This window comes from Streptomyces sp. NPDC057002 (genome assembly GCF_042673825.1).
GTDB lineage: Bacteria > Actinomycetota > Actinomycetes > Streptomycetales > Streptomycetaceae > Streptomyces.
In genome coordinates, this window is sequence record NZ_JBHURZ010000015.1 from 1 (window position 1) to 54,998 (window position 54,998).

At 71.4% G+C, this 54,998-nt stretch carries 57 protein-coding genes and 1 pseudogene (1 of these 58 running past the window's edge); 28 read left to right on the plus strand and 30 right to left on the minus strand.

Translation table 11 applies throughout. The features are described 5' to 3' along the window. Positions 1-90 precede the first annotated feature (90 nt). Entirely contained in the window at positions 91-1,932 is a 1,842-nt protein-coding gene (locus ACFT32_RS42960; protein WP_382500085.1) for a ricin-type beta-trefoil lectin domain protein, read from the minus strand. Positions 1,933-2,283: 351 nt separating this feature from the next. On the opposite strand from ACFT32_RS42960, the gene galU reads away from it, so the two are divergent. Continuing rightward, positions 2,284-3,249 (plus strand): UTP--glucose-1-phosphate uridylyltransferase GalU, encoded by a 966-nt coding sequence (gene galU / locus ACFT32_RS42965; RefSeq protein ID WP_382500087.1) that lies wholly within the window; start codon positions 2,284-2,286, stop codon positions 3,247-3,249. 66 nt (positions 3,250-3,315) lie between these two features. On the opposite strand, the gene ACFT32_RS42970 is transcribed toward galU, so the two are convergent. Further along, a complete protein-coding gene (locus ACFT32_RS42970; RefSeq protein WP_189724504.1) occupies positions 3,316-3,768 on the minus strand; it encodes a DUF4442 domain-containing protein in 453 nt (150 codons plus the stop codon). 173 nt (positions 3,769-3,941) lie between these two features. Between ACFT32_RS42970 and ACFT32_RS42975 the strand changes: the two genes are divergently transcribed. Further along, positions 3,942-4,949 (plus strand): hypothetical protein, encoded by a 1,008-nt coding sequence (locus tag ACFT32_RS42975; protein WP_382500090.1) that lies wholly within the window; start codon positions 3,942-3,944, stop codon positions 4,947-4,949. Positions 4,950-5,009: 60 nt separating this feature from the next. Then, the gene (locus ACFT32_RS42980) at positions 5,010-6,296 is read left to right on the plus strand and encodes an MFS transporter (protein ID WP_382500092.1); all 1,287 of its coding nucleotides are present in this window, start codon (positions 5,010-5,012) and stop codon (positions 6,294-6,296) included. Here ACFT32_RS42980 and ACFT32_RS42985 read toward each other — a convergent pair. Together ACFT32_RS42985 and tuf are read right to left on the minus strand one after the other, a co-directional pair. Further along, positions 6,258-7,103, minus strand: a complete 846-nt coding sequence (locus tag ACFT32_RS42985; protein WP_382500094.1) for a spermidine synthase — start codon at positions 7,101-7,103, stop codon at positions 6,258-6,260. The two genes, ACFT32_RS42980 and ACFT32_RS42985, sit on opposite strands and share 39 nt — an antisense overlap. A gap of 89 nt (positions 7,104-7,192) precedes the next feature. Further along, positions 7,193-8,362, minus strand: a complete 1,170-nt coding sequence (tuf, locus tag ACFT32_RS42990; RefSeq protein WP_382500097.1) for an elongation factor Tu — start codon at positions 8,360-8,362, stop codon at positions 7,193-7,195. Between the two features lie 334 nt (positions 8,363-8,696). Here tuf and ACFT32_RS42995 point away from each other — a divergent pair, with 334 nt between their 5' ends. Then, on the plus strand, positions 8,697-9,488 hold the full coding sequence (locus tag ACFT32_RS42995; protein ID WP_382500099.1) for a TVP38/TMEM64 family protein: 792 nt from the start codon (positions 8,697-8,699) through the stop codon (positions 9,486-9,488). 39 nt (positions 9,489-9,527) lie between these two features. Here ACFT32_RS42995 and ACFT32_RS43000 read toward each other — a convergent pair whose 3' ends face one another. Continuing rightward, positions 9,528-10,697, minus strand: a complete 1,170-nt coding sequence (locus ACFT32_RS43000) for a thiolase family protein (RefSeq protein ID WP_382500101.1) — start codon at positions 10,695-10,697, stop codon at positions 9,528-9,530. Positions 10,698-10,811: 114 nt separating this feature from the next. Between ACFT32_RS43000 and ACFT32_RS43005 the strand changes: the two genes are divergently transcribed. The 5 genes from ACFT32_RS43005 to lnt all read left to right on the plus strand — a co-directional run bounded on the left by ACFT32_RS43005 (position 10,812) and on the right by lnt (position 14,796). After that, a complete protein-coding gene (locus ACFT32_RS43005; protein ID WP_382500104.1) occupies positions 10,812-11,282 on the plus strand; it encodes a winged helix-turn-helix transcriptional regulator in 471 nt (156 codons plus the stop codon). Between the two features lie 160 nt (positions 11,283-11,442). Continuing rightward, on the plus strand, positions 11,443-12,318 hold the full coding sequence (locus ACFT32_RS43010) for an undecaprenyl-diphosphate phosphatase (RefSeq protein ID WP_382500106.1): 876 nt from the start codon (positions 11,443-11,445) through the stop codon (positions 12,316-12,318). A gap of 97 nt (positions 12,319-12,415) precedes the next feature. Beyond that, positions 12,416-12,595, plus strand: coding sequence for a hypothetical protein (locus ACFT32_RS43015; RefSeq protein WP_184599516.1), 180 nt, complete (start codon positions 12,416-12,418; stop codon positions 12,593-12,595). An 86-nt stretch (positions 12,596-12,681) separates the two neighbouring features. Beyond that, entirely contained in the window at positions 12,682-13,152 is a 471-nt protein-coding gene (locus ACFT32_RS43020; RefSeq protein ID WP_382500108.1) for a nuclear transport factor 2 family protein, read from the plus strand. A gap of 69 nt (positions 13,153-13,221) precedes the next feature. Continuing rightward, entirely contained in the window at positions 13,222-14,796 is a 1,575-nt protein-coding gene (gene lnt, locus ACFT32_RS43025; protein WP_382500110.1) for an apolipoprotein N-acyltransferase, read from the plus strand. On the opposite strand, the gene ACFT32_RS43030 is transcribed toward lnt, so the two are convergent. Continuing rightward, entirely contained in the window at positions 14,720-15,625 is a 906-nt protein-coding gene (locus tag ACFT32_RS43030; protein ID WP_382500112.1) for a Gfo/Idh/MocA family protein, read from the minus strand. The genes lnt and ACFT32_RS43030 overlap by 77 nt on opposite strands. After that, positions 15,622-16,821: an FAD-dependent monooxygenase gene (locus tag ACFT32_RS43035; RefSeq protein WP_382500114.1), complete on the minus strand. Its 1,200-nt coding sequence runs from the start codon at positions 16,819-16,821 to the stop codon at positions 15,622-15,624. Before ACFT32_RS43035 ends, ACFT32_RS43030 begins: the two co-directional genes overlap by 4 nt. A gap of 86 nt (positions 16,822-16,907) precedes the next feature. Between ACFT32_RS43035 and ACFT32_RS43040 the strand changes: the two genes are divergently transcribed. From ACFT32_RS43040 to ACFT32_RS43050, 3 genes are all read left to right on the plus strand, one after another. Further along, positions 16,908-17,498, plus strand: a complete 591-nt coding sequence (locus ACFT32_RS43040) for a TetR/AcrR family transcriptional regulator (RefSeq protein ID WP_382500116.1) — start codon at positions 16,908-16,910, stop codon at positions 17,496-17,498. Positions 17,499-17,540: 42 nt separating this feature from the next. Then, positions 17,541-18,053 (plus strand): DinB family protein, encoded by a 513-nt coding sequence (locus ACFT32_RS43045; RefSeq protein ID WP_382500117.1) that lies wholly within the window; start codon positions 17,541-17,543, stop codon positions 18,051-18,053. 112 nt (positions 18,054-18,165) lie between these two features. After that, on the plus strand, positions 18,166-18,669 hold the full coding sequence (locus ACFT32_RS43050; RefSeq protein WP_382500120.1) for a hypothetical protein: 504 nt from the start codon (positions 18,166-18,168) through the stop codon (positions 18,667-18,669). 10 nt (positions 18,670-18,679) lie between these two features. On the opposite strand, the gene ACFT32_RS43055 is transcribed toward ACFT32_RS43050, so the two are convergent. The 5 genes from ACFT32_RS43055 to fabG form a co-directional block, all read right to left on the minus strand. Further along, positions 18,680-19,180 carry a hypothetical protein gene (locus ACFT32_RS43055; protein ID WP_382500123.1) on the minus strand — a complete coding sequence of 167 codons (501 nt, stop codon included), beginning with the start codon at positions 19,178-19,180 and terminating at the stop codon, positions 18,680-18,682. Between the two features lie 128 nt (positions 19,181-19,308). Next, entirely contained in the window at positions 19,309-19,992 is a 684-nt protein-coding gene (locus tag ACFT32_RS43060) for a uracil-DNA glycosylase (RefSeq protein ID WP_382500124.1), read from the minus strand. A 93-nt stretch (positions 19,993-20,085) separates the two neighbouring features. After that, positions 20,086-21,672, minus strand: a complete 1,587-nt coding sequence (locus tag ACFT32_RS43065; protein WP_382500126.1) for an ABC transporter substrate-binding protein — start codon at positions 21,670-21,672, stop codon at positions 20,086-20,088. Positions 21,673-21,862: 190 nt separating this feature from the next. Further along, entirely contained in the window at positions 21,863-22,621 is a 759-nt protein-coding gene (locus ACFT32_RS43070) for an SDR family oxidoreductase (protein ID WP_382500128.1), read from the minus strand. Positions 22,622-22,633: 12 nt separating this feature from the next. Beyond that, positions 22,634-23,395, minus strand: a complete 762-nt coding sequence (gene fabG, locus ACFT32_RS43075; RefSeq protein WP_382500130.1) for a 3-oxoacyl-ACP reductase FabG — start codon at positions 23,393-23,395, stop codon at positions 22,634-22,636. Between the two features lie 230 nt (positions 23,396-23,625). On the opposite strand from fabG, the gene ACFT32_RS43080 reads away from it, so the two are divergent. Beyond that, a complete protein-coding gene (locus ACFT32_RS43080; RefSeq protein ID WP_382500132.1) occupies positions 23,626-24,048 on the plus strand; it encodes an excalibur calcium-binding protein in 423 nt (140 codons plus the stop codon). Positions 24,049-24,072: 24 nt separating this feature from the next. Here ACFT32_RS43080 and ACFT32_RS43085 read toward each other — a convergent pair whose 3' ends face one another. Together ACFT32_RS43085 and ACFT32_RS43090 are read right to left on the minus strand one after the other, a co-directional pair. Further along, on the minus strand, positions 24,073-24,486 hold the full coding sequence (locus ACFT32_RS43085) for a DUF3037 domain-containing protein (protein ID WP_382500135.1): 414 nt from the start codon (positions 24,484-24,486) through the stop codon (positions 24,073-24,075). After that, positions 24,483-25,238, minus strand: a complete 756-nt coding sequence (locus ACFT32_RS43090; protein WP_382500137.1) for a HipA family kinase — start codon at positions 25,236-25,238, stop codon at positions 24,483-24,485. Before ACFT32_RS43090 ends, ACFT32_RS43085 begins: the two co-directional genes overlap by 4 nt. Before the next feature lie 196 nt (positions 25,239-25,434). Here ACFT32_RS43090 and ACFT32_RS43095 point away from each other — a divergent pair, with 196 nt between their 5' ends. Next, positions 25,435-25,923, plus strand: coding sequence for a Rieske (2Fe-2S) protein (locus ACFT32_RS43095; RefSeq protein ID WP_382500139.1), 489 nt, complete (start codon positions 25,435-25,437; stop codon positions 25,921-25,923). On the opposite strand, the gene ACFT32_RS43100 is transcribed toward ACFT32_RS43095, so the two are convergent. Next, positions 25,910-26,560, minus strand: coding sequence for a cysteine hydrolase family protein (locus ACFT32_RS43100; RefSeq protein ID WP_382500141.1), 651 nt, complete (start codon positions 26,558-26,560; stop codon positions 25,910-25,912). The genes ACFT32_RS43095 and ACFT32_RS43100 overlap by 14 nt on opposite strands. Before the next feature lie 137 nt (positions 26,561-26,697). Here ACFT32_RS43100 and ACFT32_RS43105 point away from each other — a divergent pair, with 137 nt between their 5' ends. Next, positions 26,698-27,168, plus strand: a complete 471-nt coding sequence (locus ACFT32_RS43105) for a pyridoxamine 5'-phosphate oxidase family protein (protein WP_382500143.1) — start codon at positions 26,698-26,700, stop codon at positions 27,166-27,168. 26 nt (positions 27,169-27,194) lie between these two features. Here ACFT32_RS43105 and ACFT32_RS43110 read toward each other — a convergent pair whose 3' ends face one another. Further along, entirely contained in the window at positions 27,195-28,097 is a 903-nt protein-coding gene (locus tag ACFT32_RS43110; protein WP_382500145.1) for a LysR family transcriptional regulator, read from the minus strand. A 75-nt stretch (positions 28,098-28,172) separates the two neighbouring features. Here ACFT32_RS43110 and ACFT32_RS43115 point away from each other — a divergent pair, with 75 nt between their 5' ends. Further along, positions 28,173-29,132, plus strand: coding sequence for a DMT family transporter (locus ACFT32_RS43115; protein WP_382500147.1), 960 nt, complete (start codon positions 28,173-28,175; stop codon positions 29,130-29,132). Here the strand turns inward: ACFT32_RS43115 and ACFT32_RS43120 are convergent. Continuing rightward, a complete protein-coding gene (locus ACFT32_RS43120) occupies positions 29,123-30,478 on the minus strand; it encodes an aminotransferase class I/II-fold pyridoxal phosphate-dependent enzyme (protein WP_382500149.1) in 1,356 nt (451 codons plus the stop codon). The two genes, ACFT32_RS43115 and ACFT32_RS43120, sit on opposite strands and share 10 nt — an antisense overlap. Positions 30,479-30,514: 36 nt before the next feature. Here ACFT32_RS43120 and ACFT32_RS43125 point away from each other — a divergent pair, with 36 nt between their 5' ends. After that, entirely contained in the window at positions 30,515-31,201 is a 687-nt protein-coding gene (locus ACFT32_RS43125; protein WP_382500151.1) for a pyridoxamine 5'-phosphate oxidase family protein, read from the plus strand. A gap of 87 nt (positions 31,202-31,288) precedes the next feature. On the opposite strand, the gene ACFT32_RS43130 is transcribed toward ACFT32_RS43125, so the two are convergent. The 3 genes from ACFT32_RS43130 to ACFT32_RS43140 all read right to left on the minus strand — a co-directional run bounded on the left by ACFT32_RS43130 (position 31,289) and on the right by ACFT32_RS43140 (position 34,137). Continuing rightward, on the minus strand, positions 31,289-32,230 hold the full coding sequence (locus tag ACFT32_RS43130) for a DMT family transporter (RefSeq protein ID WP_382500154.1): 942 nt from the start codon (positions 32,228-32,230) through the stop codon (positions 31,289-31,291). 216 nt (positions 32,231-32,446) lie between these two features. Further along, positions 32,447-33,451, minus strand: a complete 1,005-nt coding sequence (locus ACFT32_RS43135; protein WP_382500156.1) for a DMT family transporter — start codon at positions 33,449-33,451, stop codon at positions 32,447-32,449. An 86-nt stretch (positions 33,452-33,537) separates the two neighbouring features. Next, on the minus strand, positions 33,538-34,137 hold the full coding sequence (locus ACFT32_RS43140) for a Clp protease N-terminal domain-containing protein (protein WP_382500158.1): 600 nt from the start codon (positions 34,135-34,137) through the stop codon (positions 33,538-33,540). Between the two features lie 217 nt (positions 34,138-34,354). Between ACFT32_RS43140 and ACFT32_RS43145 the strand changes: the two genes are divergently transcribed. Further along, complete coding sequence (locus ACFT32_RS43145) at positions 34,355-34,783, plus strand: SRPBCC family protein (RefSeq protein ID WP_382500160.1); 429 nt, start codon at positions 34,355-34,357, stop codon at positions 34,781-34,783. A gap of 67 nt (positions 34,784-34,850) precedes the next feature. On the opposite strand, the gene ACFT32_RS43150 is transcribed toward ACFT32_RS43145, so the two are convergent. The 3 genes from ACFT32_RS43150 to ACFT32_RS43160 all read right to left on the minus strand — a co-directional run bounded on the left by ACFT32_RS43150 (position 34,851) and on the right by ACFT32_RS43160 (position 37,260). Beyond that, positions 34,851-35,486: a PadR family transcriptional regulator gene (locus ACFT32_RS43150; RefSeq protein ID WP_382500162.1), complete on the minus strand. Its 636-nt coding sequence runs from the start codon at positions 35,484-35,486 to the stop codon at positions 34,851-34,853. Between the two features lie 94 nt (positions 35,487-35,580). Beyond that, positions 35,581-36,585: a MerR family transcriptional regulator gene (locus ACFT32_RS43155; protein WP_382500165.1), complete on the minus strand. Its 1,005-nt coding sequence runs from the start codon at positions 36,583-36,585 to the stop codon at positions 35,581-35,583. A 6-nt stretch (positions 36,586-36,591) separates the two neighbouring features. After that, complete coding sequence (locus tag ACFT32_RS43160) at positions 36,592-37,260, minus strand: HEAT repeat domain-containing protein (protein ID WP_382500167.1); 669 nt, start codon at positions 37,258-37,260, stop codon at positions 36,592-36,594. Positions 37,261-37,419: 159 nt separating this feature from the next. Here ACFT32_RS43160 and ACFT32_RS43165 point away from each other — a divergent pair, with 159 nt between their 5' ends. Beyond that, positions 37,420-38,238, plus strand: coding sequence for a PhzF family phenazine biosynthesis protein (locus ACFT32_RS43165; protein WP_382500169.1), 819 nt, complete (start codon positions 37,420-37,422; stop codon positions 38,236-38,238). A 17-nt stretch (positions 38,239-38,255) separates the two neighbouring features. Here the strand turns inward: ACFT32_RS43165 and ACFT32_RS43170 are convergent, their stop codons facing one another. Together ACFT32_RS43170 and ACFT32_RS43175 are read right to left on the minus strand one after the other, a co-directional pair. Beyond that, a complete protein-coding gene (locus ACFT32_RS43170; RefSeq protein ID WP_382500171.1) occupies positions 38,256-39,059 on the minus strand; it encodes a CPBP family intramembrane glutamic endopeptidase in 804 nt (267 codons plus the stop codon). A 137-nt stretch (positions 39,060-39,196) separates the two neighbouring features. Further along, a complete protein-coding gene (locus tag ACFT32_RS43175) occupies positions 39,197-40,714 on the minus strand; it encodes a glutamate-cysteine ligase family protein (RefSeq protein WP_382500173.1) in 1,518 nt (505 codons plus the stop codon). A 563-nt stretch (positions 40,715-41,277) separates the two neighbouring features. On the opposite strand from ACFT32_RS43175, the gene ACFT32_RS43180 reads away from it, so the two are divergent. The 3 genes from ACFT32_RS43180 to ACFT32_RS43190 all read left to right on the plus strand — a co-directional run bounded on the left by ACFT32_RS43180 (position 41,278) and on the right by ACFT32_RS43190 (position 43,731). Next, on the plus strand, positions 41,278-41,862 hold the full coding sequence (locus ACFT32_RS43180) for a hypothetical protein (RefSeq protein ID WP_382500175.1): 585 nt from the start codon (positions 41,278-41,280) through the stop codon (positions 41,860-41,862). A gap of 416 nt (positions 41,863-42,278) precedes the next feature. Further along, positions 42,279-42,485 carry a DUF5999 family protein gene (locus ACFT32_RS43185; RefSeq protein WP_382500177.1) on the plus strand — a complete coding sequence of 69 codons (207 nt, stop codon included), beginning with the start codon at positions 42,279-42,281 and terminating at the stop codon, positions 42,483-42,485. A 211-nt stretch (positions 42,486-42,696) separates the two neighbouring features. Beyond that, the gene (locus ACFT32_RS43190) at positions 42,697-43,731 is read left to right on the plus strand and encodes a LacI family DNA-binding transcriptional regulator (protein ID WP_382500179.1); all 1,035 of its coding nucleotides are present in this window, start codon (positions 42,697-42,699) and stop codon (positions 43,729-43,731) included. 272 nt (positions 43,732-44,003) lie between these two features. On the opposite strand, the gene ACFT32_RS43195 is transcribed toward ACFT32_RS43190, so the two are convergent. The 4 genes from ACFT32_RS43195 to ACFT32_RS43210 form a co-directional block, all read right to left on the minus strand. Beyond that, a complete protein-coding gene (locus ACFT32_RS43195; protein ID WP_382500180.1) occupies positions 44,004-45,044 on the minus strand; it encodes an endo-1,4-beta-xylanase in 1,041 nt (346 codons plus the stop codon). Positions 45,045-45,099: 55 nt separating this feature from the next. Next, positions 45,100-45,864: a carbohydrate ABC transporter permease gene (locus tag ACFT32_RS43200; RefSeq protein ID WP_382500217.1), complete on the minus strand. Its 765-nt coding sequence runs from the start codon at positions 45,862-45,864 to the stop codon at positions 45,100-45,102. Between the two features lie 71 nt (positions 45,865-45,935). Beyond that, on the minus strand, positions 45,936-46,937 hold the full coding sequence (locus tag ACFT32_RS43205) for a carbohydrate ABC transporter permease (protein WP_382500182.1): 1,002 nt from the start codon (positions 46,935-46,937) through the stop codon (positions 45,936-45,938). Positions 46,938-46,943: 6 nt separating this feature from the next. Beyond that, positions 46,944-48,236, minus strand: a complete 1,293-nt coding sequence (locus ACFT32_RS43210) for an extracellular solute-binding protein (protein ID WP_382500184.1) — start codon at positions 48,234-48,236, stop codon at positions 46,944-46,946. 446 nt (positions 48,237-48,682) lie between these two features. On the opposite strand from ACFT32_RS43210, the gene ACFT32_RS43215 reads away from it, so the two are divergent. Further along, a complete protein-coding gene (locus ACFT32_RS43215) occupies positions 48,683-50,662 on the plus strand; it encodes an amino acid transporter (RefSeq protein WP_382500186.1) in 1,980 nt (659 codons plus the stop codon). Positions 50,663-51,135: 473 nt separating this feature from the next. Here ACFT32_RS43215 and ACFT32_RS43220 read toward each other — a convergent pair. After that, positions 51,136-51,309: pseudogene (locus ACFT32_RS43220) on the minus strand (DUF1707 domain-containing protein); the annotation flags it as partial. A gap of 82 nt (positions 51,310-51,391) precedes the next feature. On the opposite strand from ACFT32_RS43220, the gene ACFT32_RS43225 reads away from it, so the two are divergent. The 5 genes from ACFT32_RS43225 to ACFT32_RS43245 form a co-directional block, all read left to right on the plus strand. Beyond that, positions 51,392-51,787: a molybdopterin-binding protein gene (locus ACFT32_RS43225; protein ID WP_382500187.1), complete on the plus strand. Its 396-nt coding sequence runs from the start codon at positions 51,392-51,394 to the stop codon at positions 51,785-51,787. 160 nt (positions 51,788-51,947) lie between these two features. After that, positions 51,948-52,763, plus strand: a complete 816-nt coding sequence (gene modA, locus ACFT32_RS43230; protein WP_382500189.1) for a molybdate ABC transporter substrate-binding protein — start codon at positions 51,948-51,950, stop codon at positions 52,761-52,763. Next, positions 52,760-53,596: a molybdate ABC transporter permease subunit gene (gene modB / locus ACFT32_RS43235; protein ID WP_382500192.1), complete on the plus strand. Its 837-nt coding sequence runs from the start codon at positions 52,760-52,762 to the stop codon at positions 53,594-53,596. The genes modA and modB overlap by 4 nt, the downstream gene beginning before the upstream one ends. 19 nt (positions 53,597-53,615) lie before the next feature. Continuing rightward, entirely contained in the window at positions 53,616-54,719 is a 1,104-nt protein-coding gene (locus ACFT32_RS43240) for an ABC transporter ATP-binding protein (RefSeq protein ID WP_382500194.1), read from the plus strand. 26 nt (positions 54,720-54,745) lie between these two features. After that, positions 54,746-54,998 carry the 5' portion of a molybdopterin-binding protein gene (locus ACFT32_RS43245; RefSeq protein ID WP_382500196.1) on the plus strand. It continues 167 nt past the right edge of the window, so the window shows 253 of its 420 coding nt (coding positions 1-253); the start codon lies at positions 54,746-54,748; its stop codon lies beyond the right edge, outside the window.

Consider the following 54,998-nt stretch of genomic DNA (forward strand, 5'->3'; position numbering starts at 1 on the left):
ACCCGCTACGACAAACGCGCCCGCCACTATGAAGCCATGGTCACCCTCGCCTGCCTACGACTCTGGCTCCCCTGACTTTGCGGACACGACCTAGGGAAGCGTCGCGGCGTGCAGGGTCAGCGCGGTCCTTGCCACGCCGTCGGCCGCCCGCCGCAGGACGTCGGGGCCGGGCGCGGCCGTGTCGTCGGGGGCGGGGTCCGGGCCGGGTTCGTCGCAGCAGGCCACCTGGGCGATCCGTGTCTCGTACCGGTCCGGCGGGGGCTCCTGCTCGGACTTGGCTCGCGGGGACTGGGGCGGGTGCGCCGAGGGGGCATCGGCGTACGGCTCCTCCTTCTCCCGGCCGTCCTCCCGCGGCACGGCCTGGGGGTCCCGGGTCCGCTTCTTACGGGACTCCCCCGCCTCCTCGCGGGCGACCGCCGGTTCCAGCGCCCAGCGTTGCTCCCCGGATCCGTCCCGCCCGGTGACGATCACGTGCCGGCCCTTTCCGGGGGCGACGGCCAGTCCCTTGCCGCCGCGCGGCAGGAGTTCGCCGCGCACGGTCAGGTCGTAGCGCACGACCCCGGCGTGCACGAGACACCCGGCCAGGCCGACCGACCCCCCGGTCGTGTCGGAGCCGAGGCAGAGCGTCGGGTCGGCGGCGCTGCGCAGCAGACCGTCGTCCTGGTACGACCACTGCGGGGACCCGGCGGAGCAGGCGGCCAGCACGATACGGGCGTCGGCCCGGACCCGGCCGCCCCGGACGTCGAGGCACAGTCCGGCGTCGAGGTTGCGCAGCCGCCCACGGGCCACTTCGGCGGGGTTGCCCGCGGAGGCGGCCGACGGGGCGCCGGCCGGGGACGACTCCGTGGTCGGGGATCCCGCGCCGCCCGGGTCGACGGAGTGGCCGCTGACCGCTCCCCAGGTGGCCTGAGGACCGGCGGTACCGCTCTCCTCCGACCAGCCCCGGGCGGCGAGCAGGGTCGCGAGCAGCACGAGGGAGGTCAGCCCGACCGCGGCGGCCAGCGCTTTCGTGTGCCTCCTCGGAGGCCCGAGCCGGCCGCCCGCCGGCAGGGCGTGGGCCCGCAGGCGGTGGCGGCCACCGGCCGGGTGTGCGGGAAGGACGTTCGGGCCCCCGTCGCGGCCCGGCCGCGATTCGAGGTAGCGGCGGGCGCCCCAGCCGAGAACGGTCTCGACGAGCAGGTCGTCCAGACCGCCCTCGAAATGGCTGAGTTGCTCGGCGGCGTGACGGCAGTAGCGGCAGACCATGAGATGCCGTTGCACATCCGGCAGCAGAGCCCCGCCGCGGCGCATCGGAACGTCCAGCAAGCGGTTGTAGTACCGGCATTCCGGCGTCGGCGCGAGTTCCCGGTGCGCCCGTACGCACCCCGCCCGGAATTGCTCGCGCGCCTGCTCCAGAGCGGCCGACGCGGTACGGGGGTCCACGCCCAGCAGACCGGCCGGTACGGATATGGGCTCGGCCTCGACCTCCGTGTGCCAGAGCAGGCATTGGGAAGCCCCGGGAAGGGTCCGGAACGCGCGTTCCGCGAGGCGCCGTCTTTCGGAGGTCATGGACCGGGCGGCGCGCAGCCCGCGGGCACCGACGGGTTTGCGGAGTTCCGGCAGCACGACGGAAATGCCGTCGTCGGCGGCCCATTCCCCGACCGTGTCCCGCACGGCCGCGAGCAGGCGCGGACGCAGGGCACCGCCGCCCGGCCCGGCGAGTTCCCGGCGGAAAGCGGCCGCGGCCGCCATGGACGCCGAATCCGCCGAGGACGCCAGACAGATCACGGCGTACTCGTAGACGGCCCGCCAGTGCCGCGAGAGCAACAGCGCGACGGCGCGCGGGCCTTCACCGGGTTCGCCGACCCGGGCGAGCAGATTGCGGTCGGACTCCGCGGGCCCCGCTCCGGGTCGTGGCGGGTACGGCGGGCGTGGGGGGTACGGGGATTGCACTGAACCATTTCCTTCCAGCCGCAGGACGGCATGCGAATTGCGCGTCCGTCGGAAAGCAGGTGCGTGATTGGTGCATACCTATGCCGCGTCAGCCGCGGACTTGGGTGTGAGGCGGCTCACTTTCGCACATGCGACTCACAGGTAACAAGGAGTTCGGATGACCCGAGTTCAAAACGCCGGCAATTCAGATATGTTACCGGCGGTATCCGCACCGGTATTCGAAAACCGCGCTGTGGAGAGTCTCAAGTTGTGTGCACGCAAAGGCGGTTGGTACACGAAATCTCCAACTCCACAGCGCACTCCCATGTGACTCTCGGCGCGCTCTCAGCTCGGCGGGTCAGCATGGGCCGCATGATCGCCCCCCACCCTTCCGCCCCGGTCACCCCCGCCCGTACCACCCGCACCGTCCGCAAGGCGGTCGTGCCGGCCGCCGGCCTCGGCACCCGCTTCCTGCCCGCCACGAAGGCGACGCCCAAGGAGATGCTGCCGGTCGTCGACAAGCCGGCCATCCAGTACGTCGTCGAGGAGGCGGCAGCGGCGGGACTCGACGACGTCCTGATGGTCACCGGCCGGCACAAGCGGGCCATCGAGGACCACTTCGACCACGCCTTCGAACTGGAGCAGGCCCTCGCCGCCAAGGGCGACACCGTACGGCTCGACGCGGTGCGCGACCCGGGCCGGCTGGCGAGCATCCACCACATCCGGCAGGGCGACCCGCTCGGCCTCGGCCACGCCGTCCTGTGCGCCCGCCGGCACGTCGGCGACCAGCCCTTCGCGGTCCTCCTCGGCGACGACCTGATCGACCCGCGCGAGACGCTGCTCAGCCGGATGCTCGACGTCCGCGACCACCGGCTCGGCAGCGTGGTCGCCCTGCTGGAGGTCCCTCCGGAGCAGATCCACCTCTACGGCTGCGCCGCCGTCGAACCGACCGGCGAGGAGGACGTCGTCCGTGTCACCGGCCTGGTCGAGAAGCCGGCCCGGCAGGACGCGCCGAGCCGTTACGCCGTCATCGGGCGCTACGTCCTCGACCCGGCCGTCTTCGGCGTCCTGGAGCGCACCCCGCCGGGCCGGGGCGGGGAGATCCAGCTGACCGACGCCCTCCAGGAGCTGGCCGCGGGCGGCACGGTGCACGGGGTCGTCTTCAAGGGCCTGCGCTACGACACCGGCGACAGGGCGGACTACCTGCGCACGGTGGTCCGGCTGGCCTGCGACCGGCCCGACCTGGGACCGGAGTTCGTGGCATGGCTCAAGGGGTTCGTCGCGGAGCTGGACGGCGCACACCCGGCGTCCCCCGCGCGGCGGCACATCGCGGCCTGAGTCAACGCGAGGGCCCCGGCGCGGGGTTCACCCCTCGGCCGGAGCCTCAGCCGTGCGACAGCGCGCTCAGCCGTTGGGACGCAGCGTCCAGACGACCGTCATCTCGCCCGTCACGGCACCGTCGGCACGCTGGATGGCGATGGCCACCGGAAACTCGGGGCGCCCGCCGGCGTCCAGTTCGGCGACGACCTCGGCGGCCGGGCGGCCGAGGGTCGCGGTCGCCGTGACCGCGCCCATCGCCAGCTTCTTGTAGGCGATCTCGGCGCTGACGGCGAGCGGCACGGCACGCGAGAGCTGGTCGCCGAACGCGGCCAGCACGATCGCCCCGCTCGCGGACTCGCCGAGCGTGAACATCGCGCCGGCGTGCGGCCCGCCCACGTGGTTGTGGTAGTCGCTCTGGTCCGGCAGGGACACCACCGCCCGCTCCGGCGTGGTCTCGAGGAACTCGAGGTTCAGGGTCCGGGCCATGGGCACCGTGGCGGCGAGCATCTCGCCGATGGACATCTGGTCTGCGCTCATGCCCGCATGTTACTCACGAGTAGAGACGCCTGGCCAGGCCTTGGCCAGGCCGTGTGACGACCGCCGCATCGGTCCGCTGCACGGCGATTCGCGCCGCATCGTCCCCGCGTTGCTACGTCTCCGTCCACAGGCGGTGACCGAATCGTGTCGGGGCGCGGCTAGGGTGACTGCCCATGTGGCCAGGACAGCAGCCGCCCGGGGGCGAGCAGAACCCGCAAGCGAACAACCCGTACCAGCAGCCGGGGTACCAGCAGCCGAATCCGTACCAGCAGCCGGGCTATCAGCAACAGCCGGCCTACGGGCAGCAGCCGCAGTGGGGCGCCCCGGCGCCGGCCGGCGCGCCCCAGCCGCCGCAGGGCGGTGGCGGCGGCAACCGGACGAAGCTGGTCGCGATCATCGCGGCCACGGCGGTGGTCGTAGCGGCCGGCGTCACCGGCTTCCTGGTGCTGGGCGGCGACAAGGACGACACCGCTGACGGGAAGAACAAGAAGCCGGCCAAGGCCGCTTCCAAGGAGGCCTCCACGGAGCCGAGCGCCTCCGCTTCCGAGGGCAACCCGCGCGGCGGTGCGGAGGAGAAGGCGACCATCCCCGGCTGGAAGGTCGTCGTCAACACGCGCTTCGGCACCCAGTTCGACGTCCCCGCCGACTGGGAGATCGAGACTCCCGGTACGAGCGTGGGCTTCGAGTGGGAGAAGAAGGACGGTGAGATGGATCGCACCAGCGTCACCGCTCCCGCCTATCTGAAGTCCAAGTGGTGCACGAGCGACGACGACAAGGACGGCCGCGAGGACGACACCGCCCTGGCCACCGTCGGCACCCGCGGTGAGGACGGCGCGAAGACCACGGACGAGGCGGCCGAGACCCGCGTGCCGTGGTGGATCTTCGGCGGCTACACCCAGCCGGACAAGAAAAGCGTGAAGTTCACCAAGCCCAAGCCGTACACCACCAAGTCGGGCATCAAGGGCAGCGTCGCCACGGCGCACTCGGAGAACACCCCGCAGAACGGCAAGTGCGACAGCGACGGCAAGGCGATCACCTTCGCCTTCAAGAACGGCGCGGGCGACTTCGTCACCTGGAACCTGTACGGCGCCAAGGGCGTCAAGGGCGAGCTGTCCGAGGCGACCGTCCAGAAGATCCTCGGCACCGTGCGGCTCACCGAGGACGGGCCACAGGGAGCGTGACCGGCCTGGGCCGCGACAAAATCGTTTGGCAAGGGGCCGGGCCCCCGCGATAGTCACGGGGTGCCGACCACCAAGCGTCGCCCCGCCTGGGCGGGCCGCAACTACTCCCTGCTGACCGCCGCCGCGGTCGTCACCAATCTGGGCAGCCACGGCGCCCTGGTCGCGGCGGCGTTCGCCGTTCTCGGAGCGGGCGGTGACAGCGGTGACGTCGGCCTGGTGGCGGCGGCACGGACGCTCCCGCTGGTGCTCTTCCTGCTGATCGGCGGCGCCGTCGCGGACCGGCTGCCGCGGCACCATGTGATGGTCGCGGCCAACGCCCTGAACTGCCTTTCGCAGGCCGCCTTCGCCGCCCTCGTGCTGGCCGGGGAGCCCCTGCTGTGGCAGATGATGCTGCTCGCCGCCCTGGGCGGGACCGGCCAGGCCTTCTTCGGCCCGGCCGCCGAGGGCATGCTGATGTCCTCGGTCGACGGTGAGCAGGCGGGCCGCGCGTTCGCGGTGTTCCGTATGGCGATGCAGGGCGCGGCCCTGGGCGGTGCCGCGCTCGGCGGGGCCATGGTCGCCGCGATCGGGCCCGGCTGGGTGCTCGCGGCGGACGCCGCGGCCTTCGCGCTCGCCGGGGCGCTCCGTGCCTTCCTCGACGTCGGACACATCGCGCCGCGCGCACCGGGCGGCGGGATGATCGCCGATCTGCGGGAGGGCTGGCGGGAGTTCGCCGGCCGGCCCTGGCTCTGGGCGATCGTCCTTCAGTTCTCGATCGCCAACGCCGTGGTCGCCACCGCCGAAGCGGTGTACGGCCCGCTCGTCGCCCGCGACCACCTCGGGGGCGCGGGCCCCTGGGGCCTCTCCCTGGCGGCGTTCGGGGCCGGCACGGTCGCCGGCGCCCTGCTGATGACCCGCTGGAAACCCCGCCGTCTGCTCCTCGCGGGCACCCTGTGCGTGTTCCCCCTGGCCCTGCCCGCGGCCGCACTCGCCGTCCCGGTCCCCATCGGGGTCCTGTTCGTGGTGATGTTCGTCGCGGGCGCGACCGTGGAGGTGTTCGGCGTCTCCTGGATGACGGCCCTGCACCAGGAGATCCCCGAGGACAAGCTCTCCCGCGTCTCGGCGTACGACTGGTTCGGCTCCGTCGCGCTGTCTCCGCTCGCCACGGCCGGGGCGGGCCCGGCGGAGGAGGCGTTCGGCCGTACGACGGCACTGTGGGGCTGCGCGGGCCTGGTCGTCCTGGTCACGGCGGGCGCGCTGTGCGTACCGGACGTACGTAACCTACGACGCAGGACCACCCCGGTGGCCCAGGGCGGCGTCGAGCGCGCTTCAGCCGATACCGAACGCCCCGTCGGGGGGCTCGGGTGACGGCACGGCGTCCTCGTCCCGCACCGCCGGCGCGCCCCCGATGAACTGCCGCAGAGAAGAGCCGTGTTCGACCCGGGCCGGAAAGGCGTCGGCGGCCGTGCGCCGTGCCAGAGCGGTCAGGTCGATCTCGTGGTGTCCCGCCACGAGCACCGCGTTGCCGAACCGCCGCCCCCGCAGCACCCCCGGCTCGGCGATCAGCACGAGTTCCTCGAACGCCGTCGCCAGAGTGGCTAGCTGGGACCGCAGAAAGGCGAACGGCGCCGCGTCGGGGAGATTGGCGAGATAGATCCCGCCGTCCCGCAGCACCCGCGCGGCCTCGCGGACATAGGGAACGGAGGTGAGGTGCGCCGGCACCCGCGAACCGCCGAACACATCGGCGACGATCACATCGGCCGAGTCCGCCGCGGCCTTCTCCAGCCAGTCCCGCGCGTCCGCCGCGTGCAGCGCGACCCGGGCGCCCTCCGGCAACGGCAGATGCTCGGCCACCAGCTCCAGCAGCCCCCGGTCCGCCTCGACGACGTCCTGCCGTGATCCCGGCCGGGTGGCGGCCACATACCGGGGCAGCGTGAGCGCCCCGCCCCCGAGATGCACCACGTCCAGCACCCGCCCCGGCTCCGCCACGACATCCAGCACATGTCCGAGCCGCCGCGTGTACTCGAACTCCAGATGCGCCGGATCGTCCAGATCGACATACGACTGAGGCGCCCCGTCGACGGTCAGCAGCCAGGCCCTTTCCCGATCGACGTCGGGCATGAGCTTGGCGGTGCCGTGATCGACATCGAGGGTTACCGGGATGGACTCGTTCACGATCTCATTGTGCCTAAGTCGCGGCGCCCCTTCAGGGGCGCGGGGAACTGCGCGACCAGCCACAACCGGTCCCGCAGTCCCCCACCACCTCAACCCACCACGGTCACGGTCCCCGCCCCCACAGTCCGCCCACCCTCACGAATGGCAAACCCGAGCCCCGCCTCCAACGGCACCTCCCGCCCCAACTCCACGGTCATGACCACCGTGTCACCGGGCCGAGCGACGGCGACCCCGCCGAGGTCGACGTCCCCCACGACATCCGCCGTACGGATATAGAACTGCGGCCGATACCCACTGGAGACCGGAGTCGTACGCCCGCCCTCCCGAGCCGACAGCACATACACCTGCGCGGTGAACCGACGACTGGGCACGACACTCCCCGGCGCGGCGACCACATGCCCCCGCCGGACGACATCCCGCGCCACACCCCGCAGCAGCAACGCCACGCTGTCCCCGGCCTGCGCCTCCTCCATCGGCCTGCCGAAGGTCTCAAGACCCGTGACCACCGTCTCGACGGAGGCCCCGAGCACCTCGACCCGGTCCCCGACCCGCACCGTGCCCCGCTCCACCGCACCGGTCACCACGGTCCCCCGCCCGGTGATGGTCAGCACGTTCTCCACGGACAGCAGGAACGGCGCGTCCAGATACCGCTCCGGCATCGGCACATAGGTGTCGACCGCGTCGAGCAGCGCCTCGACGGACGCCGTCCAGCGCGGGTCCCCCGCCAGCGCCTTCAGACCCGAGACGCGTACGACGGGTACGGAGTCACCGCCGTAGCCGTGCGCGGTGAGCAGGTCGCGTACCTCCAGCTCGACCAGGTCGGTCAGCTCCTCGTCACCCGCGTCGGCCTTGTTGAGGGCGACGACGATGTGGTCGACACCCACCTGCCGGGCGAGCAGCACGTGTTCGGCGGTCTGCGGCATGATCCCGTCGAGCGCGGAGACGACGAGGATCGCCCCGTCGAGCTGCGCGGCGCCGGTGACCATGTTCTTGACGTAGTCGGCATGGCCCGGCATGTCGACGTGCGCGTAGTGCCGTGTGTCGGTCTCGTACTCCACGTGCGCGATGTTGATGGTGATGCCGCGCGCCGCCTCCTCGGGCGCCCGGTCGATCCGGTCGAACGGCACGAACGCGCCGTTGCCGCGGTCGGCGAGGACCTTGGTGATGGCGGCGGTCAGGGTGGTCTTGCCGTGGTCGACATGACCCATCGTGCCGATGTTGAGATGCGGTTTCGTACGGACATAGGCCGTCTTGGACATGGCTGTACCTCGAAGCGTCTAGTCATGAAGTGGGACCCCGAGGACCTGCCCGACCCTCCCCTTGCGGGGTCCGACCGGACGAACCGGAGAGGGTCAGCTTCGGGCGCCGTCTGCAACGGCTGTGGGAGCTACGACGGCAGCCTTCGGGGCATCCGTGACCACGGATGCTGCGAGGGTGAAGGCCTGCCGGAACATGACGTCGATCCTTGCCGACGCTTTACCGCACGTCGAATGGTTTTCGGGGGGCCGTACGCAAGGAAGCGTTCAACTGCCTGTGACGCTGGTGAGACGAACCATACGGCGATCACACATATTTGTCGGTTAGTGTCGCCGGATGCTCGATGCCACCACCCGCTCTGGGGGCACCGCCACGGCCTCTCCCCGGGCCAGCACCGCGGAGCTCGCCGTCGCCGCTTCCCCGGCAACGACCGCCTCGCCCGCCGTACCGACCCATTTCGCCGCTCGCTGCACGAGAGTGCTGCTCTCCCCGTGGACGCGGCTGTCCCTGCTCGTCGCCCTGCTCGCCGGGGGCGCCTGCGCCGTGCTGCTCTTCGAGCCGCAGCGGCTGCTGACCGAGGGCTGGCCGCCGCAGCTCGGCGGAGCCGCGGCGGCGGTGGTGTTCGCTGTGGCGTACGGCGTGTGCACCGTGGCGTTCGTGCCGAGGCCGCTGCTGAACCTCGCCGCGGGTGCGCTGTTCGGTTCCCAGCTCGGCACCGGCACGGCTCTGGCGGGCACGGTGCTGGGTGCCGGCATCGCCTTCTGCCTGGGCCGGGCGCTGGGCCAGGACGCCCTGCGGCCGTTGCTGCGCGGGCGCTGGCTGAAGGCGGTGGACGGCCAGCTCAGCCGGCACGGCTTCCGCTCGATGCTGGCGGTGCGGCTGTTCCCCGGCGTGCCGTTCTGGGCCGCGAACTACTGCGCCTCCTTCTCCCGTATGGGCCTGCTGCCGTTCCTGCTGGCGACGGGCCTCGGCTCCATCCCGAACACCGCCGCCTACGTGGTCGCCGGAGCCCGCGCCTCCACGCCGACGTCCCCCGCCTTCCTGATCGCCCTGGCGTGCATCGCCGTGCCCGCGCTGGTGGGCGTGGTGCTGGCGTGGCGCAAGCGGCACCAGCTGCGCCGCCTCTGACGAACCGTTACGCCGAACCGAACCGGGGCCCGGCCCCGGTCACACCCGTTCGAGGACGAGGGCGTTGGCGAGCCCGCCCGCCTCGCACATCGTCTGGAGCCCGTACCGAGCGCCCCGTTCCCGCATCGCGTGCACGAGCGTCGTCGTCAGACGGGTCCCGCTCGCGCCGAGGGGATGACCGAGAGCGATGGCGCCGCCGTGCACATTGACCCGGGCGAGATCGGCGCCGGTCTCCTGCTGCCAGGCCAGTACGACACTGGAGAACGCCTCGTTGACCTCGAACAGGTCGATGTCGTCGAGGGACAGCGACGCCCTGCGCAGCACCTTCTCGGTCGCCGGGACGACGCCGGTCAGCATCAGCAGCGGGTCGGATCCGGTGACGGCGAAGCTGTGCAGCCGGGCCAGCGGGCGCAGACCGAGCCGGGCGGCCGTCTCGCTCGACGTGATGAGCACCGCCGAGGCGCCGTCGTTGACCGGGCTTGCGTTGCCCGCCGTGACGTTCCACTCGATCTGCGGGAAGCGTTCGGCGAAACCGGGGTCGTAGTAGGCGGGCTTGAGCCCGGCGAGGATCTCGGTGGTGCTGCCGGGCCGTACGCACTCGTCGCGTGTGACGCCCTCCAGCGGCGCGGTCTCGGCGTCGAAGAGGCCGTTCTCCCAGGCCGCGGCGGCCTTCTCATGAGAGGAGACCGCGAAGGCGTCCATCCGCTCGCGGCCGATCGACCACTTGGCGGCGATCAGCTCGGCGCTGACGCCCTGCGGGACGAGCCCCTCGGGGTACCGCTCGGCCACGCCCGGGCCGAAGGGATCCTTGCCGGCGGGCACGTTCGACCACATCGGCACCCGGCTCATCGACTCGACCCCGCAGGCCACGACGAGGTCGTAGGCGCCCGAGAGCACGCCCTGCGCCGCGAAGTGCACGGCCTGCTGCGAGGAGCCGCACTGGCGGTCCACGGTGGTCGCGGGCACCGACTCCGGGAAGCCCGCCGAGAGGACGGCGTAGCGGGTGGTGTTCATGGCCTGCTCGCCGACCTGGTCGACGGTGCCGCCGATGACGTCGTCGATCAGTGCCGGGTCGACACCGGACCGTTCGACGAGGGTGCGCAGGGTGTGGGCGAGCAGCTCCACGGGGTGGACGTGCGCGAGGGCGCCGTTCTCCTTGCCCTTGCCGATCGGGGTGCGTACGGCTTCGACGATGACTGCGTCACGCATGGTGCGGGCCTCCATGACTACCAGGGACTACCAGGGACTACCAGTGAGTAGGAAATCCGAACTCACCGTAGCCTGGTGAGTTGGAAAATCCAACCCTCTCCTAGACTGAGCGGCATGGCCGCCAGCAAAGACCCACGCCCCTGCTCCATCGCCGACACCCTCGCGCTCGTGGGCGAGAAGTACTCCCTGCTCGTACTGCGGGAGGTGTGCCTCGGCAACGGCCGTTTCGATCAGCTGGTGCGCAACATCGGCGCCCCGCGCGACATCCTCGCCACGCGGCTGCGCCGGCTCGTCGACGCCGGGATCCTGGCCAAGCGGCCCTACAGCGAGCGCCCGCAGCGCTTCGAGTACCGGCCCACGCAGGCCGGACTGGAGCTGGAGCCCGTGCTGATGACCCTCATGGCGTGGGGCGACCGCCATCTGCGGACGGGGGGCGAGCGCCCGATGGTCCTCGAGCACTCCTGCGGCCGGGCACTCGCCCCGGCCGTCACGTGCCGGGCCTGCGGAGACGAGGTCCGCCACGAGGACCTCACGGCCCGCCCCCAGGCGCCCGGCTGGACGGTGACCGGCCCGACGGCGGCCTGATCCGGCCACCCCACGGGCCGCCTTCCAAACCCCTGTGTCCCAGGGGTCATCCGGGGACGCTACGCTTCCCCCTCGGCACACCTGATCCCACGGTCATCTCATATGGCGGCCCGGTGTGCCCGTCGTCCGTCCCACATCGGCACTTGGACTCCGCTACCTCATGTCTTGGTTCGAATCACTCATCCTCGGACTCGTCCAGGGGCTGACCGAGTTCCTCCCCGTCTCCTCCAGCGCGCATCTGCGGCTGACGGCGGCCTTCTCGGGCTGGGAGGACCCGGGCGCGGCCTTCACGGCGATCACCCAGATCGGCACGGAAGCCGCCGTGCTGATCTACTTCCGCAAGGACATCGGGCGGATCCTGTCCGCGTGGACGCGCTCGCTGACCGACAAGACGCTGCGCAGTGACCCCGACGCCCGGATGGGCTGGCTCGTCATCGTCGGCTCGATCCCGATCGGCGTGCTCGGCGTGACGCTGAAGGACCAGATCGAGGGCCCGTTCCGCGATCTGCGCCTCACCGCCACGATGCTGATCGGCATGGGCATCGTCCTGGGCGTCGCCGACCGCCTCGCCGCCCGGGACGAGAAGAGCGGCCGCCACCGCGCGCCCAAGCAGCGCAAGGCCCTGGAGGACCTGGGCGTCCGGGACGGACTGATCTACGGCGCCTGCCAGGCCATGGCCCTGATCCCGGGTGTCTCCCGCTCCGGCGCCACCATCAGCGGCGGCCTGTTCATGGGCTACACGCGCGAGGCCGCGGCCCGCTACTCCTTCCTGCTGGCCATCCCGGCGGTGCTTGCCTCCGGGCTGTTCGAGCTCAAGGACGCGACGGAGGGCGGCCATGTCTCGTGGGGCCCGACGATCTTCGCGACGATCATCGCCTTCGCGGTCGGATACGCGGTGATCGCGTGGTTCATGAAGTTCATCACCACCAAGAGCTTCATGCCGTTCGTCTACTACCGCATCGCCCTCGGCATCCTCATCATCGTCCTGGTGTCGATGGGTGAGCTGAGCCCGCACGCGGCCGAGTCGGCGGGCTGACCCGGCGGCCTGTGAGCCGCGTCTCGTGACCAACCGCATAGGGATCCCGTAGCCGTCCGGTAGCGGGCTGTCAGTGGGTGCCCCTAGGCTTGCCCGCATGTCCCCCGATTTCTCGACCCCTGGTTCCGTGCGGTCCGCCGCCGAGGTCAACGAGGAGATCCGTGCGCTCTGGCGGCGCACGGGCGGCAAGCTGTCCGCCGAGGAGCGCGCGGAGTACGAGTTCCTGGTCGTCGAGTGGGCGGCCGCGATCCGTGGCGAGGTCGTCGAAGCGGCCTGACCGCCCCCACCTCCGTCTCTCCTCCTCAACCACCCCTTTGCGTCACACCTCTTGGCTCCGCACCCTCCATGCCCAACACTGAGCCGATGACGCAGCGCGTGGAGCTCGCTACCGTGAGGGACCGACTGGCCGTCGACGGGCTGATCACCGACTACGCGGTGGCGGTCGACGACGGCGACTGGGAGGCGTACCGGGGCCTGTTCGCCCCGGAGGGGCGGGCGGACTACCGCTCGGCCGGCGGCATCGAGGGGGAGGCCACGGCGGTCGCCGCCTGGCTCGCCGAGAGCATGCGGCTGTTCACCATGCGGCAGCACCTGATCGTCAACCGGCGGATGCGCTTCGGCATCTGGGAACAGGACACCGGCGACACCGCCCAGGTCCAGGCCGACTACGTCAACCCCATGGCCACCGCGGGCCCCGCGCCCGACTTCGTGTGCGGCGGCCGGTACGCCTTCGCCCTGCTGCGCACGGCCGACGGCTGGCGGCTGAGCGCGGTCGTCGTCCAGGAGAAGTGGCGGCGCCTTCCCGAGCGGCAGAAGGCACCTGTGGTCCACTGACCCGGCGTCCTCTGTCCTAGATCGTCCGCAGGGCGCACACTGGAGGCACCCGCGGGGTAGGAGGCGCCTATGAAGACGCTCGGCCACTGGCTCGCCTCCCCGTGGCGGCGCTCGGCCGCCGCCGCGATCGCGGGCGCCCTTCCCGTACTCGCCTACCCCGCCCCGTCCCTGTGGTGGTGCGCCTACGTCGCGCTGGTCCCCTGGCTCCTGCTGCTGCGCACCGCGCCGACCGGGAAGCGCGCGGCGTACGACGGCTGGTGGGGCGGCTTCGGCTTCATGCTGGCGATGCACCACTGGCTGCTGCCCTTCCTGCACGTCTTCACGTTCGTCCTCGCCGCGCTGCTCGGCGCCCTGTGGGCCCTGTGGGGCCGGCTCGCGCACCGGCTGCTGGCAGGCGCCCCCTCCCGGCGGCGGATCGCGGCCGCCCTCCTCGTCCTGCCGTCCGGCTGGCTGGCCGTCGAGCTGATCCGCTCCTGGCAGGGCCTCGGCGGCCCCTGGGGCATGCTCGGCTCCAGCCAGTGGCAGGTGGAACCGGCACTGCGGCTCGCCTCGGTCGGCGGCGTCTGGCTGCTGAGCTTCCTGGTCGTCGCGGTCAACGTCGCCGTCGTCGTCCTGGTGGCGGTCCAACGGGCCCGTGTGCCCGCCCTGGCCGGTCTCGTCGCCACGGCCGCCGCCACCTCGGCGGCCTGGGCCTTCTCGCCCCGCCCGGACGTCGACGGCGAGGTCAGGGTCGCCGTGGTCCAGCCGGGCGTCATCGACGGCGGCAAGAGCGCGGACCGCCGCTTCGAGCGGGAGGAACAGCTCACCCGACGGCTCGCCGGGCAGGACGTCGACCTGATCGTCTGGGGCGAGAGCAGTGTCGGCTTCGATCTCGGGGACCGGCCCGACCTCGCCCGGCGGCTCGCGGCACTGTCCCGCGCGACGGACGCCGGCGTCCTGGTCAACGTGGACGCCCGGCGCTCCGACAAGCCCGGCATCTACAAGAGCTCGATCCTGGTCGGCCCGGACGGCCTGACCGGCGAGCGCTACGACAAGATGCGGCTCGTGCCGTTCGGCGAGTACGTCCCGGCCCGCTCCCTGCTCGGCTGGGCCACCTCCGTCGGCAAGGCGGCGGGCGAGGACCGCAGGCGCGGCTCCCAGCCGGTCGTGATGAACGTGGGGAACGGACTGCGCGTCGGCCCGATGGTGTGCTTCGAGACCGCCTTCCCCGACATGACCCGCCACCTCGCCCGGGAAGGCGCGGATGTGCTGGTCGGCCAGTCGTCGACGTCCACCTTCCAGCAGAGCTGGGCGCCCGAGCAGCACGCGTCGCTGGCCGCGCTGCGTGCCGCCGAGACCGGCCGTCCGATGGTCCACGCGACGCTGACCGGTGTCTCGGCCGTCTACGGCCCGAGCGGACAGCGGATCGGACCGTGGCTCGGGACGGACGCGTCCGCCGCGCAGGTCTACGAGGTCCCCCTCGCCCACGGCACGACGCCGTACGTCCGCCTCGGCGACTGGACGGCGCACGCGGCACTGCTGATCCTCGCCGCCTGGGCCGCCGGCGAGGGCGTACGGACCCTGCGGCTCAGGCGGTCCGCTCCTGAACCGCGCGTACGACCCGCTCGCACAGTTCATGGGTCTCCAGCGCGTCCTGGGCGCTGAGCACCTTCCCCGCACGGACCGCGTCCAGGAACGCCAGCACCGCCTGCTCGATCCCGCGCTGCCGGGCCACCGGCACCCAGTCCCCGCGCCGCCTGACGGTCGGCTGCCCCTTGTGGTCGACCACCTCGGCGAGGTTGATCACCTGTCGCTTGGTGTCCTGTCCGGACACCTCGAGGATCTCCTCGGCCGAACCGCTGAGCCGGTTCATCACACCCAGCGCGGTGAAGCCGTCCCCGGCGAGCTGGAGCACCAGGTGGTGCAGCAGACCGTCCCGGACGCGGGCGCGCACGGTCACGTCGTCGACCTCGCCGGGCGCCAGGAACCGCAGGGTGTCGACGACGTGGATGAAGTCGTCGAGGATCATCGTGCGCGGCTCCTCCGGCAGCCCGATGCGGTTCTTCTGCATCAGGATCAGCTCGCGCGGATGGTCGGCGCACTGCGCGTAGCCGGGGGCGTAGCGCCGGTTGAACCCGACGGCGAGGCTCACGTCCCGCTCCTCGGCGAGCGCCACCAGCCGCGCGGAGTCGTCGAGTTCGTAGGCCAGCGGCTTGTCGACGTACGTCGGTACGCCCGCTTCCAGCAGTCGCGTCACGATCTCCGGGTGCACGAGCGTCGGCGCGTGCACGAAGGCCGCGTCGAGGCCTTGGTCCAGGAGGGAGTCGAGGGTGGTGTGCCGCCGCTCGCGCGGGACGTGGAGGCCGTCGGCGACGCGGTCGAGCGTGGCGGGTGTACGGGTCTGCAGGTGCAGTTCGACCCCGGGCCGGAAGGCGAGGACCGGGAGGTAGGCCTTCTGCGCGATGTCGCCGAGTCCGATGCAGCCGACCTTCACGGGATGCTCCTCCAACGGTTGCCTTCCGGGGTCTGCTCGGAAGCATACGGCCGCTGCGGGGGCCGCCAGTCGGCGATGCCGTCGAAGCCGCGCAGGAACAGGGCGGGCCCGGCCTTCGACAGTGCGGCGACGGCCGTGTCGCGTGCGGCGATCCCGGCGCGGCTGGTCATGAGGTTGAGACGGGCGACCTGGTTGGCCTTCCGTGCGACGGCGGTCGTACGGGGCAGCCGGGCGGCGGTGTAGGCGGGGAGGTCGTCGCAGTGGTGGGCGAGGACGATCGCGTCCTCGATGGCCTGATTGCCGCCCTGACCGAGGGTCGGGGGCATGGCGTGCGCGGCGTCGCCGACGAGGGCGACCCGGCCTCGGTGGTAGGCGGGCAGGGGCTCGGCGATGTGGTGGACGTCGTGACGCAGGACGTCGTCGGGACGGGCGGCGGCGAGCACGGCGGGGATCGGGTCGTGCCAGTCGCCGAAGCGGCGGAGCAGCTCGGCCTTCTCGTCGTCGGGCGCGTGTCCGCCGACGGGTGTCACGGCGGCGGCGTAGGCGTAGACGCGGCCGTCCTTGAGCGGGTGCGTGCCCCAGATGCGACCCCTCCCCCAGGTCTCGTGCGAGGCGAACTCGGCACCGGGGACGGGGATCACGACCCGCCAGGTGGTGAATCCCGAGTACACCGTCCCGGAGTGTCCGGGAAAGAGCGCCCGGCGTACGGCGGACCGGACTCCGTCGGCACCCACCACCAGGTCGGCCTCCAGCTCTCCGTCCGCGGTGACGACCCGGGCGGGCCGGCCGGTGTCACCGCTGTCGGCCAGGGTCGCTGAGGCGGCCGTACGGACGGCGTCGGGCGGGAGCTGTGCCGCCAGGTGCTCGACGAGGGTGGCGCGGTGCAGCAGCACGAGCGGGCCGCCGAAGCGCTCGGTGGCGGCGTCGGCGGAGGAGCGCGAGAGCCACCGCCCGGACGGTGTGCGCAGCCCGCCGTCACCCGCCCAGGCGGCGAGGCCGCGGATCTTGTCGCCGAGGCCGATGACGTCCAGCGCGCGCAGGGAGTTGGGAGCGAGGGAGATCGCGGCGCCGACCGGCTCCAGCGAGCGGGCGCGCTCCAGCACCGTGACACGCCAGCCGCGCAGGTGCAGCGCGGCCGCCGCGGTGAGACCTCCGATACCGCCGCCGATCACGACGGCCCGCCTCGTCCGCGCCATGGCTCCTCCTCGAAACAGCGTCGACTACATCTGTAGTGCGTTGTCGACCTTACTACAGCTGTAGTGAGAGGGGTAGCGTGAGCCCCATGTCCGTACGCACCCCCGGCCCTTCCCGCGCCGACCTCGTCGCCGACACCGCCCTCGCCCTGCTGGCCGAGCGCGGGATGCGGGGCCTCACGCACCGGGCGGTCGACGAGACGGCCGGACTCCCCCAGGGCTCGACGTCGAACCTCGCGCGGACCCGGCAGGCCCTGCTGGAACTGGCGGTGCGGCGTCTGGCCGACCGCGAGGCCCGGGTGCTGGCGCTGCACGAGATGCCGGACCCGCGGTCCGGGGCCGACTCCCTCGCGGACGCGCTGGCCCTGGCGACCCACCGCGCCCTGACGGGCAACCGCGCCCTCACGCTCGCCCGCTACGAACTGGCCCTGGAGGCGACCCGGCGCGCCGAACTGCGGGCCTACTTCGACGCGACGGGCGCCCGCTTCCGTGACCAGCTCACCGCCCTGGTCACGGGGATGGGCTCGACGGACCCGGCCCGGCACACGCTGTCGCTGATCGCCTGGGCGGACGGGCTGATGTTCAGCTGCGTCGCGGGATCGTTCGGGCCCGGGGCACCGAGCCTGGAGGAAATTCGGGCCGGGCTGCGCGAGCTGCTCGCGGGGATGCTCGGCGACTGAAAACCCCTGGGCAGTCCGGGCGAGTTGGGAAAGGATGCGGGCATGACCATCGAGCGCACCGAACCCGCCACCGACGCCGCCGAACGCGCCATGCTGGAAGGCTGGCTGGACTACCACCGGCAGACCCTCGCCATGAAGTGCGAGGGCCTGAGCGACGAGCAGCTCAGGACGGCCTCCGTAGAGCCCTCCGTACTGTCCCTGATGGGGCTGGTGCGGCACATGGCGGATGTGGAGCGGGGCTGGTTCCGCAAGGTACTGACGAACGAGGACGCGCCGCCGATGTACTACAGCGACGAGAACCGGGACGGCGAGTTCCATCTGACCGAGGCGGACACCTATCAGGAGGCGTATGCCACCTGGCAGGCCCAGATCGACACCGCCCGGCGCAACGCCGCCCGCTTCGCCCTGGACGACATCTCCGAGGGCAAGCACCACCGCACCGGCGAGCGGTTCAACCTGCGGTGGATCTACACCCACATGATCGAGGAGTACGCGCGGCACAACGGCCACGCCGACCTGATCCGCGAGCGCCTCGACGGCTCGACCGGCGACTGACGTCACCCACGGCCCACCGAGGGCCTCCGTACGGGGCGGGACATCACCCGTGCGGGGCATCCTCCGCCTGTCCGCTGTCCCACCAGGGACCGGACGCACCAGAGTTGCGCGGGTGCATCGAACGACGACCACAGCGACGCTCCTGGTGACCGTGGCGGTCTCGGCCCTCTCCGGCTGTGTGACGGTCCAGGATCCCCCCGTTCCCGGACCGCCGGCGGCGCCGTCCCGGCCGCCGGCACCCCGGCCGCAGGAGCAGGTCGTGCAGGCACCGGCCCGGGAGGCCCTGGAACTCATCGAGGGGTCCCGTCGCCCGCAGCCGACCGCGTCCGCGTCCCGACCGGCCACGCCCCCGGCGGCCTCACCGGAGCAGGGGCGGCCACCGTCCGGCACCCGGGAGGCCCACCCCCGCCCCGCCCGCCCGGAACACCGGGCACCGGCCCCGCGCAGCCCACAGCGGCCACCCGCTGGCCTTCCGGACGTCTCGGAGTCGGTACGGCAGGACGTCCACCAGAACGTCCCGAAGAACGCGGACGTGTGCGCGCTCGGCAGGCGCTACGGGGGGTGGCGGCCGGACAGCCCCGAGGCGACGATCTGCCGCGACACGTACCGGCGTTGACCGACCCCCCTCAGGGCCGTTGCCGCGGCGGTGCCCACGTCCCGCCGCCGCCTTCTCCCAGCCGGGACTCCAGCCGTTCGATGGCGGCCCGTACGCCCTCGCCGTACCTGTCGTCGGCGAGGGTGGCGGCGGTTCCCCTGGCCCGTCGCAGATGGATGCGGGCCGCGTCGCACTGGCCGAGCTTGAGGTAGTCGTCGGCCAGATTCAGGTGGAGGGAGGGGTAGAACGCCCGCACCGCCTCTCCCGAGGGGAGCCCGCCCTCGGAGATCTCCTCCGCCGCCGTCAACGCGCGCAGGTCCCAGGCCAGTTCGTCCCCGGGGTCGTCCTGTGTGTCGGCCAGGTAGTGCGCGAGGGTGCAGCGGTGCAGGGGGTCCCCGTGCTCCCCGATCTCCGCCCACAGGTCCAGGAACCGGTGCCGGGCCTCCTCCCGGTCCCCCGCGTGGTGCAGCATGACGACCTGCCCGATCCGCGTCAGCACGGTGTCCGGCGCCGTCTGCTCCTGTCGCTCCATCGCCACGCCCTCCGCGCACTCGCCGGCTGATCTTCCGACGCTAACCGGAGAGGGCGGCGATCCGGCTCAGGCCGGTCCGTACGCACGGGGCCTTCCGGGACGAAGACCCCGCCGTGCGCCGCCCGTCCTCAGCCCAGGTTCGGAATCGTCCAGTCGATCGGCTCGTGCCCCTGCGCCGCCACCGCCGCGTCGATCTGCGTGAACGGACGCGAGCCGAAGAACTTCTTCGCCGACAGCGGCGACGGATGCGCGCCCTTGACCACCACATGCCGCGACTCGTCGATCAGCGGGAGCTTCTTCTGCGCGTAGTTCCCCCACAGTACGAACACCGCCGGGTCGGGCCGCCCGGCGACCGCGCGGATCACGGCGTCGGTGAACCTCTCCCAGCCCCGGCCCTTGTGCGAGTTGGCCTCGCCGCCCCGGACCGTGAGCACCGCGTTGAGCAGCAGGACGCCCTGCTCGGCCCACGGCATCAGATAGCCGTTGTCCGGGATCGGCGCGCCCAGCTCCTCGTGCATCTCCTTGTAGATGTTCCGCAGGGACGGCGGGGTCCGCACACCGGGCCGGACCGAGAAGCACAGCCCGTGCCCCTGGCCCTCGCCGTGGTAAGGGTCCTGACCGAGGATCAGGACCTTCACCTTCTCGTACGGCGTGGCGTCCAGCGCGGCGAAGACCTCCTCGCGCGCCGGATACACGGGACCCTTCGCCCGCTCCTCCTCGACGAACTCCGTCAGCTCCTTGAAATAGGGCTGCTGCAGTTCGTCGCCCAGAACCCCGCGCCAGGACTCGGGCAGCATGGCGGTGTCGGTCACGTCAACGTCCTCACGATGTGCGGTCACTTCCAGGCCTCAGAACCTACAGGCGACCACTGACAACGTGCCCGGGAAAGCCCGGTGCCGACCCGCCTACCAGGCGGTCTTGCGGTGCAGCTCCCACAGCATCATGATCGTCGACGGGTCCAGGGCGCGCTCGGCGCCCGAGACGTCCCGGCTCGCGGCCACGTACTGCCTGCCCTGCCACAGCGGCAGCAGTCGCGCGTCGTCCACCAGGATCCGCTGGGCCTCCTCGAACTCCTTCTCCACATTCGCGCGGTCGCTCTCCCGGCGCGACCGGGGCAGCAGGTCGCCGGTGATCTCGGGGGCCGGGTAGGGCGTCCCGAGGGCGTTCTGCTCGCCGACGAACGGCGCGATGAAGTTCTCGGCGTCCGGGAAGTCGGGGAACCAGCCACGCCCGAACACCGGGTACTCGCCCTTCTGGTAGCCCTCGACGTAGGTCTTCCAGGGGCGGCTCTTCAGGCTGATCGAGAAGAGGCCGGAGTCCTCGAGCTGGCGCTTCAGCTCCTTGAACTCCTCGGCGGTCTCGGAGCCGTAGCGGTCGCTCGTGTACCAGAAGGTGAGCGGGACCCGCTGGTTGATGCCGGCGCCGTTGAGGATCTCGCGGGCCTTGTCGACGTCGGGGTCGCCGTAGTCGTCGAAGAAGCCCGTGGTGTGGCCCGTGAGGCCCTTGGGGACCATGGAGTACAGCGGGTCGACGGTGTCCTTGTAGACCTTGTGGGCGATCGCCGCCCGGTCGATGACCTGCGCGATGGCCTGGCGCACGGGCTTGCGCTTGGCCCAGGAGTCCTTCGGGTTGAACACCAGGTAGTTGATGTCCGTGCCGGTGCCGTCGACGAGCTGGATCTCCTCCTCGTTTGAGGTCTTGCTCTGGAGGTCGACGACGTCGCCGGCGGCCAGACCCCGGTAGGTCACGTCGATCTGCTCGTTGCGCAGGGCCTTGACCATGGTGCCGGAGTCCTGGAAGTAGCGGATGGTCACCGCGTCGTTCCGGCGCTCCGCGTAGCCCTTGTAGCCGTCGTTGCGGACGAGGACGGCCTCCTTGCCGTCCGCGTACGAGTCGAGCGTGTAGGGCCCGGAGCCGACGACGTCGCTGCCCTTGCGCAGGGAGTTCTCCGGATAGGCCTGCGGGGAGACGATCGACATGGCGGGGGTGGCGAGCACGAACGGGAAGGTGGCGTCGGGCTTGTTGAGGTGGAAGACCACCTCACGCTCGTTCGGCGCCTGGACCCGCTCGAGGCTGCCCAGCAGACCGGCGGGGCCGCCGTTGACGTTGATCTTGCGGATCCGGTCGAAGGAGTACTTGACCGCCTGGGCGTCCAGCGCGTCGCCGTTGGAGAACTTCAGGCCCTCGCGCAGTTCGCAGCGGTAGACCTGGTTCGAGGAGTCGCTGAAGCCGCACTGCTCGGCGGCGTCCGGCTGGGGCTCGCTCGCACCCGTCGGATAGCTCAGCAGCGTCTGGTAGACGTTGCGGAACAGCTCCCAGGAGCTGTCCCACGACGCCGCGGGATCGAGCGTGCTGGGCGAACTGGTGGTGCCCACGACGATCGGCCCCTCGTCCTCCGGGGTGTCGGACGACAACACGCCACACCCGGCGAGAAGGGACGATATGGACGCGACGGCCGCCACCTGCCGCAGGCGTCGGTTCCGGTTGAACACGCGCACGCTCCTCGATCTGCCATACCAAGGGTCGGCAGACCATACCGCAGTGCCCGGCCCGCCGGCCCTCCCCGGTGCATGACTCCTTGATCGATAAACCTTTGACGACGTTGTCATCGCCCTTTGCGAGGGTTTTACGTCGGCACGGGCGCCGCTCGCGTCCACGGGCGCCCGTGCCGAGCCGCGTGCGTCAGCCCGTGCCGGCGTTGAGGAAGATGCCGCCGTCCACGACGAGCGTCTGGCCGGTGACCCAGTCGGACTGGCCGGAGGTGAGGAACGCGGCCGCGCCGCCGATGTCGGAGGGCACGCCGAGCCGGCCGAGCGGGTAGGCCGCTGCGGCCTCCTCCTCCCGGCCCTCGTACAGGGCCTTCGCGAACTTGGTCTTCACGACGGCCGGGGCGATCGCGTTGACCCGTACCTTGGGTGCGTACTCGTGCGCGAGCTGCACCGTCAGGTTGATCATCGCCGCCTTGCTGATGCCGTAGGCGCCGATGAACGGCGAGGGCGAGAGGCCGGCGACCGAGGCGATGTTGACGATGGCGCCGCCGTTGTCCTTCTGCCAGGCGTGCCAGGTCTTCTGGGCGAAGCCGAGCGCGGAGACCACATTGGTCTCGAAGACCTTGCGCGCGACGTCCAGGTCGAGGTCGGCGATCGGCCCGAACACCGGGTTGGTGCCGGCGTTGTTGACCAGGAAGTCGACGCGGCCGAAGGCCTCCATCGTGCGCTCGACGGTGACGGCCTGGTGGGCCTCGTCGTGCGCCTTGCCCGCGACGTAGATCGCGCGGTCGGCGCCGAGCTGCTCGACGGCCTCCTTGAGCGAGTCCTCGTTACGGCCGGTGAGGCACACGCGGTCGCCGCGCGCGACGAGCGCCTCGGCGACGCCGTAGCCGATGCCGCGGCTGCCGCCCGTGACGAGGGCGACCTTGCCGGAGAGTTCCACGGAAGTCATGTCTGTCGTCCTCTAGTCGAGCGGTCCGCCGGCCACGTACAGCACCTGGCCGGAGACGAATCCGGCCGCCTCGCCCGTGAAGAAGGCGATGGCGTTGGCGATGTCGTCCGGCTCGCCGACCCGGGCGACCGGGATCTGGGTGGCGGCGGCGGCCTTGAAGTCCTCGAAGCCCATGCCGACGCGGTCGGCGGTGGCCTTGGTCATCTCGGTGGCGATGAAGCCGGGGGCGACGGCGTTGGCGGTCACGCCGAACTTGCCGAGTTCCTTGGCGAGGGTCTTGGTGAAGCCCTGCAGACCGGCCTTGGCCGCGGAGTAGTTCACCTGGCCGCGGTTGCCGAGCGCGGAGGACGAGGACAGGTTGACGATCCTGCCGAAGCCCGCGTCCACCATGTGCTTCTGACAGGCCTTGGACATCAGGAAGGCGCCGCGCAGGTGCACGTTCATGACGGTGTCCCAGTCGGAGACGCTCATCTTGAACAGCAGGTTGTCGCGCAGCACGCCCGCGTTGTTGACCAGGATCGTCGGCGCGCCGAGCTCCGCGGCGACACGGGCGATGGCGGCCTCGACCTGGGCCTCGTCGGAGACGTCGGCGCCGACCGCGATGGCCTTGCCGCCCGCCGCGGTGATCTTCTCGACGGTGTCCTTGCAGGCGGCCTCGTCGAGGTCGATCACGGCGACCGCGCGGCCCTCGGCGGCCAGTCGTACGGCGGTGGCGGCACCGATACCGCGCGCGGCACCGGTGACTACGGCGACCCGCTGCTCAGTGGTGGACATGGCTGCTTCTCCTCAGGTGAGCGACCGCTTAGTACCTTCAGTGGGTGTGACGCTAGAAGCCCTGGCACGCGGTGTCAACGGCCGACGGGGTGCGTGTGATCCATTACCCGAGCCACCCGGCCCGGCGGCACACCCCCGGACACCCGATCGGCCTACGGCTGCGCGCCGCCGCGGTCCTCGGACCCTAACGTCGAAGCGCGAGCCACTCGTGGCCGGAAGGGAGGCGCTCCATGCGCCGTCGCACCGGTGCCATAGGCACGCTGTTCGCGATCGCCGCGATCGTGCCATTGGCCGACCCCGCTCACGCCCGACAGGACCTGGACTGCGGCAACTTCTCCTTCCAGGAGGACGCGCAAGCCGTCTTCGACTCGGATCCGAGCGATCCCAACAGACTCGACGAGGACCAGGGCCCGGACGACGGCATCGCGTGTGAGGCCTTGCCCCGCCGTGGAGTCATCTCCCCGACCACCTCCGCCGACCCGTCCGCTCCGGTCACCACCACGCCCACCACCGCCCCGTCCCAAGGTGTACGCGGCGGACTCGGGGGCGCGGTGGCCACAGGGCCGAGCGACTGGGATCTCGGCATCGGTCTCACCTTTACGACGGGCGCCGCGCTCTCGGCCGGTTACCTGGTGAAACGCCGCCGGTACTGACAACCCGGCGGGGCATGTGATCCATTACCTGACCAGCAAGTCCAGCAAACGCTCCGTCTCCGCCGCCGGATCCGTGGTCAGCCCCGTGTGTACGGGGCCGGGCCGGACGATCGTCGAGCGGGGGGCGATGAGCCAGCGGAATCGGCGGCCCGGGTCGTCGGTCGCGGCCTGGCCGGCCGCGGGGCCGCCGGCGCAGATGCCCTCCACGGCGCGCAGCGCGGCCCGGACGCCGGCCACGTCCGCCCGGGGGTCGAGTGCAAGCAGCCGCGCCTCGTCGAGGTGGGTACGCGCGCCGACGTAGGACTCGGCACGGCAGTAGACGAGGACTCCCGCGTTGATGCGCTCGCCGCGCTCGACGCGCGGGACGACGCGCAGGACGGCGTACTCGTAGATCTGGCGGTCCCGCGTCCCGCCCCTGATGATGTGCCGGTCGCTCACTTGGTCCCCTGGATGCGGTCGTGGATGACGGCGGCCCGCGCGAGCAGCGGCCGTGCGTAGGCCTGCCTCAGGTCGTCCGGCGTGTCGAAGCCGGGCTCGCCGGCCAGCCAGGTGTCCGGGATCCGCGCGGTGACCTCGGCGAGCAGGTCCTCGGTGACCAGGGGCGCCAACTCGGCCGCGGCGGCGGCGACATCGGGCGCGAAGGGCGCCAGAGCGTGCTCGGAGGCGTCGTAGGGGCGGGCCGCCGAGGCCTGCGCGCCGGGCCAGTTGTGGTGCCAGATCATGGTCGCGCCGTGATCGACGAGCCACACCTCGCCCCGCCACATCAGCAGGTTGGGGTTGCGCCAGGACCGGTCGACGTTGTTGACCAGCGCGTCGAACCAGACGATCCGCCCGGCCTCCTCGGAGCTCACCCGGAACGCGAGCGGGTCGAACCCGAGCGCGCCGGAGAGGAAGTCCATGCCGAGGTTGGTGCCGCCGCTGGACCTGAGCAGGTTCTGCACCTCCTGGTCGGGCTCGCCCAGCCCCAGCTCCGGATCGAGCTCGACCGTGACCAGGCGCGGCACCCGCAGCCCCAGCCGGCGGGCGAGCTCCCCGCAGACCACCTCGGCGACGAGCGTCTTGCGGCCCTGCCCGGCGCCGCTGAACTTCAGGACGTACATCCCGTGGTCGTCGGCCTCGACGAGTCCCGGCAGCGAACCGCCCTCGCGCAGCGGCGCGATGAAACGGGTCGCGATCACTTCCTTGAGCATCGCCCCAGGTTACTGACGCGGACGGCGGTACGGACGACGGCCTCGCGGCGGCGGGCCGGAACCCGACAGCGAACCGACAGCTCCGCTTTACCCACGTGCTTCCGCGAACGAGTCAGGATCTCGGCATTGTCTGAACAGCCGGTCCTCAAGGGCCGTACCTCTCCGCAGATCACGAATCCCCGGAAGGAACGTCAGCATGACCAGCGAATCAGTTCAGCCGATGTCCGGACCGAGCCGCCGCGCTGTGGTGGCGGCAGCTGGCGCGGCGGGGCTCACCGTCGCGCTGACGGCGTGCGGATCGGACGACAAGGCGTCCGACCCGTCCACCGAACAGGGTGCCGGCGGTGGCGGCGCGACGAACGAGGGCGGCGGCTCGTCCCCCGAGGCGGGGGCCGGTGGCGCGGCACTCGCGAAGACCGCCGACATCCCCGAGGGAAGCGGCAAGATCTTCAAGGACGAGAAGGTCGTGGTCTCCCAGCCGGCCGCGGGCGACTACAAGGCCTTCTCGACGATCTGTACCCACCAGAACTGTCCGATGGTGGACCTCAAGGACGACATCATCTCCTGCACCTGCCACGGCAGTCAGTTCTCCGTCCTCGACGGCAGTGTGAAGAAGGGACCCGCCGTCAAGCCGCTGGAGGCGAAGCAGGTGACCGTGAACGGCGACTCCATCACGCTCGCCTGACCTCACGCGCACGCTTCAGACACGTCAGCACCTCGTCCGTGGTCGCGACCGTGGCGACCAACGCGAGGGTGTGGCGGATCATCGCGGGGGTGTAGTCGGACGGCACTCCCGCGATGGCGTCCGTCGGGACCACGGCGGTGTAGCCGCGGTTCACGGCGTCGAACACGGCGTTGGGCACGGCCACGTTGGCCGATACGCCGGTGACGATCAGGGTGCGGCAGCCGAGGTTGCGCAGCAGCGGGTCGACATCGGTGCCCTGGAGGGGCGACAGCCCGTGCAGGCGTCGTACGACGAGGTCCTCATCGGCGACCTCGATCGGGGCGGCCACCCGCACCGCCGGCGTGCCGGACAGCTGCTGGACGGGCAGGCGTGCGGCAGCCCGGAAGAGGCGGGCATTGTGGTTGGCGCCGCGTCCGTCGGGGCGGCGCTCGGCGACGGCGTGGACGACCTGGACGCCGCCTTCGTGGGCGGCGGCCACCAGACGGGCGACATTGGCGAGCACACCGCCTGAGCGGGCCTCGGCGGCGAGTTCGGGCAGTGCGCTGTCCGTTCCGACGACGCCCTCCTGGCATTCGACGGTGAGCAGCACGGTGGTCCGCGGATCGAGGAGTTCGCTGAGCTCTTCGTACGAGGGCACGGTTCCCCCTGGGCGCCGGCGGCGGGTCGGGCGAGCGTAGCCACCGTTGCTAACGGACGGAAGAGCACTCATTCTTTTCTGACGTGATGTCAGAGGATCTCCTCTGACACGACGTGAGAAGAAGAAAGAGGGGGAGCATGACCGTCACGCAGCAGCGCAGGGGCCGGAAGATCATGATGACGCCCGGCGAGCTGGACGATTTCCTCACCACGCAGCGCACCTGCCGGGTCGCCACGATCTCGGCCGAGGGCGCTCCGCACGTGAGCACGCTGTGGTTCGCCTGGGACGGCGCCTCGATGTGGCTGTACTCGGTCGTACGCAGCAAGCGGTGGACCGACCTGAGGCGCGACCCCCGGGTGGCGATCGTGGTGGACACCGGCGAGGAGTACGACGAGCTGCGGGGGGCCGAGCTGTCGGGCGTCGTCGAGTTCGTGGGAGAGATCCCGCGCACCGGGGAGCTGCGTGCCGAACTCGACGTCCCGGAGACGCTGTTCGCCCGGAAGAACTTCGGCCTGGAGGAGATGCCGCACGACGGCCGGCACGCCTGGATACGCCTGACACCGCAGAAGATCGTCTCCTGGGACTTCCGCAAGCTCGGGCCCGCCTGAGGAGCGCGGTAACCCGCGCGGAGCGCTCAGGCGACGTTCTCCCCCGCTGCCCGCAGGGCCTTGACCGCGGCCCTGATCGAAGGGCGGCGGTCGGCGTCCGCACGCCAGACGACGTACACATGCCGCCGGACCCGCTGCCTGACCGGGACGGTCACGACCCCGTCGGGCACCGGGTGGCGGCCGAGCAGCGGGGCGATGCACACCCCGAGGCCCGCGGCGACCAGCCCGAGCTGGGTATGGGTCTCGGCGGCGCGATGGCCGACGATCGGCTCGATGCCCTTCGAGCGGAGCGTGAACATCAGCCACTCGTGGCAGAACTCGCCCTCGCCCCAGGTGATCCACTCGTCTTCGGCGAACTCGGCGAGGTCCACCTCGTCCCGCCCGGCGAGCCGGTGGGCCACCGGCATGGCGACATCGGCGGGGTCGTCCAGGATCGGCGCCTTGACCAGGCCGTCGGGCAGCGCCATCGGCTTGTTGTACCAGTCGAGCACCACGGCGAGGTCGAGGTCGCCGCGGACGACTCCGGCGATGCCGCGCTCCGGTTCCAGCTCGCAGGAGCGCAGCCGGAGCGCTGGATGCCGCTCGCGCAGCGCGGACAGGGCCTGGGGGAACAGGCCACGGGCGGCCGTCGGGAACGCCGACAGTCTGAGCTCGCCGACGACCTCCCCGCGCTGCGCCTCCAGGTCGGACCTGGCGAGTTCGACCTGGGACAGGATGCGCGCGGCGTGCTCGGCGAGCAGCCGGCCCGCGTCGGTGAGCCGCACGCCCCGGCCGTTCTTGGCGAGGAGCTGCCGGCCGACCTCCCGCTCCAGCTTGGACATCTGCTGGGAGACGGCCGAGGTCGTGATGTGCAGGCCCGCGGCCGCGCCGCTGACCGAGCCGTGCCGCGCGAGGGCGTCGAGGGTGCGCAGGCGCTCCAGGTTCAACATATAAGCGATGCTACGCAATATCGCGTGCGAAATCTCGATTGTGCTACGAGGTTCCGCTCCAGCATCGTGGCTGCCATGACCACCGTCACCACCACACCCGGCCGGCTCACCAAGGCCTCGCCCGGCCGGCCGCGGCGCCGTCTCGACTGGCGTCTCCGCTTCGCCGCGCTGTCCTTGATCTGGGGCTTCAGCTTCCTGCTCATCAAGGTCGGCACCCAGGGCTACGCGCCGTTCCAGGTCACGCTGGGCCGGCTGGTGTTCGGTACGGCGGTGCTGGCCGCCGCGATGGCGGTGCGCCGCGAGCGACTGCCGCGAGGGGCGCGCACCTGGGGGCATCTGACGGTCGCCGCGTTCCTGCTCAACGCCCTGCCGTTCTCGCTCTTCGCGTACGCCGAGCTGACCATCCCGTCCACCCTGGCGGGCATCTGCAACGCGACCTCGCCGCTGTGGGGCATGGCGCTGTCCCTGGTCGCCCTCTCGGAGGACCGCCCGACCCGGGTGCGGGTAGCGGGCCTCGGGCTCGGCTTCCTGGGGGTGCTCACGGTGCTGGGCGCCTGGCAGGGCTTCCACGGCCTGGACACCACCGGTACGGCACTGGCCCTGCTGGCCTCCCTCAGCTACCCGATCGGCTGGATCTACGTCCGCCGCACCCTGGCCGGCGCGAGCCACTCACACCTGTCGATGACCGGTGCGCAGCTGCTGCTCGCGACGGTCCAACTGGCCGTTGTCACCCCGCTGTTCACCACCCTGCCCAGCGCTCTGCCGATCGTGCCGCTGCTGGCGATCGCCGCCCTGGGCGCCCTGGGCACGGGCCTCGCCGTGCTCCTCCAGTACGGCCTGGTCGCCGAGGTCGGCCCGACGACGGCCCAGATGGTCACCTACTTCATCCCGGTCATCGCCACGGCCGCCGGCGTCGCGCTCCTCGGCGAGTCGCTCGCCTGGTCGACACCGGTCGGCGCGGTGATCGTCCTGACCGGCGCGGCCCTCACGCAGGTCCGGCCGAAGCCCCGGACGCGGCCGGGGCCTCAGACGTAACCGCGCGCCGGAGCCGGTCCGAGGGCCGAGGCGATCGCGTCGGCCAGCATCTCGATCTCGCTCCCGCCCTCGCTGCCGTTCTCGTGCTCGGCGAGCGTCGAGACGGTGACCCGGATGCCGGGCGGTGCGCTCAACCGGAAGCGGGCTCCCGGGGCGACCGCCCAGCCGGCGTGCTGCAGCCGGGCGACCGCTCCGGTCTCGTCCGGCACGGGCACCCACACATTCATCCCGCTGCGCCCGTGTGCCGCGACCCCACGTCGGACGAGCGCTTCGATCAGTGCCTCCCGGCGCCGCCCGTACGACGCCGCCACCGCGTGCGTGTCCACCGCCCCGTCGGCCCACAGCCGCACCAGGGCCCGCTGCATCAGCCGGCTCACCCAGCCCGGCCCGAGGCGATGCCGCCCACGGACCCGGTCGACGGTGACGGCGTCCCCGGTGAGCAGGGCGAGGCGCAGATCGGGGCCGTAGGCCTTGGCGGCCGAGCGAACGAAGGCCCAGTGCCGGGTGACGCCGGCCAGGGGGCGGAGGGGAAGGTCGACGATGCCGTGGCCGTGGTCGTCCTCGATCAGCAGGGTCTCCCGGTACTCCCGGAGCACGGACCGCAGGGCACGCGCGCGTGCGGCACTCACCGCGGCGCCGGTCGGGTTCTGCGCCCGGTCCGTGACGATCAGGGCCCGCGCCCCGGCCTCCAGCGCCCGGCGTACGTCCTCGGCGTACGGTCCGTCGTCGTCGACGCCGACGGGGACGGTCCTGAGCCCGAGCGCCGGCACCAGGTCGAGGGTGCGACCCCAGCCGGGGTCCTCGACGGCGACGGTGTCGCCGGGCTTGAGATGGGCCGCCAGCACGCGTTCGACACCGTCGAGTGCCCCGGAGAGCACCGCGAGCGGCCCGTCGGGCACTCCGTCCGCGTCGAGGCCGGCCCGCGCGATCCGGGCCAGCTCCGGCTCCACGGGGTCCTCTCCATAGAGCACGGGCGCACGGTCGGCCTCGGCGGCCGCCGCCGCGAAGGCGGCCGCGAGCGGCGGGAGCAACGCCGGGTCCGGATTGCCCGCCGCCACATCACGCACGCCTTCGGGGACGTCCACCCTGATCTGGTCCCGCCCGGTCGTCGCCGGCGCCGACCGCACACGGCTGCCGCGCCGGCCCGCGGTCTCGATGACCCCGCGCTCCCGCAGCGTCCGGTACGCGGCCGCGACCGTGTTGGGGTTCACCCTCAACCGCTCCGCCAACTCCCGCATGGGCGGCAGCAGTTGACCAGGCAGCAGCTCACCGCTGCCCACCGCCCGCTCCACGCTCGCGGAGATGTCCGCTGCGCGGCGCCCGCTGATCCGATACTCTCCTAGCACAAATCTGATTATGCACTAGTGCAATGGAGAGCGCCAATGCAGGGGACCGCACAGACGCCGTCGCAGCCCGCCACCGCCTACACCCCGACCGACCGCACCGTCCCCACGCGCTCCCCGGACCGGGCCTCGTTCGACAGGGAACTGGTGCACGCGGTACTCGATGAGGCCTACATCTGCCACCTCGGTTTCGTCCGCGACGGCGCTCCGGTCGTGCTGCCCACGCTGTTCGCCCGGGTCGGCGAGCGGCTCTACGTGCACGGTTCGACGGGCTCGCGCCCGCTGCGGGCGGCCGGTCAGGCCGACCCGGGCCTCCCGGTCTGCCTGACCGTCACGCACGTCGACGAACTGGTCCTGGCCCGCTCGGCCTTCCACCACTCGATCAACTACCGCTCCGTGGTGGTGCACGGCGTCGCCCACGACGTGACGGACCCCGAGGAGAAGCGGCAGGCCCTGGACGCGCTGGTCGACCACGTCGTGCCGGGCCGCTCCGCCGACTCGCGGCCGGCCAACAAGAAGGAGCTGGCCGCCACCGCCGTGCTCCGCCTGGACCTGGACGAGGTCTCCGCCAAGGTCCATACCGGCGGCGTGGACGACGAAACGGAGGACCTCGGCCTCCCGCACTGGGCCGGTCTGATCCCGGTGCGGAAGAGCTACGGCACCCCGATCCCCGACCCCGGTCTGGCCCCCGGCACCGAATTGCCCGAGTATCTGCGGTCCCTCTGAGCGCACGCCCTCAGAGGCGCGGGGCTGTGCTGATGCGCGGCTCCGCCGCGTGGGCGCGACCAGCCACGGACCACCCGCAGCCGCCGGTCACACAAGCACTCCCGGCTTCCCCCGCGCTCCCCGCGCCTCTCCCACCGCAAGCCCCGCGACGGAACCCAGCAACAGCAGGGTTCCAGCCACCGTCGCCACCGTGAGACGCTCCCCGAGCAGCACGACGGCCAGCACCGCCGCACTCACCGGCTCGAGCAACATGACCCCCGAGACGGTGGCCGACCGCACCACGGCCGCCCCGGCGAAGTACAGACCGTAGGCGAGGGCCGTGGGCACGGCGGCGACATACACCAGGAGCACCAGGAGCCGCCCGGGCTCCTCCGTGTGCGGCAGCAGCCCTTCCGCCCAGGCGAACGGCAGCAGGCACAGGCTCGTGACGGCGAAGGCCCCGACGGTCGTCCGGGACGCGTCGGCCTCGCCGTCACGTCCCCACCGGCGGGTGAGCAGCGTCATCGCGCTGTACCCGGCCGCGGACAGCAGCGCGAGCAGCACACCCCACGGGCGTACGGCGGTGCCGCCGCCGCCGAGGACGAGCACCGCGAGCCCCGCGAGGGCACCCACGACGGCTACGGTTCCGCCCCGGCCCAGGCGTTCGGCCAGGGTCAGCCGGGCGCCGAGCGCGATGAGCACGGGCCCGGCGCCCAGGGTGACGAGGGTGGCGACGGCGAGGCCGGTGGCGGAGACGGCCGCGAAGTAGGCCGTCTGGAAGACCGCGAGCCCGAGCCCGGTGACCCCGGCCCGCAGCGCCCGGCGGCCGCGCGGCTCGCGTACGGCGGTCCCGGGGCGCGGCCGTACGAGGCGGACGGCGAGCAGCAGCAGACCGGCGGCGCAGCGCCAGAAGGAGAGGGCGACGGGCCCCATGTCACTGGCCCGGTAGACCAGGGAGGCGGCCGCGCCCGCGGTGCCCCAGGCGACACCGGCGACGATCAGATAGAGGAGGCCTCGCCCGATGGGCAGGCCGGAGGCAGTGTTCGACACGTGTTCTCTCCGCAGACGCGCACGACGCGCCGCGCGGAACGGGCGGCGGGTGCGCGGAAGTTCGGGAAGGACCCCGGATCAGCGGGGGTCCGCGGACTTCGTCTGCGGGCAGCACCGTCCGGCCCGGCGGCTACGCGCCGGGCGCGGTTTCCGGAGGGCCCGCCTCAGGCGGCCGGAGGCGGAAGGACGAGTGCGTCGGACGGCATGATCGGCACCCTATGCGGCCGTTTCCGGCGTGGACAACTCCCTTTCCGGGCCGCCGCCGGCCACCGGCCGTTCGGAGCCCTTCGCGGGCGTCGAGGACTGTGCGATGAACGCGCCCAGCAGCACGATGACGCCACCGGCGATCTGCGGCGCCGACAGGTGCTCGCCGAGCAGGACCCAGGCCAGGACGGTCGCGATGACCGCTTCGAGGCAGGCCACGACACCGGCGACCTGTGGGGAGAGCCGGCGCACGGAGACCACGCCGGTGACGTACGCGACGACCGTGGCGACCAGGACGATCCAGGCCAGCAGGACGACGGCGGCGACGGGTGTGCCGTCCATGCGCGCGGTGCCCGTGAGCACGGACCAGTCCATGGTCCAGGGCCGGGCGACGACGGTCAGCACGGCCGCGCCGACGAGCAGTCCGTAGGCGATGACGCCGAGCGGGTCGGGGGCCTCCTCGCCGGCGTCGCTGCCCTGGTCGGAGAGGACGAAGTAGCCGACCTGGCAGCAGGCCGCGCCGAGCGCGAGCAGCAGCCCCAGGGCGTCGAAGCCGAGGCCCGACCACACCTCGACGACGCACGCGAGTCCTCCGACCGCGAGGACGACACCGAGCGCGGCGGCACGTGTCACCGGCCGCCGCTGCACGAAGCGCACCCAGCCGAGCACCAGCGCGGGCGCCAGGTACTCGATGAGCAGCGCCACCCCGACGGGGATACGGGAGAGCGCCGCGAAATAGAAGGCCTGGACACCGGCGACGGCCAGCAGCCCGAATCCGGCGAGGAGTCCGGGGCGGCGGCGCAGCAGCGCGCGGTGGCGCACGGCGAGCGGCAGCATCACCAGGGCGGCGCCGGTCACGCGCAGCCACACCACGTGCAGCGGGTCGAGTCCCGCCTCGATCAGTGGCTTGGCCGCGACTCCGGATCCGCCGAAGGCGACCGCGGACAGCAGCGCGAGGCCGAGCCCCATGCCCCTGCCGCGCCTGTTCGGACTGCTCTCAGAGGTACGCACCGGCACATGATGACAGGCCCTGACAGGAGCGTCATCCCTTATGGCACCTGTCTCACAGCCTGGACGGGGGCGAACGCTCCGGGCAGGACCGGTCAGTACGTGGTCCCGCCGCCTCCGGCCCACTCGCCGGACCTGCCGGGCCGGTCGTCGGGCCTGCCGAGCCGGTCGTCGGGCCTGCCGAGCCGGTCGGCGAGCCGGGCGAGCACCTCATGCGGGTCGATCCCGGCGCGGGCGAGCACCTCGACCGCGCGCGCCTGCGGGTCGACGACGATCGCCGCGAGCAGGTCGATGCCGCGGGCCGGTCCGCCGCGGCGTGCGGCGCGTTCACAGGCGTACTCCATCGACGCCGCGGCCAGCGGCGAGAAGCCCGCGCTCTCCGTCACCACGGGGACGGCGCCGGAGTCCTCGACACCGCTCTGCCAGCGCAGGCCGTAACCGATGCTGCGCTGGACGAGATAGCCCAGCAGTCGCGCGATCCGCGGTCCGTCACCGAAGACGGCACGCACCTCGGGGTCGGACTCCAGCAGCGAGTGCAGCAGATGGGCGGTGTCGATCTGCCGGTCCCCGTCCCTGACCGCCCGGCGACGGGCACCACCGATCACCGACGCCAGCTCGTCACTGAGCCTGGCATCGTTCTCTGCGCGGTGGATGCCGTGCTCAGGGGCCGACTGCCGGGGGATACGGGGTTGCACATCCCCTACCCCATCAGCCCCGCGAGCCCGGGTCATCCGCGAAAGGGAGCATTTTCGCGTCCCACGGGAAGTGGACTCCACTGGCCGGAATCTCCTCCTTACGGAGGACATCAGGCTGTTCTGCCCGCGGACCCACCATGCCTGACTGTTCGTCAGTATTGAACATTGCGGCCCCCACGGCTACGTTCCGCGACACCCGACACGAAGAGGTGGTCGCATGGCCGAAGTCAGCGCGGAGGCACGCATCGGGGCCCCGGCCGAGAAGGTGTGGGCCAGGCTCACGGACTGGTCCGCGTACGGCGAGTGGAACGCGACCCACACCGGCTTCCCGTCGGGCGGCCCCAAGAGCCTGGAAGTGGGCGCGACCTTCCAGGAGAACATGCGGCTGATGAACTTCCCGGCCGAGGTGGAGTGGACCGTCGAGGAACTCGAACCGGCCAGGGTCCTCGCCATCCGCGGCCAGGGCCCGATGGGCGTGACCGTCGCGACGCGCTACACCCTCACGCCCGACGGCGACGCGACGACGGTCCGCATCGACGGCGAGTTCACCGGTGCGGCCGTGTCGTTGATGGCGGGCAAGCTCAGGGACTCGGCGACGGCGGCCATGAACGAGTCACTGCGCAAGCTGGACGGGCTGGTGACCTGACACCCCGGCACGAGGAAGCGCCCCCCGGATCACTCCAGGGGGCACCCGTGCCGCGAAGGGCCGTCCCTCAGTCCTCGTCGGCGAGGATCAGGTAGAGCTTCTTGCGGGCTTCGTTGATGACGCCGAGCGCCTTCTCCTTCTGCTCCTTGTTGCCGGTCTTCCAGACCTGGCCGAAGGCCTCCATCAGTCCGAAGCCGGCCTGCCGGATCTCGCCGAGGGCCTCCCAGTCGACCCCGCGGGAGGCTTCCTCCCAGGGAGCCTCGGGCCCGTCTTCGGCCGCCGTGCGGCCCGCCTCGGTGAGCGAGAACAGCTTCTTGCCGCCCTCGGACTCGCTGATGATGAGGCCCTCGTCCTCCAGCAGCTGAAGGGTGGGGTACACCGAACCGGGGCTGGGCTTCCACGCCCCGCCGCTGCGCTCGGCGATCTCCTGAATCATCTCGTAGCCGTGCATGGGCCGGTCCTTCAGGAGCGCGAGGATCGAGGCCCGCACGTCACCGCGCCGCGCCCTTCCCCTCGGCCCGCCGCGCCCTCGTCCGCCCCAGGGGCCGGGACCGAAGCCCGGACCACCGGGCCCTCCCCAGCCGGGACCACCAGGACCGCCGGGCCCGAACGGCCCGAAGGCCGCCCGCAGCCCCTCGAAGCCGCCCCGGCCGTGACGCGATCCGCCGTGGCCATGTCCGTGCTCGTAACCGTGGGTACGCATCGCAACCACTCTCCATTCCATCGTTGATCTGTCGCGATGCTTCAACGATATATCGGTAGTGTTCGCATGGCAAGGCCCTGCCGGCCGAGCGGATTCAGCGTGCGTCGCGAATTCCGAGAATGTACGTGGCCGTCAGTGCGACGACGCGGTCTTCGTCACGGGCCAGATCCGCGAGGGCACGGGACGCCGTGAGGCCCGGGATGTCCGCGAGCGCCTGGGCCAGCCGCCGACGCTCGGACGGTCCGGCGGTGCCGTGGGCGAGGCGGTCGACGAGCCCGGTGGCGATCCGCTCCGCCGAGGCGGGATCACTCGCCAGCGCGCTCAGCGCATCGGCCGCGTCGACGTCGTTCCTCTCCTCGACGACCATGTCGATGAGCGTCGGCACCGCGGCCCCCACTCCACGCGCCCCGAGCTCCAGAGCCGCGTATCCGCGGACCACCGTGTCGGGATGCCCGAGAGCCTCCTTCAGAAGTGCGGTCGCCGCAGCGTCCGGCATCTCGACGAGGGACTGTGCGGCCCGTTTCCGGACCTCGGCCACGGGTGAGCCGAGACCCTCGGCGAGCAGGGCCGATCCGCCGTCGCCCGATTGCGCCAGAGCCCATCGAAGGGCTCCCGCGACGTTCGGGTCCGTCTCGCTCAACGCCGCCTCGACCAGGGCTTCCACGGGCCACGGAACCTCTTCGGCCGAGGACAGGGCCGCGCGTTGGCGCGTCCCGGCGCTCTTCGATCCCAACGCGTGGAGGAGACCGACGGTCTGGAGGACGTCCTCCCAGCCGGCGGGTTCCGCGGCACCGATCCGCCGGAGCCGCGTGAGCAGCTCCGTCTCACTCGCGATGCGCTCTCGCGTCCGGCGGACGAGGTCGTCGACGAGCTCCGAGGGCCGGAAGCCGGGATCGTCCAGCGCGCGCCCGACCTCACGCAGCGACAGCCCCAGGGAGCGCAGGCTCTCGATATGGAAGATCCGCCGGATGTCCTCGCCGGAGTACGCGCGATAGCCGGCGCCGGTACGGCCGGTCGGCCGCACCAGGCCGAGCGACTCGTAGTGCCTGAGCATGCGGGCGCTGACCCCGGACCGTCGTGCCACCTCACCGATCAACACTGTCTGTCATCCCTCCCGGCCGGTCGAGCCGAGCGCCACGACGCGCTTCGCCTCCTCGACCGCGAACCCGAATCCGGCATCCGGGTCGCGCCACAGCCGTTCCGTGGCGATCGCGTGCTCACGCACGCGAGGGTCGGGATCCGTCGTCGCGGCGCGCAGGGCCGGCGTGATCGCCTCTCCGAGCGCGATCAACGCCCGGCTGAGGCTCAGCCGCGTCTCACGCTCGCCGCGTCCGAGCTGTGCCGCCAGCACTCCGGCCAGCCCGGGTTCTTCGCCTTCGGGCACGAGGACGACCGCCGCTCGCCAGGCGCTCCGCGCCACCTCGTCGTCGGGGTCGGTCAGCAGCGCCCGGGTGATAGCAGGCCACGCTCGCCGATCCCCGATCTTGGACAGCGTGTGTAACGCCTGGCTTCGTGCCTGCGGACGCTCCGCGCGGAGTTCATCGATGAGCCGGGGGACCGTGATGGACGACGGGTGGCGGGTGAGCGCCCACGTGAGCATGTCGCGTACGTGGAACTCGGGCTCGATCGCGCAGCGCTCGATGAGCTGGTCGACAAACCGGGGATCCGGGGTCGTGCCGACGGCAAGCACTGCCCGCAGCCGGACCGACGCGTTGCCGTTCTCCAGCCGCTGGAGAGCTCGCATCGGATTCGTGTCCTCTTTCGGCATGGTCATCGCGACCACCTCCTCGGCCACAGTGAAGAGCTTGTCACCGTGTCAAGGTCAAGCGGAGCCACGCCGAGGCAGCCGCCGCGGGGGCCGAGCCGGTCGATCAGGCCAGGACTCGTGAATTGGCCTTGGTCCACGACCTGGAGGGGCCTCTAGCGTCGGGGGATGCGGATTCGAATCGTCGACGCCTTCACCGACCGTCCCTTCACCGGCAACCCGGCCGGGGTCATGCTCCTGAACGACGCGGACGCCTTCCCGGACGACAGCCGGCTGCAGAGCATCGCCCTGGAGGTCAACCACGCCGAGACGGCCTTCGCCCATCCCCTCCCCAAGGGCGGCGAGGCCGACTGGGCGCTGCGCTGGTTCACTCCGGCCGCCGAGGTCGCGATGTGCGGCCATGCGACCCTCGCCACCGCCCATGTCCTGCACACCACCGGCGCCCACGAGGGGCCGGTACGGTTCGCGACCCGCAGCGGCGTCCTCATCGCCACGCCCGCGGGCGACGGCTCCGTCACGCTGGACTTCCCGACGGCTCCGCTCACCCGGGTCGACCCGCCCCGCGGGCTCGCCGAGGCACTGGGTGCCGAGCCGCTGACGATCCTCGACACCGGCCCGAACGTCGGCGATCTGCTCGTCGAGCTCGCCGACGAGAAGACGGTGCACGGCCTCGCCCCCGACTTCAAGGCCCTCGCGGCCCACTCCGCGCGCGGCGTCATCGCCACGGCCCGCGCGGACGACCCGGCCCAGGGCTACGACTTCGTCTCCCGCTGCTTCTTCCCGAATGTCGGCATCGACGAGGACCCGGTGACCGGCAGCGCCCACACCGCACTCGCCCCGTTCTGGTCCGAGCGCCTGGGCCGCCCCGGCCTCACGGGCCTCCAGGCCTCACGCCGCTCCGGCCGCGTCCGCACGGAACTGCGCGGCGACCGCACCCTGCTGACGGGCAGGGCGGTGACGGTCATCGAGGGCGAGCTGCTGGCCTGAGACGGCGGGGCTTTCATTCACGCCGTCGGGAGCCACCCCACCTTGCCCGCCAGCAGCGCGTATCCGACGAACGCCCCGATGTCGAGCAGCGAGTGCGCCACCACGAGAGGACCGACCCGTCCCCAGCGGCGGTACAGGTAGACGAAGACGACGCCCATGGCCAGGTTCCCGATGAAGCCGCCGATGCCCTGGTAGAGGTGGTACGAGCCGCGCAGCACCGAGCTGCCGACCAGCGCGGCCATCGGGGTCCAGCCCAGCTGCCCCAGGCGGCGCAGCAGATAGCCGACGACGATCACTTCCTCCAGCACCGCGTTCTGGATGGCGGAGAGGATCAGCACCGGGTACTTCCACCACACGCCGGGCAGCGCCTCCGGCACCACGGTGAGGTTGAAGCCGAGGCCGCGAGCCGCCAGATAGAAGGCGATGCCGGTGCTGCCGATGACCGCCGCGATCGCCGCGCCGCGGCCGAGGTCGGGCCAGGGGCGGGTGCGGTCGAAGCCGATGGTGCGCAGACTCGCGCCCTCGCGCAGCAGGAAGTGCGCGACGAGCGCGACGGGCACTAGCGCCGTGGTGATCCCGAAGAGCTGCCAGGCGAGGTCGAGCCAGGGACGGCCGGGCGCGGCCGAGGCGTTCATCGTGGCCGCCTGGTCCTTGAGCCCGCCGGGCTTGGTGACCGAGCCGATGAAGCTGATCAGGGCGGAGACTCCGCTCGCCCCCAGCGAGAGCGCCAGCACCAGCAGGGTCTCGTTGCGGAGCATCCGCCGCAAGAGCCCCTGCTGGGGAATGGAATCGTCGGCCACCGGGCTCGCCTCCGCCTGCACACCTGCCTCCACTTCACCGGCCTGTCGAAATCGACCTGTCGTAAACGATCTGTCGTAAACGATCTGTCGAAATCGATCTGTCGAAATCAATCTGCCGGATCAGTATGAAGGCAGCAGGATGTCACCCCGGCGGCGCGTCAGCCCAGCGGCACCGGCTCCGGCAGGCCCACCGGCCAGGTGTGGACCGGATCCCCCTGGTGCATCAGCTCGCGGTAGCGCCGGGTGGTGGCGGCCAGCGCGGCCTCCCGCGTGTGGCCCGCGTCCAGCGCCTTGTGGAAGGTCGCGGCCTGCCAGCTCGCCCCGTTCACCCGGCGCCGGCACCGCTCCTCGATCACGCCCAGGTACAGGTCGCGGTCGGCCGGCTCGACACCCCACGCGTCCAGCCCGACCTCGGCGAGCGGCAGCAGTTCGTCCCGTACGAGGCTCACCGCGTCGACCTGCGTGGTGCCGCCGTACCTGCCGCGCCGGGGCCAGGTGAAGCGGGCGTCAATGCCGTCCTTGCACGCGGCGTCGAAGTTGGCGGCGGCCGCCTCGAACGGCAGCCGGGTCCACACCGGCCGGGGCTCCTCGGCGAGGGCGCGGACGACGCCGTAGTAGAACGCCGCGTTGGCGACGACGTCGGTGACGGTGGGCCCGGCGGGCAGGACGCGGTTCTCCACGCGCAGGTGGGGGACTCCGTCGGCGATGCCGTAGACCGGGCGGTTCCAGCGGTAGATCGTGCCGTTGTGCAGGACGAGTTCGGCGAGCGAGGGCGTGCCGCCCTGGTCGAGCACCTCGAGCGGGTCCTCGTCGTCGCAGATCGGCAGCAGGGCCGGGTAGTAGCGGAGGTTCTCCTCGAAGAGGTCGTACGCCGAGGTGACCCAGCGCTCGCCGAACCAGGTGCGGGGCCGGACGCCCTGGGCCTGGAGTTCGGGCGGGCGGGTGTCGGTGGACTGCTGGAACAGCGGGGGCCGCGACTCGCGCCACAGCTCGCGGCCGAACAGGAAGGGCGAGTTGGCGCCTACGGCGATCTGTGCGGCGGCGACCGCCTGGGCCGCGTTCCACACATCGGCGAACCGGCCCGGGGTGACCTGGAGGTGCAGCTGCACGGAGGTGCAGGCGGCCTCCGGCGCGATGGACTTCGAGGTGCAGGTCAGGTGCTCCACGCCGGCGATGTCGAGGGTGAACTCCTCGCCCCGGGCGGCCACGATCTGGTCGTTGAGGAGGGTGTAGCGGTCGACGTCGGAGAGGTTCGACGACACCAGGTCGTCCCGGTCGAGGGTCGGCAGAATGCCGATCATCACGATTCCCGCGTCGACCTCGCCCGCTTTTCGGTCGGCATATGCCAGTGACGTGCGGAGTTCCTCCCCGAGCCGGTCGAATACCCGGCCGTCCAGGCGGTGTGGAGGAATGTTCACTTCCAGGTTGAACATGGCGAGTTCTGTTTGGAAGTCCCGGCTCGCGATACGTTCAAGGACTTGCGCATTCAACATTTTCGGCATGCCGTCCGCGCCCGCGAGATTCAATTCGATCTCCAGCCCCATGAGATTCTTCGGGCGATCGAACCGCTTCTCCGCCAGGAGCCGCTCCAGGCCCGTCAGACACCGACGGAGCTTGTCGCGGTAGCGCTGGCGATCGGACAGGTCGAACCGTCCTGCCACGACCTTCTCCCCCATCGAAGCGTCCCTCCTCGGATGATGCGGGCCGAAGATCCGGCCGCCGGGGTCACGGTCAGGTGGAGGATGCCCAGCGAAAGCGATCGATAACGTCCCGGACGGGTCCGCCGACCGCTACGCTGGTCGCGTGTGACCAGTGGCACATTCACTCGGCATGTCGCGCGGGGCAGGTTTCGGCGTCCGCCCGGTGTCCGCGAACTCGTGAAAAACGCCGACGAGAATGGGCCGACCGGTTCGCGGACATTCACCGAGGTCATCACCTCGCACCCCCGCCTGAAACCGGGATAATTCTCGCGTAACGCCGACCGAATGTACCCTTGTTCTACTCACCGGAAACGGCTAGACGAAACACAGTCTGATCCCGTGTCGTATAAACTCCGCGAACAAGGCAGAAAGTTGGCGCCCACGGTCGATGGGTCCTGCCGTCGAGTCGATGATCGGCGGACCCCACCCCCCTCTCGCTCATGAGACCCGGCCCTGCCTCTGCCGACCCCTCGTGAGCAGACAGCGCCGTCCGCCCCCGCCCTCGTGCCACCGTGCCTTTGAATGAGAGGCGACCCACCATGCCGCTGCATGTCCCCCCGGCTCCCGCGCCCGCACTCCGTTCCGTCCTGACTGCGCTCTCCTCGCCGACCGCGGTCCGGGAGGCCCGAACCCCCTCCCTGCTCCGCGCCCAGGGACCCGTCGCAGCCGAGCTCCCACTGCCCGTCCACGTCCTCGACCGAGTCACGGCCGAGGGGGTGTCGGCCACCCGGCTGGCCGGGTGGCGCTTCCTGATCCGCTGCGGCGAGCGGGCCGTGGCCGCGGCGGAGACCATGCTGACCCCCGACGGCTGGGCCTTCTCCCACTTCTTCGAAGGCCCGTACATCACCTCCACCGAGCGCGCCCTGCGCCAGGCCGAGACGATGCCGCAGCCGTACCAGCCCCGCCTGCTTTCGGTGCCCAGCCTGTACATGCTGACGCTCTGGCTGCACGAGGACTGCACCGCCGACGGTGCCGCCGGCCACCCCGCCGCCACCGACCTCCTCGTCCCGCTGGCACCCGCGCCTCCCGGCATCGCGGCACATCGCCCGCACCGCGTCGCCGAACTCCTCCCGGTGCTGACCCACCGGGCGACTCCCACGCGACTGCTCGGCTCACCCGCCTGAAACACCCCGCCCGAAACACCCCGCCTGAAACACCCCATGTGAAGCCTCCCGCGCCCCGTCACCGAATTCCTGGCGACGGGGTGCGGGCTTTTTATCGCTCGTACGAGCACCCAATAGCTCGTACGAGCCGGAAATGGCCCCCGCCCCCACGTGACTAGCCCTATCCGGCCACTGCGAACCACCCGAAGTGACAGTCCAGTTGGGATGAACCGTCCGCGCGGGTGACGCGTCCTGAATCTATGAGAAGCGGTGCCGCGAAATCCCTGCGGAATGACGCCCGTGGGGCAACACTGGGTTCCGACCACTTATCACGGGGGGCGGCCATGAACGACACTTCTAGCCGCGGAACAGACACGACGACCGACTCAGACAACTCAGTCACCTCACCCATCACGACAGAGCGAAAGATCCCTCCCATGTGCCAGCACCAGACACCTTGCCCGACAGCCGAATCCGCCGACCGGGAGTCCGCCCATCTCGTGGCGCACCACCCGGAGCAGGGGTGGAGCCTGCTGTGCAACGGCGTGGTGCTCTTCGAGGACACCGGTGAGCTTCTGCCGGACGGCCGGATCATCGCCCCGCACCGTCCGCTGGCCGGCAGCCAGGTGATGACGGCTGCCTGAGGGCCGCCGGGCGGGGTGACGACCCGCCCGCAGATATGAGGGGCCGGCCGCAGGAGACCCTGCGAACCGGCCCCGACGTATGTCCGGGGGTCGTCACTCCCCGTCACCCGCCGCGACTTCCCGTTCCCGGCTCGTACGCCTTCCCACGGATGCCCGTTTTCCGGAAGACTCCTGGAAGTTTCGCGGTCACCCGTCGACGGAGGTGGGGCAAGTGGCAGCACGTGAGGCCGACGCCGAGGGCAGGGTCACGATCACGGAGATCGCCCGGCAGGCCGGCGTATCCGTGCCGACCGTGTCCCGGGTCGTCAACGGCCGGTCCGACGTGTCGCCGCAGACCCGGGCCCGGGTCGAGGAACTGCTCCGCCGGCACGGCTACCGCAAGCGCCCCGCGGCCCCGGGCACCCGTGCGGCCCTGCTCGACCTGGTCTTCAACGATCTCGACAGTCCCTGGGCCGTGGAGATCATCCGCGGGGTGGAGGAGGTCGCGCACGCGGCCGGGGTCGGCACGGTGGTGTCGGCCATCCACGGGCGGTCGGGCGACGCCCGCGAGTGGATGCGCAACCTCCGGGCCCGTGCCTCCGACGGCGTCATCCTCGTCACGTCGGCGCTGGAGCCGATGCTCCACGAGGAGCTGCGGATCCTCGGCGTCCCGCTGGTCGTCGTCGACCCGGCGGGCTCCCCCGCCCTGGACGCGCCCACGATCGGCGCCGCGAACTGGTCGGGCGGCATGGCCGCCACCGAGCATCTGCTGTCCCTCGGCCACCGCCGGATCGGCCTGATCGCCGGCCCGCCGCGCCTGCTGTGCTCCCGGGCCCGGCTGGACGGCTACCGGGCGGCCCTCGAAGGCGCCGGTGTCGTGATGGACGCGTCCCTCGTCGTCCCCGGCGACTTCCGCCCCGAGTCCGGCTTCACCGCCTGCGACACCCTGCTCGACCTGCCCGAGCCGCCGACCGCCGTGTTCGCGGCCAGCGACCAGATGGCACTCGGCGCGATCGAGGCACTGCGGCGGCGCGGGCTGCGGGTGCCGCAGGACATGAGCGTGGTCGGTTTCGACGACCTTCCGGAAGTCCGCTGGTCGGCTCCCCCACTGACCACGATCCGCCAGCCCCTGGCCGACATGGGCAAACTGGCCGCCCGCACGGTCCTCCGCCTGACCCACGAAGAACAACCGGACTCCCCACGAGTGGAACTGGGCACGGACCTGGTGGTGCGGTCCAGCACGATGCCACCGGCCGGGCGGGGCTGACGGCCCGGGATCCGGTCCTGCCGGCGCGAGCGCGGCCCGCTCCCGCCAGGCCCCTTCCGCTCCCTGGTCGAACAGCACCGCCCCCCCCGGCCGCAGGCGGCCTGCCGGACCGGTTGTCCAGGCACGGGGCCGACCGCACGGCCCGGCCGGCCCCGGCCACCGGGCCTCAACGCCTCCGGCAGGAGAGACCCTCTGGACGAACACCGGCTTCGCGTCCGCGCCCTGAGCCGCACGCCCGCGCCCCCGGCCCCGCCAGGGCCGACGATCCCCTGCTACCTCCCCCCAAGCGCCTCCCGCAGCGCGAAGTACGCCGGCTTCGGCCTGAGCTGCTCGTCCCACGGCAGGGCCGCGCCCTCGCCCGGGAAGAACGGCGGGATCCAGGAGTACTTGTCGGTGTAGTCCCAGAGGGTGATGCCGACACACCGTCGCACCGCCAGGCACGCCTCGGTCAGGTCCCGGTACCACTCGGCCTGCTGTGCCAGCTTCTCCTCGGTCGCGGGCAGCAGCATCCGTACGTCGACCTCGGTGAGCGCCGTGTCGAGGCCGAGCCGGGAGAAGCGGCGGAGGTTGTCCTCCAGGGTGGTGGGATAGCCGTACTGGAGGGCGAGGTGGGCCTGGAGGCCGATGCCGTGCAGCGGGACGCCCTCGGCCTTCAGCTCCTTGGCCAGCTTGTAGTACGCGTCGCTCTTCGGGCCGATGCCCTCGATGTTGTAGTCGTTGAGATACAGCTTCACGCGCGGATCGGCCTGATGCGCCCAGCGCAGCGCGTCGGCGATGTACCCGGGCCCGAGGGTCTTGTAGAAGACCGACTCCCGGTACGTACCGTCCTCGTTGAACGCCTCGTTGACGACGTCCCAGGCGAACACCTTGCCCCGGTAGTGCCGTACCTCCGCCTGGACGTGCTTCTTCAGCACGGCCCTGAGCTCCGGCGCCGTCCACTCCCGCCCCGTGAGCCACCCGGGCAGCTGGCTGTGCCAGACCAGGGTGTGGCCCCGCACCTTCTGCCGGTTGGCGCGGGCGAGATTCACGATCTCGTCACCCTTGGAGAAGTCGAACACGCCCTGCTGCGGCTCGGTCGCGTACCACTTCATGCCGTTGCCGGGCGTGATCTGGTCGAACTCGCTGCCGAGCAGGGCCTTGTACGGCGCGTCGACGAGCTCGGGGTTGTCGGTCGCGCTGCCGAAGTAGCGCCCGTGCCGCTGGGCGAGATCGGCGAGGGTGGGCTGCTCGTCCTGAGCCTGGGCGGCCGGGACGGTGACCGCGACCAGGGCAGCGGCGATGGCGCCGACGAGTCTGAGACGGTTCTTGCGCATGGTGCGACTCCTCACGTTGCGGATATGTGGGTAGCCGTACGTCCGCCCGCGCGCGTCATCCCTTGGTGGCGCCGGCGGTGAGGCCGCCGACGAGCTGGCGCTCGGCGACCGAGTAGAAGGCGAGTGCGGGGACCATGGCCAGCACCAGGTAGGCGAAGACCTTGGCGTACTCCGCGGAGTACTGTCCCTGGAACTGCTGCACGCCGATCGGCAGCGTCCACCACTGCGCGTCGGTGAACACCAGCAGCGGCAGGAAGAAGTTGTTCCAGCTGGTGACGACGGCCAGCACCGAGACCGTGCCGAGCGCGGGCCGCGCCATGGGCAGCAGCACCCGCCAGAAGAAGCCGAACGAGCCGCAGCCGTCGAGCGTGGCCGCCTCCTCCAGCTCACCGGGGATCTGCCGGAAGAAGCCCCGCAGGATGATGATGGTCATCGGCAGTCCGAAGGCCGCCTGCGGGAGGATCACACCGAGCGGGTTGTCCAGCAGGCCCAGGGAGCGCAGCAGCAGGAACAGCGGCAGGGCCGCCACCGCGAAGGGGAACATCAGCCCCATCGTGAACAGCGTGAACAGCACCTCCCGGCCGCGGAAGGCGAAGCGCGCGAAGGAGAAGGCCGACAGCGCGGAGACCGCGACGACCAGGACGGTCGTGCCCACCGCGATCAGCGTGCTGTTGCCGATCAGCCGCCAGAAGTCACCCGAGCCGAGGATCTGGGTGTAGTTGGAGGTCACCCACGACTCGGGCAGACCGACCGGGTTGCGGGACAGCTCGTCGGTGGACTTGAAGCCGGAGAGGGCGGCGTAGAGCAGGGGGACGGCCATGACCGCGCCGACGACGACCAGGACGAGGTGCAGAGACACGCTCCCGCCCCTGCGGGACTTCCGGCTGATCGTCACTTTCCATCACCCCGCATGGTCGTGGTGGCCCCTTCCAGATCGCGCCGGAGCACGAACCGCTGGTAGGCGAGGGCGAAGACGAGGCTGATGCCGAACATGACCACGCTGATCGCGCTGGCGTAGCCGACCTGGTAGCGCTTGAAGCCGTACTGGAACATGGTCACGGCCATGGTCTCGGAGTGGTGGTCGGGACCGCCCGCGGTGGTCACCCACACCAGGTCGAAGAGCTGGATGGACCCGATGACCGACAGGAAGACGCTGATGCGCAGGGTGGGCGCGAGCAGCGGCAGCGTCACGCTGCGGAATCGCTGCCAGGGTCCGGCCCCGTCGATGAGCGCCGCCTCGGTGAGCTCCTTCGGAACGGCCTGGAGTCCGGCGAGGTACAGCATCATGTGGAAGCCGAAGTACTTCCAGGTCATGACCAGGAACAGGGTCGCCATGACCGTGGACGGGTCGGCGAACCACTCCCCGCCCAGCCCCTCCAGCCCGACCTTGCCGAGGAGTTGGTCGGCGAATCCGTCGTCCGGGGCGAAGATCATGCCGAACAGGATCCCGGTGATCGCCTCGGACAGGACGTAGGGAGCGAAGAACAGCATCCGGTAGACCGCCCGGCCGCGCATCCGCTGGTTGAGCAGGACGGCAATGGCGAGCGCGAAGGGCAGTTGCAAGGCGAGCGACAGCACCACGAGGACCAGACAGCGCCACAGGTCGCCCAGGAAGACCTCGTCCTGGAAGAGCCGGGTGAAGTTCTCGCCGCCGATGTAGTCGGAGGGCATGCCGAAGCCGCCCCAGCGGAAGAACGCGGCGTACAGCGCGAACAGCATCGGCAGCAGCACGAGCCCCATGAACAGCACCAGGGCGGGCAGCTGGAAGCCGGTCGCGGTCAGCCAGTTCAGCGCGCGTCTGCGGGCCCGGGTCCGGGCCCGGTCCGCGGCCGGGGGCGGAAGCCGCCCGGCATCGGGGCCGGTCCGTTTGTCCGGCAGGAACGTGGAGGTCATCGCCGGCTACTGCTCTTCCTTCGCGGTCCTGGTGATCGACTCGGCTACCTGCCCGGGGGACTTGGAACCGGCGATGAGCGCGGCGACGCTGTCGTTGACCTCCTGGCCGACGGCGGGCGCGTACGCCTGGTCGAGATAGAGCTGGAAGCCGGTGGCCTTCTTCAACTGCTCCTGTACGGCCTTGATGTTGGGGTCGGCGATGGCGCTCTCGGCCGCCGGGACCACGGGGAGGACACCGGTCTTCTTGACCAGCTCCAGGTCGGTGGCCTCGGACGCGAAGAACTTCAGGAAGTCGACGGCCGCCTGCGGGGCGCCCCGGCGCAGGGCGTGCCCGCCGCCTCCCCCGAACACCTCGGTGAGGGCGCCCTTGCCGCCCTCGACCGCGGGGAAGGGGAAGAAGCCGAGGTCCTTGCCGAGCCCCTTGCCCGCGTCGGCCTGCACCACGGGCGCCCACTGCCCCATGAGCTCCATGGCGGCCCTGCCGTTGCCGACGGTCGCGGCCTGGCCGGTGGGCGTGGAGTAGGCGGCGCCGAGGTAGCCCTTCTGGAACGGCTGGAGGCCGACGAGTTCGTCGAGGTGCTCTCCCGCCTCGACGAAGGGAGCACCGGTGAAGTCCTTGGCCTCGTAGGCCTTCTGCAGCGCGTCGGCGCCTGCGGTACGCATCGCGAGGTAGGCCCAGTAGTACATGCCGGGCCACTTCTCCTTGCCTGCCAGGGCGAGAGGCGTGACCTCGGCGGACTTCAGCTTCCGTACGGCGTCGAGGAAGCCGGCCCACGTGGTCGGGGTCGCGCTGATGCCGGCCTTCTCGAAGAGCGCCTTGTTGTACCAGAAGCCGATCATGCCGATGTCGAACGGGATGCCGTAGACCTGGTCGTCGAGCAGGTACGGCTCCCTGGCGACCGGGAGCAGGGCGTCGCCCCACGGCTTGGTGCTGTCCGTGAGGTTCTCGACGAGCCCGGCGTCGACCTGCTGTTTCAGTACGCCGCCGCCCCAGGTGTGGAAGATGTCGGGCAGCTTCCCCGAGGAGGTCAGGGCCGTCATCTTCGACTTGTAGGCGTCGTTCTCCAGCTGGACGATCTTTATCTTGACCTTGGGGTTCTGTGCTTCGAACTTGCGGGCCAGGGCGGCCCAGACCCCCTTCGCCGGCTCGGTGGTGGAGATGTTCCACCATTCGATCGTGGTCGTCCCCGACGACCCTCCGTCCGAGTCCCCGCCGCATGCGGTCAGTGCCGTCATCCCCAGACCGGCCACGGCGGAGGCCGCCAGGAAGCCGCGGCGGGACAGTGCCGGGTCGCCCATCATGCTCCTCGAAAGTTTCGGCTGAACTCCAGAAAGCTTCGTCGTTGCCGCACCCTAGAGACAGCCGCCAAAGGGTGACAACCCCTCGTGCACGGTGAATCGCTCCTAGAAGCAAAGGCGGGACATGAGGGCGAAACATTCGAGCTGTTCAACGAACCTTACGGAACCCACTCGACCCCCGATCACACAGGGTGTTCGGACACGGGCCGGCCATGGACACCGCTCCGGCTCACGGACAGGCGGCTCGGCAGCCGTCCCACCCGTCCTCAGCTCGCGTTTCACACCCCCGGCACCCCGACCGGCGGCGCCCGACGCCGAGTCTTAACGGAAGCTTGACGCGCTCAGCCCCTGCATCCGAGGGCCATGACATCACGCTCCGCTTACGCTGATCGGGCCGTCCAGTGATGGCCGGAATTACCCTGCGCCGCCTCTCGGGAGCACCTTCGATGGCCACCACTGAGCACCCGCCACCGAGCCGTACGCAGCCCACCCCACCCGGTCGCCTTCGGGCCTGGATGCTGGAGGGCCTGTCCGACATGGGCAAGGGCGGCGGCCACACCGGACCCCACGCCGAACCGGAGCCCCCGCACAAGGGCCAGCCCTGGTGGCGGGTGATGTGCCTGACCGGCGTCGACTACTTCTCCACGCTCGGCTACCAGCCGGGCATCGCGGCCCTCGCCGCCGGACTGCTCTCCCCGATCGCGACGATCGTGCTGGTGATCGTCACGCTGGCGGGCGCCCTGCCGGTCTACCGCCGGGTGGCCGAGGAGAGCCCCCACGGCGAGGGCTCGATCGCGATGCTGGAGCGGCTGCTCTCCTTCTGGCAGGGCAAGCTGTTCGTGCTCACCCTGCTGGGCTTCGCCGCCACCGACTTCCTGATCACCATCACCCTGTCGGCCGCCGACGCCTCCACCCACCTGGTGGAGAACCCGCACCTGAACAGCGCCCTGCACGACAAGCAGTTGCTGATCACCCTGATCCTGGTCGCGCTGCTCGGGGCGGTGTTCCTCAAGGGCTTCCTGGAGGCCATCGGCGTGGCGGTCGCCCTGGTGGGCGCCTACCTCGCGCTGAACGCGGTCGTGGTGGTCGTCGGCCTCTACCACGTGGTCACCGCCGGTCATGTGGTCACCGACTGGTCCAGCGCCCTCACCACTCAGCACAGCAACATATTCGTCATGATCGGCGTCGCCCTGCTGGTCTTCCCGAAGCTGGCCCTCGGCCTGTCCGGATTCGAGACCGGTGTCGCCGTGATGCCGCACGTCAAGGGCGACGACGGCGACACGGAGGAGAACCCGAGGGGCCGCATCCGGGACACCAAGAAGCTGCTCACCACGGCCGCTCTCATCATGAGCGTCTTCCTGATCACCACCAGCTTCATCACGACCCTCCTCATCCCGGAGAAGGAGTTCGAGCCAGGCGGCCAGGCCAACGGACGCGCCCTCGCCTATCTGGCGCACGACTACCTGGGCAACGCCTTCGGCACCGTCTACGACGTCTCGACGATCGCCATCCTGTGGTTCGCCGGCGCCTCCGCGATGGCCGGCCTGCTCAACCTGATGCCCCGCTACCTCCCCCGCTACGGCATGGCCCCGCACTGGGCCCGCGCCGTACGCCCCATGGTCATCGTCTTCACCCTGGTCGCCTTCCTGGTCACCTGGATCTTCGACGCCGACGTCAACGCGCAGGGCGGCGCCTACGCCACCGGTGTGCTGGTCCTCATCAGCTCCGCCGCGATCGCGGTGACCATCGCCGCCCGCAAGGCCCGGCAGCGCAACTGGACCATCGGCTTCGCGGTCATCTCCGCGGTGTTCCTCTACACGACCGTGCTCAACGTCATCGAGCGCCCGGACGGCGTGAAGATCGGTGCCTGCTTCATCGCCGGGATCATCCTGGTCTCCCTGCTGTCGCGACTGGCCCGGGCGTTCGAACTGCGTGTGACCAGTGTGTCGCTGGACGCCATGGCGGAGCGCTTCGTCCGGGACATGGCCAGCCGCAGGATGCGGTTCATCGCCAACGAGCCCGACCGGCGCGACATCGCGGAGTACCGGGACAAGATCGAGCAGATCCGGCAGGACAACGACGTGCCCGGGCAGGAGGACTTCGTCTTCGTCGAGGTGACGGTCACCGACCCGTCGGAGTTCGAGGCGAGCCTGACCGTGCGCGGCGAGGTGCTCCACGGCCGCTACCGCGTCCTGACCCTGGAGTCATCCTCCGTCCCCAACGCGCTGGCCGCCCTGCTCCTGCACGCCCGCGACCTGACCGGCTGCACCCCGCACATCTACTTCGAGTGGACCGAGGGCGGACCCTTCACCAACCTCCTGCGCTTCTTCCTGTTCGGCCAGGGCGAGGTCGCCCCGGTGACCCGCGAGGTCCTGCGCGAGGCGGAACGCGACCGGAAGCGGCGCCCGAGGGTGCATGTCGGCTGACGGGCCTCAGCCGCCGGACTTTCTCCTGCCGAAGCCTCTCCGGGGCCCGCGCACCACGACCTGCCCGAAGCTGATCCGGCCGGTGATCCGCACACGCAGCACGACGGGCGCGTCGGCCCCGCTCCGGCCCGGCGCGCCTTGATCTTGGAGTAGTTCAGCACCAGCGAGCCGGTGTCCACCACGACACCCGGGCGGGTCACCAGCTTCAGGGCACCGCCGCCCATCTCCAGGTCGATGTGCAGCGTGTCCTGGGTGATCAGCGCGTCGGTGAAGTCGAGCGTCACCTCGCCGAACGAGGAACGGATCTCCAGGCGCCGCGGCACCACCCAGGCGTCGCCACGCCGGGTCGAGGCGCCCTGCTGCTCGATCCGGACGACATCCTCGGCCTCGACAGGGGTCTCCCCCACCACCTCGGGCAGATCCGCCGTCAGCACGGCCAGCTCACCGACCGTACGGGCGGACAGCGCGGCCTCCAGCCGCTCGTCGAGCTCCTCCATGGTCAGCCGGCCGTCGCCCGCGGCGACACGCAGCACATCCACGATCCGGTCCCGGTCCGCATGCGAGGCCCGCACCTCGGGCGCTCCCCCGGCACGCGAGAACTCTCCCGCCATCACTTCCCCCGATCTCCGGGGCACGGCCCACCCCATCCCCGACTAACGCTATATCGCGTCATACCCCACGGCCAACCCCACATCCGCGGTTGCCCCTCCCGCCCCTATCGTGACCGGCATGCAGTCCTACACGATCGGCCAGGCAGCGCGACTGCTCGGCGTGAGCCCCGACACCGCCCGGCGCTGGGCGGACGCGGGCCGCATCACCACCCACCGCGACGAGGCCGGACGACGGCTCGTCGACGGACGGGACCTGGCCGCCTTCTCGGTCGAGCTCGCCAGGTCCGGCACCACCGAGGAGGACGCCCCGTACACCTCGGCCCGCAACGCCTTCCCCGGCATCGTCACCGCGATCAAACTCGGCGACGTCGCCGCCCAGGTGGAGATCCAGGCCGGTCCCCACCGGCTCGTCTCCCTGCTCACCCGCGAGGCCGTGGAGGAACTGGGCCTGGAGGTGGGCATGGAGGCGACGGCCCGCGTGAAGTCGACGAACGTCCACATCGACCGCGTCTGAGCTTCGTACGTACGAACGCACATACGCACCCTTGGGGCCATCCACCCTCGCTCATGCGAAGTGACAGGAGACTTCTGCCTCGCAGATGCGTCAGTATGATCGACGTATCGGAAGGGCCCGGCGGGCTCTTCCTCCCGCACACAGAGGGAGTGGCCCCGAGATGACCCGTTCCGCGCACCGGACCCGCCGGATGCTCCAGGTCGCCGGTGTGCCCGCCGCGGCGCTGCTGACCCTGAGCGCCTGCTCCTCCTCCGACTCGGGTTCGGACAAGGGTTCTTCGGCGGGCTCGTCGCCGAAGCTCTCCGGCGAGGTCACCGTCTTCGCCGCCGCTTCCCTCAAGGAGAGCTTCACGACGCTGGGCAAGGAGTTCGAGAAGGACCACCCGGGCACCAAGGTCACCTTCAACTTCGGCGGCAGCGACACCCTCGCGGCGAGCATCACCAGCGGCGCCCCGGCCGATGTCTTCGCCGCCGCCAGCACCAAGACCATGGCGATCGTGACGGACCAGAAGGACGCGGCGGGCACGCCGGCCACCTTCGTCCGCAACCAGCTGGAGATCGCCACACTGCCGGGCAACCCCCACCGGATCTCCTCCCTGAAGGACCTCACCAAGTCCGGCCTGAAGGTCGTCCTGTGCGACAAGACGGTCCCGTGCGGCGCCGCCGCCCAGAAGGCGCTCGACGCGAGCAGCCTGAAGCTCACCCCCGTCTCGTACGAACAGGACGTCAAGAGCGCCCTGACCAAGGTCGAGCTGAAGGAGGCCGACGCCGCCGTCGTCTACAAGACCGATGTGCGCGCGGCGGGTGACAAGGTGGAGGGCGTGGAGTTCCCCGAGTCGGCCAAGGCCGTCAACGACTATCCGATCTCGCTGCTCAAGAACGCCCCCAACCCCGACACCGCGAAGGCCTTCATGGCACTGGTGAGGTCCGCCGAGGGCCAGAAGGTGCTGTCCGGGGCCGGGTTCCTCAAGCCGTGACGCCTACCGACACCGTGGAGAGCCGGCCCCGCCGCGACCGCCCCGGCCGGCGGAGCCGCACGGTGCCGGTGCCCCTGCTGGTGCCCGCCCTGGCCGGCCTGGCCTTCCTGCTCCTGCCCCTGATCGCCCTGCTCGTGCGGGCGCCCTGGCGCAGCCTGCCCGAGCAGCTGACCAGCGCCGAGGTGTGGGAGGCGCTCCGGCTCTCCCTCATCTGCGCGACGGCGGCGACGGGGCTGAGCCTGGTCGTCGGGGTACCCCTGGCCTGGCTGCTGGCCCGCACGCGGTTCCCGGGCCGCGGTTTCGTCCGGGCCCTGGTGACGCTGCCGCTGGTGCTGCCGCCGGTCGTGGGCGGTGTGGCCCTGCTGCTGGCCTTCGGGCGCAACGGGGTGATCGGGCAGTGGCTCGACTCCTGGTTCGGGATCACCCTGCCCTTCACCACGACGGGTGTGGTCCTCGCCGAGACCTTCGTGGCGATGCCGTTCCTCGTGATCAGCGTGGAGGGCACCCTGCGGGCCGCCGACCCGCGCTACGAGGAGGCCGCCGCCACCCTGGGCGCCTCCCGCTTCACCGCGTTCCGCCGGGTCACCCTGCCGCTGATCGCGCCGGGCATCGCGGCCGGAGCCGTGCTGGCCTGGGCCCGGGCACTCGGCGAGTTCGGCGCGACGATCACCTTCGCGGGCAACTTCCCGGGCCGTACCCAGACCATGCCGCTCGCGGTCTACCTCGCCCTCCAGAACGACCCGGCCGCCGCGATCGCCCTCAGCCTGGTACTGCTGGCCGTGTCCATCGCGGTCCTGGCGGCCCTGCGCGACCGCTGGATGACGGCCTCCTGACACCCTGGACGTACATCTGATGACCGAGACGACCGACCGCGACGACACGGCACCCGGCGCAGCCGGCCCAACCGGCCTCTTGGCCGAAGGCCTCGACGCCCGTCTCGTCGTCGACCGCGGCGCCTTCCGCCTCGATGTCACGCTCGCCGCCGCCCCCGGCGACGTCGTCGCACTGCTCGGCCCCAACGGCGCGGGCAAGACCACCGCCCTGCGCGCGCTCGCGGGACTCGCGCCGCTCACGTCGGGCCATCTGGCACTGGACGGCAGGCGGCTGGACGGTACACCGCCCGAGTCCCGCCCGGTCGGCGTCGTCTTCCAGGACTATCTGCTCTTCCCGCATCTGACCGCCCTGGACAATGTCGCCTTCGGGCCGCGCTGCCGAGGCGCCGGCAAGGCCGAGGCCCGCGCCCAGGCCGCCGAGTGGCTGGACCGGATGGGCCTGGCCGACCACGCGGGCGCCAAGCCCCGCCGTCTCTCCGGCGGCCAGGCCCAGCGCGTGGCCCTGGCCCGGGCCCTGGCCACCGGGCCCCGGCTGCTGCTCCTGGACGAACCCCTCGCCGCCCTCGACGCCCGCACCCGCCTGGAGGTGCGTGCCCAGCTCCGGCGCCATCTCGCCGAGTTCGAGGCCGTCGCCGTCCTCGTCACCCACGACCCGCTGGACGCCATGGTGCTGGCCGACCGCCTGGTCGTCGTCGAGCACGGCCAGGTCGTCCAGGAGGGCACGCCCTCCGACATCGCCCGCCACCCCCGCACGGACTACATCGCCCGGCTCGTCGGCCTCAATCTGTACCGGGGACAGGCCGACGGCCACACGGTCCGGCTCGACTCGGGTCCGGCCATCACGACCACGGAGGAACTCTCCGGCCCGGCCTTCGTGGCCTTCCCGCCCGGCGCGGTGACGCTGTACCGGGAACGCCCCAGCGGCTCCAGCGCCCGCAACCTGTGGCGCTGCGAGGTCGCCGGCCTGGAGACGCACGGCGACCAGATCCGCGCGGACCTCGCCGGCGAACTCCCGCTGACGGCCGACCTCACCACGGTCGCCGCGGCCGAACTCGATCTGCGCCCCGGGGCACCGGTCTGGGCGACGGTCAAGGCGACGCAGACACACGCGTACCCGGCATAGGGGACTCGCCGGGCTACCGTGCACCCATGAGCCTGAGCATCCGCAACCAGCTCCCCGGCACCGTCACCGCCGTCACGCCGGGCGAGGCCATGGCGACGGTCAGGGTTCGCCTCACCGGCGGCCAGGACCTCACCGCCGCGATCACCCGCGAGGCCGCCGACGACCTCGGTCTCACCCCGGGCGCCGTCGTGCGCGCCCTGGTGAAGTCGACGGAGGTAGCGCTGGCCACCGCCCCCGTCGAGGGACTGTCCATCCGCAACCGGCTCCCCGGTACGGTCA

Coding starts and splice junctions, on each gene's coding strand:
- galU (WP_382500087.1), top strand. CDS start 2,284: ATGATCGCCCCCCACCCTTCCGCCCCGGTCACCCCCGCCCGTACCACC.
- ACFT32_RS42970 (WP_189724504.1), bottom strand. CDS start 3,768: ATGAGCGCAGACCAGATGTCCATCGGCGAGATGCTCGCCGCCACGGTG.
- ACFT32_RS42975 (WP_382500090.1), top strand. CDS start 3,942: ATGTGGCCAGGACAGCAGCCGCCCGGGGGCGAGCAGAACCCGCAAGCG.
- tuf (WP_382500097.1), bottom strand. CDS start 8,362: ATGTCCAAGACGGCCTATGTCCGTACGAAACCGCATCTCAACATCGGC.
- ACFT32_RS42995 (WP_382500099.1), top strand. CDS start 8,697: ATGCTCGATGCCACCACCCGCTCTGGGGGCACCGCCACGGCCTCTCCC.
- ACFT32_RS43000 (WP_382500101.1), bottom strand. CDS start 10,697: ATGCGTGACGCAGTCATCGTCGAAGCCGTACGCACCCCGATCGGCAAG.
- ACFT32_RS43005 (WP_382500104.1), top strand. CDS start 10,812: ATGGCCGCCAGCAAAGACCCACGCCCCTGCTCCATCGCCGACACCCTC.
- ACFT32_RS43010 (WP_382500106.1), top strand. CDS start 11,443: ATGTCTTGGTTCGAATCACTCATCCTCGGACTCGTCCAGGGGCTGACC.
- ACFT32_RS43015 (WP_184599516.1), top strand. CDS start 12,416: ATGTCCCCCGATTTCTCGACCCCTGGTTCCGTGCGGTCCGCCGCCGAG.
- ACFT32_RS43020 (WP_382500108.1), top strand. CDS start 12,682: ATGACGCAGCGCGTGGAGCTCGCTACCGTGAGGGACCGACTGGCCGTC.
- lnt (WP_382500110.1), top strand. CDS start 13,222: ATGAAGACGCTCGGCCACTGGCTCGCCTCCCCGTGGCGGCGCTCGGCC.
- ACFT32_RS43035 (WP_382500114.1), bottom strand. CDS start 16,821: ATGGCGCGGACGAGGCGGGCCGTCGTGATCGGCGGCGGTATCGGAGGT.
- ACFT32_RS43040 (WP_382500116.1), top strand. CDS start 16,908: ATGTCCGTACGCACCCCCGGCCCTTCCCGCGCCGACCTCGTCGCCGAC.
- ACFT32_RS43045 (WP_382500117.1), top strand. CDS start 17,541: ATGACCATCGAGCGCACCGAACCCGCCACCGACGCCGCCGAACGCGCC.
- ACFT32_RS43055 (WP_382500123.1), bottom strand. CDS start 19,180: ATGGAGCGACAGGAGCAGACGGCGCCGGACACCGTGCTGACGCGGATC.
- ACFT32_RS43070 (WP_382500128.1), bottom strand. CDS start 22,621: ATGACTTCCGTGGAACTCTCCGGCAAGGTCGCCCTCGTCACGGGCGGC.
- fabG (WP_382500130.1), bottom strand. CDS start 23,395: ATGTCCACCACTGAGCAGCGGGTCGCCGTAGTCACCGGTGCCGCGCGC.
- ACFT32_RS43080 (WP_382500132.1), top strand. CDS start 23,626: ATGCGCCGTCGCACCGGTGCCATAGGCACGCTGTTCGCGATCGCCGCG.
- ACFT32_RS43090 (WP_382500137.1), bottom strand. CDS start 25,238: ATGCTCAAGGAAGTGATCGCGACCCGTTTCATCGCGCCGCTGCGCGAG.
- ACFT32_RS43095 (WP_382500139.1), top strand. CDS start 25,435: ATGACCAGCGAATCAGTTCAGCCGATGTCCGGACCGAGCCGCCGCGCT.
- ACFT32_RS43105 (WP_382500143.1), top strand. CDS start 26,698: ATGACCGTCACGCAGCAGCGCAGGGGCCGGAAGATCATGATGACGCCC.
- ACFT32_RS43110 (WP_382500145.1), bottom strand. CDS start 28,097: ATGTTGAACCTGGAGCGCCTGCGCACCCTCGACGCCCTCGCGCGGCAC.
- ACFT32_RS43115 (WP_382500147.1), top strand. CDS start 28,173: ATGACCACCGTCACCACCACACCCGGCCGGCTCACCAAGGCCTCGCCC.
- ACFT32_RS43125 (WP_382500151.1), top strand. CDS start 30,515: ATGCAGGGGACCGCACAGACGCCGTCGCAGCCCGCCACCGCCTACACC.
- ACFT32_RS43145 (WP_382500160.1), top strand. CDS start 34,355: ATGGCCGAAGTCAGCGCGGAGGCACGCATCGGGGCCCCGGCCGAGAAG.
- ACFT32_RS43150 (WP_382500162.1), bottom strand. CDS start 35,486: ATGCGTACCCACGGTTACGAGCACGGACATGGCCACGGCGGATCGCGT.
- ACFT32_RS43160 (WP_382500167.1), bottom strand. CDS start 37,260: ATGACCATGCCGAAAGAGGACACGAATCCGATGCGAGCTCTCCAGCGG.
- ACFT32_RS43165 (WP_382500169.1), top strand. CDS start 37,420: ATGCGGATTCGAATCGTCGACGCCTTCACCGACCGTCCCTTCACCGGC.
- ACFT32_RS43175 (WP_382500173.1), bottom strand. CDS start 40,714: ATGGGGGAGAAGGTCGTGGCAGGACGGTTCGACCTGTCCGATCGCCAG.
- ACFT32_RS43180 (WP_382500175.1), top strand. CDS start 41,278: ATGCCGCTGCATGTCCCCCCGGCTCCCGCGCCCGCACTCCGTTCCGTC.
- ACFT32_RS43185 (WP_382500177.1), top strand. CDS start 42,279: ATGTGCCAGCACCAGACACCTTGCCCGACAGCCGAATCCGCCGACCGG.
- ACFT32_RS43195 (WP_382500180.1), bottom strand. CDS start 45,044: ATGCGCAAGAACCGTCTCAGACTCGTCGGCGCCATCGCCGCTGCCCTG.
- ACFT32_RS43200 (WP_382500217.1), bottom strand. CDS start 45,864: ATGGCCGTCCCCCTGCTCTACGCCGCCCTCTCCGGCTTCAAGTCCACC.
- ACFT32_RS43205 (WP_382500182.1), bottom strand. CDS start 46,937: ATGACCTCCACGTTCCTGCCGGACAAACGGACCGGCCCCGATGCCGGG.
- ACFT32_RS43210 (WP_382500184.1), bottom strand. CDS start 48,236: ATGGGCGACCCGGCACTGTCCCGCCGCGGCTTCCTGGCGGCCTCCGCC.
- ACFT32_RS43215 (WP_382500186.1), top strand. CDS start 48,683: ATGGCCACCACTGAGCACCCGCCACCGAGCCGTACGCAGCCCACCCCA.
- ACFT32_RS43225 (WP_382500187.1), top strand. CDS start 51,392: ATGCAGTCCTACACGATCGGCCAGGCAGCGCGACTGCTCGGCGTGAGC.
- modA (WP_382500189.1), top strand. CDS start 51,948: ATGACCCGTTCCGCGCACCGGACCCGCCGGATGCTCCAGGTCGCCGGT.
- ACFT32_RS43240 (WP_382500194.1), top strand. CDS start 53,616: ATGACCGAGACGACCGACCGCGACGACACGGCACCCGGCGCAGCCGGC.